The organism is Pantoea sp. paga (assembly GCF_007558755.1).
GTDB lineage: Bacteria > Pseudomonadota > Gammaproteobacteria > Enterobacterales > Enterobacteriaceae > Pantoea > Pantoea agglomerans.
The window spans coordinates 1-47,139 of sequence record NZ_VLTF01000014.1; the positions used below are offsets into that span (position 1 = coordinate 1).

The following is a 47,139-nucleotide window of genomic DNA, read 5'->3' on the forward strand; positions in this document are numbered from 1 at the left end:
ATAAGTGAAGAAGCCCCGCACAGTAGTGCGGGGCTTTTTTACGTCCGCACTTTGCCACATTAAGCTGAAAATGTGACCTGCGGGCATGCGGTATGTCACCCTTAACTCCCCATTATTCACTTCTGAATGACCAGCAACCCGCTGATTTTTCGATAATTAGCGACATGGCTCACAATAATAATCTCGGATTACGCCGCCTTTACCTTCAGTAGACTTAAATGCTTTACTCACTCCTTTAAACGCTGTTGATCAGCAAGGAACAGAGGTAAGGCATGGCACCCACAAATAATAAAACTCAGACGGATGATACAAAGAAACGTATCTGGGCTATCGTCGGCGCGTCATCGGGTAACCTGGTTGAGTGGTTCGACTTCTACGTTTACTCCTTCTTCTCACTCTATTTTGCCCACATTTTCTTTCCGCAGGGCGATACCACGACTCAGTTGTTACAAACAGCGGGCGTTTTTGCGGCAGGATTTTTAATGCGCCCGATTGGCGGCTGGCTGTTCGGCTATATCGGCGATAAACATGGCCGAAAAAATTCGATGCTGGTTTCGGTCTGCATGATGTGTTTTGGTTCGCTTGTGATCGCCTGCTTACCCGGTTATGAAACAATCGGTGTTGCTGCGCCCGTCATTCTGCTGCTGGCGCGTATGTTTCAGGGATTATCGGTGGGCGGAGAATATGGGACCAGCGCAACCTACATGAGCGAAGTGGCTCTGGAAGGACGCAAAGGATTCTACGCCTCATTCCAGTATGTCACGCTGATTGGTGGCCAGTTAGCGGCAGTGCTCACCGTCGTGGTACTCCAATTTCTGCTGACGGATGCAGAGCTGCGAAGCTGGGGCTGGCGTATTCCGTTCTTCCTCGGCGCACTGCTCGCCGTTGTCGCATTATGGTTACGACGCTCACTGGAAGAAACCTCAGATAAGACGAGCCGCGAACATCGCGATGCGGGTAGCGTAATCGGGTTACTGCGTAATCATACTCGTCCCTTCCTGATGGTGCTGGGTTTCACCGCAGGCGGCTCCCTGAGTTTTTACACCTTCACTACCTACATGCAGAAGTATCTGGTTAATACGTCAGGTATGGATCCTAAAACAGCCAGCGGCCTGATGACCGGTGCGCTGCTGGTCTTTATGCTGATTCAGCCGATTATCGGTGCCCTGTCAGATAAAATCGGTCGTCGCACCTCAATGATGATTTTTGGCGCGGGCGCGGCCATCTGTACGGTCCCCATTCTGACACTGTTGCAAAACGTGCAGAGCCCTGGTGTGGCTTTCCTGTTGATTATGCTGGCGCTGCTGATTACCAGCTTCTACACCGCCATCAGTGGCATTCTTAAAGCAGAAATGTTTCCGCCACAGGTGCGCGCACTGGGTGTAGGACTATCTTACGCAGTAGCGAATGCGATCTTTGGTGGGTCGGCAGAGTATGTTGCGTTGCTGATGAAGCAGCAGGGGATTGAGACGACTTTCTTCTGGTATGTTTCAGCGATGGGCGCGGTGGCATTTCTGGTGTCGCTGTTGCTGCACAAGCGCGGTAAGGGGATTAAGCTTTAACAGAGAAAGCTACTGACTCAGATTCCACAGGGCAATGCCGCTGGCAGCACCGGCGGCATCCCAGGCGAAATCTTTCCAGCTCCAGCCGCTGCTATTCGGGCGGCTGTCATACCACTCTTTTCCCGCCCCAGGAGTTAATGAAAACAGTCTGGATTGCAGGTCAGAATGGTGCTGACGCTGCCCATATTCACTACCGGCAGCGGCCAGAACTACAGAGGCGACAAAATGCTCCGCTTTATCTCGTCCGGTCCACTGATCTTCCGCCATATGGGCGCATCCGCTACACAACAACACAGCAAGCAGCACACTTCGCATAGCAGATGCCTTTTCGGCTGCAGTGATTAAAGAATCCGGCTGATCAGGCGATCGATACGTATCCGGCGCAGACGGCGAATCAGTTTGCGCACCTTGGCCGGGTAATCAGCAATACTCTCAAGCTCACGGAAATGCGTCACTACCGTTGTGTTCTGCCGGATTAACGTCAGTTCCTTCTCACGCTGAGCCGCTAACTCCAGATGAGGATCGTGGATCAACACTGCATTTTCCAGATCGAGCCGCCAGGCACGTGGATTGAGGTTATTACCGGTAATCAGCTGCCATTCGTCATCAACCCACATTCCTTTAAGGTGATAACTGTTCTCGCCATCCTTCCATAGTCTCACGACCAGCTGATCGGTCGTAACATAGTAGTGCAAACGACTCATAAAGCGACGCAGATTGATTTCATACAGGTAAGGCAGCGCACCGATGATTTTGAACGGCTGATCGGGCGCAATATAGAAGTCATTGGCCGTTTTATCACCGACGATGATCTCAACCTGTTTTCCCTGACGCAGAAGATGAATGATATTACGTACCAGCAAGGCAGGCATGTTGAAGTAGGGGGTACAGATGATCAGCTTCTGTTCCGCACAGGGCATCAGGTGGAAAATGGTTTTATTGAGCAGGCTATGCTTACCCAGACCGACCAGCGGCGTGACCGTCAGTTCATCGTTGCCAGCATTGCCTTCAAACTGATAATTGAAGCCGCGCAAATCCTGACGGAACTGGCGTGTCTCGTTTTTAATTTCAGGACTTGAGGGACGCTCAGCAAAATCGAGTCGGTTTACCGCTTCCGCTGACTTCAGATTGAGCGTAATCCAGTCATACATAGTATTGGTCAGCTGGGAATTACGGATAACCTGATAACGGTCATAGCGATACTTATCATGCTGATGCAGGTAGACATCATTGATGCTGGCACCGCTGTAGAGCAGCATGTCATCAATAATGAACCCTTTAAGGTGGAGCACGCCCAGCGCTTCACGGGTATTGACCGGGATACCATAAACCGGGATGGCGATATCCGGATAACGTGTCGCCATTTCGCAATACCAGTCGGCATTGGTTACGCCTCGCGCTGCGCCAATTCGGCCACGCTGTGCACGGTGCCAGTCAACCAGAATCGAGATATCCAGCTCCGGCCGCGCCTGCTTCGCACTATAAAGCGCATCCATGACGTCACGTCCGGCATCATCATTTTCCAGATAGAGCGCAACAATACAGATGCGAGTCTGCGCTGCCGCAATTTTCTCCAGCAACGTCTGGCGAAATTCGGCAGGCGAGTAAAGTGTCGACACATCCGCAACGGATTGTGACAGTTTCGGCAGCTGTGCGAGGTGTTGTTGGTGTTTGTTACGTTTAAATTTAGACAACATCACAGTGCACTTCTTCTCTGTTCATTGCATGGCCTTTTGCCATCAAATCAGGGTTATAACCACAAATAATAACATCAACTTCGCCGATTCGAACGTTTTTTACCTTTCTCTACAAGGTTAGTTGATCTCATTCTGTAAAGACAATTTCAGGCTGACAATCCCGTCATCCAGTTGAATATCAACATGAAAATTGAGCTTTCGTGCCAGCGTAATCATGCCTCGGTTATGGGGCATGGTGATACCGTTCAATTGTTGCAAGCCGTGATGCCGGGTGTAGCGGATCATCTTTTCCAGCAGGCGACGGCCCATGCCTAAGCCTTTCAGGTCGGAACGGACCAGCACCGAAAACTCCGCATCAATGTTATCTGCATCAGAGATAGCGCGGGTGACGCCGATGATCTCGGATCGTCCATGATGCTGACGTACCGCCACAATCGCCATCTCGCGGTCATAATCGATCTGGGTCATGTTGGCGAGATCATCATGAGTAAACTCACTGATTTCACTGAAGTAGCGGTAGTAGAGATCTTCTTTAGTGACCTGACTGATGAACTCGCGCAGCAGGGGTTCATCCTCTGGCAGAATGGGCCGGAACAGGCAGAATTGCCCATCCTTTAACTCCACCTGCTCTTCCAGATGCTGAGGATAAGGACGTATTGCCAGCCGTGCTTCGTTATCGCCGTGGAACGGAGCCAGCGTCAGGGTGACATCCAGCAGGGTAAAATCATTGCCCGCCGCCAGCAGCGGATGAATATCCAGTCGCTGGATCTCCGGGCAATCCACCACCAGGTTAGAGACCTGCACCAGCAGCTGGCTTAAACCGGGGATATCCAGCGGATTCAGTGCGCTGCGGCTGCGGATCTTTCCACTCTTGATCGCCTGAATCACCAGATAGCGTGCCAGCGTCATATTCAGCGGGGGAAGGGCAACGGCAGCCTGTTTATCGGCCTGCCATTCAACGCCGCCTTCCCCCAGCATAATGATCGGGCCAAACAGGGCATCCTGTTCGACCACGACCCGCAGCTCCTGTGCGCCTGCACGACTCGCCATGCTCTGAACCAGCAGCCCTTCGATACGTGCCTGCGGCAGCGTCTGTTTTACCCGATCAAAAATGGCCTCAGCGGCATGCTCCACTTCGCTGGCATTACGCAGGTAGAGCATCACGCCCTGCACCTCCGATTTATGCGCGATATCGGGTGAACGTAATTTCAGCGCCACCGGATAGCCAATCTGATCGGCAATCGCCACTGCCGCCTTACTGTCGCTGGCGATCCAGGTCGGCAGCGTGGCCAGGCCGTAAGCCTGCAACACCGGCTGCACTTCGTGGGTATCCAGCGCGGTAACACCGCGCTCCAGCGCCTGTGACAGCAGCTGGTGTGCATGGGCACTGTCCAGGTTCAGGGTGGCGGGCAGGGCAGGGGTTTCGCGTAGCTGCTTCTGGTTACGGCGGTACTCAACCTGATGCATAAAGGCGGTCACCGTTCCCTCTGGCGTGCGCCAGGTCGGTATCCCCGCCTGCGTAAAGGCACGGCGCGCGGCTTGCGAAGAGAACTCGCCACTCCAGTTGGTCAGCAGCGTCACCAGCTTACCGCGTGGGTGACGGGCGATGGTGTCGATCAGATGTCCGGCCGTTTCAGTCGCGGGCGCGACCGCGCTTGGCGCATGAATAATCATCAACGCGTCAAGTTCATGGCTGTCGAGCAGGATCTCTGTGCAGGCGGCATAACGTTCCGCTGTGGCGTCATCTTTTAAATCCAGCGGGTTGCCGCGGCCTGCGCCAGCGGGCAACAGCGCCTCGAGCTGCTGAATCGTCTGCTCGCTGAGCTGTGCCAGTTTCCCATTGCGGGCATAGAGCTCATCCAGCGCCAGCGCGGCGGGGGCGGCACCATTACTGATGATCATCAGCCTGTCGCCACGCAGCGGCCGCATATGACTCAGCGACTCAACGGCGGAGAAGAGCTCATGAGTATCCTGCACCCGCAGTAACCCGGCACGCTGAATGGCTGCATCCCAGGCGGCGTCCAGACCGCTGTGGGTGCCCAGCAGCACCTGTGCTTCCCGGCTGCGACCACTCTTGATCACCAGAATCGGTTTATTACGGGAGGCGCTGCGTGAGGCGGAAACAAAACGACGCGCATCGCTGAGGTGCTCCAGATAGAGCAGGATAGCGCTGGTTTTACCGTCGCGAGCCAGGAAGTCGAGCAGATCATCAACATCGGTATCCAGACTGTCACCCAGCGCGATAAACCAGGAGAATCCGAGATTACGCTGCTGCGCCCAGTCGAGAATGGTGTTGGATACGGCGGCGGACTGAGAGATAAATGCGATACGGCCTTTCTCTATCGGCACCGGCGAGAAGCTGGCATTCAATCCCTGCCAGGGTGCCAGCAGGCCAAGACTGTTCGGTCCCAGCAGCCGTATCTGCCACTGGCTGGCGCAGGCTTTGAGTTCGGCCGACTGGCTGGCGGGCGCAGAGAGAATAATGCAGGCCTTGCAGCCTTTTTTACCGAGCTGTTGCAGCAGTTCGAGGTTACGTTTTGAGTGGGTGCAGATCACTGCCAGGTCTGGCGCAAAAGGTAAGCTGTCGATGGTGGGCCAGGCCAGTACGCCGCTGACCGCTTTATATTTTGGCGTCACCGGCAACACCGGTCCGCTAAAACCGCCTGCCAGCAGGTTACGCATCATAAAGTATCCGGCGCGCCCTGGCGTGACCGAGGCACCAATTACCGCAATTGATTTAGGTCGTAACAGCGCTTCCAGTCCGCGTTGGCTCATCTCGCTCTCCAGAGTTCGGGATTTGCGTGATTGTAAACGCTTTTTGCTGGCAGTGCTTCCGGGCAGATCGCAGGCTGCGCATCCCGATTTTAATCTCTGTCACCGCAGGGACGCTCCCGCCGGAAGGTGACCGGGCGATTAAACCTGTCCGGCGTGGTGCGGTTTTCCTGCCAGATAGGCCGCGCGGAACTGATCAAAATGGTGAGATAACGCCTCAGCCGCCAGCCGATCGCCCGCCTGCGCCAGCAGCGCCGCGGCCACTTCAGCAGTGCAGTGCTGACCTGCGCCGTGGGCTTCACGCAGCGTATAGCGCGACGGGGTGCTGACATCCAGCGACATCACCGGCAGGGCGTCGAGCCAGGGGCTTTTACGGAACATTTTGCGGGCTTCGGTCCAGGTGCCATCCAGCATAATAAACAGCGGCGGTTTGCCACTGGCGGGCGGCGTTGTCAGCACTTCGCGACCGGGGTCGGCATAGGCGGCCGGGAAAACCACCAGCGGCTGATAATCGGGATTGCGCACCGCCGCCAGCAGCAGCGGATCCGGCTCGGTGCGTGACCAGCCAAAAGCCTGAGTATCCGGCAGAATATCGGCAATCAGCCGACCGGTGTTGCTCGGCTTCATCGGCTCGGTATCAAACATCACCAGGCAGAAGCGGCTACGAGCGGACTGCGGCACGATCTGACTGCAGAGACAGTTGACCTCTGGCAGCAGGCAGCCCTGACAGCGGATGACCCGATTCCCGCGCGCGAGGAAAGGACGGGTGGATCGGGCCAGGCGTTGGGTGCGCAAGCGCAAAACAGCATTATCAGACATGAGTATTCAGGGCAGGAAAAACGTCAGTGTAATCGAAGCGCAGGCGAAAAGGAAAAGGCCAGCGAGGCTGGCCTCTGAAGATTAAAGTGACTCATCCAGCCATTCATTGAAAGGCGCTTTGGGCATCGCGCCATTCAGCATGTCGACCCGCTCACCGTTCTTAAACAGCATGATGGTCGGGATACTGCGAATGTTGAAACGGGCGCTCAGGGCCGGTTCCGCTTCGGTGTTCACTTTAATAAAGCGGACTTTACCACTGCGTTCATTGGCGACATCTTTAAACACCGGCGCAAAATTGACACAGGGTCCGCACCAGGGCGCCCAGAAATCGATCACCACCGGCAGATCATCCTGCAGATATTTGTCAAAGTTAGCGCTGGTGGCATTCACCACTTCGCCATCAAATAACGCATTTCCACAGCGACCACATTTCGCCACGTCGGCAAGGCGTTCTTCTGGAACGCGATTGGTTGCCTGACAGGAAGCGCATACCGTATTCATAGGAACCTCTGATGTTGAAAAGTGTCAGTCTGGTAAATATTGTTCATTATGAAAGGGGACGGATTCCCTCTCAATCTGGATTGCTCTATAGGTTCAATAGTTGATAGCTAAGCGCCAGCACATCAGGTAATCTGCGCGCTCTCAATGCAGGAGGAAGACATGAACGACGAATTTAAAGGCAAGAGCGGTAAGGTTAAGGTGATGTACGTGCGTGGCGAGGACGATAAAAGCGCGCGCGCGCCTAATCCTCGTACAGGCAAAGGTGGTCACGCTGCTGCCCGTTCGGATGATAATCGTCGTTCGTCAGGCCCCCGTACTGAACGCAGTCAGGAAGGTGGTCGCTCAGCTGGCCGTCGCAGCGATGACACCGGTCGCAGCAGTTCACCGCGTCGTGATGAAGGCGGACGTGGCGCTCCACGCCGTTCAGACGATGGCGCAGGCCGCCGCAACGAGCGTGGCGATGATAATCGCGGCGCCTATGGCAGCAGCGATTCCCCATGGCGCACCGTGTCTCGCGCGCCATCAGCAGATCGTCCGGCAACCGAAAGCGATAAGCCGGATCACGGCGGCATCAGCGGCAAAAGCTTCGTCGATCCCGAGCAGATCCGTCGTCAGCGTAACGAAGAGACGCGCGTCTATGGTGAGAACGCCTGTCAGGCGCTGTTCCAGAGCCGTCCTGAAGCGATTGTTCGCGCCTGGTTCGTGCAGGAAGTGACACCGCGTTTCCGCGAAGCGCTGCGCTGGCTGGCGGCTAACCGCAAAGCCTATCACGTCGTGGAAGATGCTGAGATTACCAAAGCGTCAGGCACTGAGCATCATGGTGGCGTCTGCTTCCTGATCAAAAAGCGCATGGGGATGGCGGTTTCTGAATGGCTGAGCCAGGCGAATACCAAAGATTGCGTACTGGCACTGGAAGATGTCAGCAACCCGCATAACCTCGGCGCGATTATGCGCAGCTGCGCGCACTTCGGCGTAAAAGGTTTGCTGGTGAACGACGCCTCACTGCTGGAGTCCGGCGCAGCGGTACGTACCGCAGAAGGTGGTGCTGAGCATGTGCAGGCCATCAGCGGCGCAACCTTCAGTGAAGGTCTGGAAGCGTTCCGTAAAGCGGGTTACACCATCGTCACCACCTCCAGCCATCAGGGCACGCCGCTGGCGCAGGCTCAGCTGCCGGAGAAAATGGTGCTGGTGTTAGGGCAGGAGCGTGAAGGTCTTTCTGACACCGCGTTCAAACAGGGTGACATGAGCCTGTCGATTGGCGGCACCGGCAACGTAGAAAGCCTCAACGTCTCGGTCGCAACCGGCGTACTGCTCGCCGAATGGTGGCGTCAGAACGCATAAAAAAACGGGCCGAAAGGCCCGTTTTGCTTTGTCACATCAGTGCGCACCACCACCACCACCGCCGCCTGCGCTAAACGGCGGACGGGCAAACCAGATCAGCACCAGCAGAATCAAAAAGACCCCCGCCGACGCCCAGAAAATTTCATTCGCTGAAATAATCAGTCCCTGGTTAGTAATCTGCTGCGCGATCCAGGCCGACGCCTGCTGCTGCGTCATCCCCATGCTCTCCAGCTGGCTATACATCTGCTGCGAATTGACGTTGTAAGGGGTAATCGACTCCGTCAGGTAGCTATGATGCATCGACTCGCGGTTACTCCACATAGTGGTGGTAATCGACGTTCCCACCGAGCCTGCAAAGGTACGCATAAAGTTCGACAGGCTGGAGGCAGCGGCCATGCGCTCCGGCGGCAATCCCGACAGCGTAATGGTGGTCAGCGGCATAAAGAAGCAGGCCACGGCAAAGCCCTGAATAAACTGCGGCCAGGCTGAGGCACCAAAGTCCATTCCCGGTTCAAACGTATACGCGCGCCAGTAGAAGCAGACGGCATACATAATGAAGCTGAACGTGACCAGCCGTCGCATGTCGAGCTTATGGGCAAAGCGTCCGATTATCGGCGACAGGATCACCGGCAAAATGCCCACCGGCGCAGACGCCAGACCGGCCCAGGTTGCGGTGTAGCCGTAGACCTCCTGCAGCAGCTGCGGCAACAGAACAATCGAGCCGAAGTAGAGCATATAAGCCAGACTGATCGACAGGCAGCCAATGGTGAAGTTGCGCGACTTAAACAGCGACAGGTCAATGATCGGGTGATCGTCCGTCAGCTCCCACACCAGCAGAACTGACAGCGCAATCACGGCCACTACCCCGAGCACGATGATCTCGGACGAGTTAAACCAGTCGAGCTCCTTTCCGCGATCCAGCATCACCTGCAAACAGCCGATCCCCACCACCAGCAGCACCAGCCCGACCATATCGATCCGCCGGATTTCGGTTTTGGTTTCCCGGCCACGCAGGGTTTGCAGCGTCAGTATCACCACCGCCACACCAATGGGCACGTTGATAAAGAAGATCCAGCCCCAGTGGTAGTTATCGCTGATCCAGCCGCCCAGTATCGGGCCACAGATCGGTGCGACGATCACCGTCATCGCCCACAGCGACAGCGCAACACTGCGCTTGGCGGGCGGATAGTTGTTGAGCAGCAGACTTTGCGACAACGGGATCAATGGACCCGCGACGATCCCCTGAATGACGCGGAAGAAGATCAGCATCTCCAGGCTGTCTGACATGCCGCACGCCCAGGAGGCGATAGCAAACAGAATGGTCGACCAGGTAAAGAGCTTCACTTCACCGATGCGTTTTGCCAGCCAGCCGGTCAGCGGGATCGAGATCGCATTGGCCACACCAAACGAGGTGATCACCCAGGTTCCCTGGGAGTTCGACGCTCCCAGATTACCGGCAATCGTGGGGATAGCCACGTTGGCGATGGTCGAGTCCAGAACCTGCATGAACGTCGCCAGCGACAACGCAATGGTCATCAGGACCAGCGGCATTCCTTCAAGCGGTTTTTGTGCCATTACAGCCTCCGCGTCATCATCCGGCGTTGGCGCGGACGATATCGGTGATCAGCTGATTGACCGGCGCAAGGTCAATCGCCAGTGCGTTGCTGCTGTAAGCGGCTTGCTGACGGGCGCTGGTGGCCAGCGCGCTGCCCTCTTTGCTGGTGGTATCGATTTTAACCAGCGTTGACAGACCAATACGCAGCGGATGTCTGACGATATCTTCCTGATTCAGTTCGATACGAACCGGCAGGCGCTGAACCACTTTGATCCAGTTACCGGTGGCATTCTGTGCCGGCAACAGTGAGAAGGCGCTGCCGGTGCCCATATCCAGTCCTGCAACTTTGCCCTGATAAACCACTTCGTCACCATAGATGTCGGCAACCACGGTGACAGGCTGACCAATACGAACGCCAGCCAGCTGGGTCTCTTTAAAGTTGGCATCGACCCACAGATTCGTTGCAGGCACGACGGCAAGCAGCGGGGTGCTGGTGGAGATTTGCGAACCGACCTGTACGCTGCGACGGGAGACAAAACCATCCATCGGGCTACGGATTTCGGTGCGCTGCAGCGCCAGCCAGGCGTCACGCAACTCAGCCGCACTCTGTTGCACGGCAGGCTGATTTTCCAGTGAGGTGTTGAGGATCATCGCCTGATTCGCATTGTATTGCTGAATCGCCACGTCCAGTTGTGCTTTGGCCGTCGCGACGGCATCGCGGGAGTGTTGCAGCTCTTCACGGCCAATCAGATTAGCCGCACCTAACGGCTCACGGCGTTTCAGGTCGGCCTGTGCCTGCGCCAGAGCGGTCTGTTGCAATGTAATGCTGGCCTGATACTGTTTGCCATTAATCATCAGCTGATGCGTCTGACGCACGCTGGTGGCGAGTGCCGTCTGCGCTTTTTCAAACGCCTGCTCCGCATCCGTCTTATCCAGTGAAACCAGCACATCGCCTTTTTTGACGAAATCGGTATCTTCAAACCAGACTTTATTCACGCTACCGGAGACCTGTGCCATCACCTGCACCTGGTTACCCGCAACGTAGGCGTCATCCGTTTCCTGAAAATGGCGCAGGACCAGGAACCAGTAAACTCCCCAGGCAATACCAATCAGCACAAAGATCAGCGCCAGCACGATGAGCACACTTTTACGCTTCTTCTTTTTGTTGGCTGACGGTTGCGGGCTTTGTGCTTCTGCCGTTGCACTCATGTCTTTCTCCACGTTTTCCATTTAGTCGGGGGACAGAAATCCCTTTTCGCCAGCGCCCGAGTCGAAAAAGCCAGCGACTGAGCGCTGGCCAGATAAAAAAGGAAATTAAAATAACGGTTCCGACAGGTGATTGTGTCGCACTTATTGCTATTAGCGGGAAAGCGAGGCGATCAGCTGATCTTCATCCATTTTATCAAGACGATTAAGTAGCTTACGGGTGATGCCTTCCAGCTGCGACTTCTCATCGACGGAGAGCGATGACCAGAGGTACTGCAGGCTCTGATGCTGAGGTGGCAGCAGCTGACGCAGGAACTCCATCCCTTTATCGGTCAGATGCAGATGCAGGCAGCGACGGTCGTGATCGCTTTCGCGACGCTCAATCCAGCCGCGCTTTTCCAGCTCATCAGCAATGCGCGTGGCATTGGTGCGTGAAGAGCCGAGGGCAGAGCTGAGCTCAGAGGGCTGAATACTATGGTTTTCCTGTGCATCCAGCGTAATCAACGCCATAAACAGGGTTTCATTAATACCCTGTGCTTTCAGCATCTTATTGCGGTTGTCCAGCAGTTTACCCTGCATATGCATACAGAGACGCGTCAGAATAATTTCCTGCAACGGAAAATCCTTATGGCGATTGGCACGGATGTTTAGCATCTGCTCAATGGGAGTAAACGAACTTTCCATTAAAAAAAACCTCACTAATTGCAACTTGTATAATAACTATGGTGACAGGATAAGCGTAGTCACTTTTTGGCAGGTGATCGCTGACAGAATCACTATTCACCATCAAAGGCGTTCCAGGCCATTCCCTGGCCCTGGGTCAAAAACCCGTACGTCCGGCGGCAGCCGCTGTGCCGGAACGTAATCAAAAAGGGGGCAAATTTAATAATATCGCGGGGAAAAATAACTGAAGTGAATAGGTTTGCTACTAACCATAACAAACCTAACCATTTGTGACCAGACGCAATGCGCTGTCCGGCCAGGCTTCAGTTGATTTTTTCCGGCTCAAAGCGCGATCCGGCCGCCCAAATCAGCAGATTAACCACAGTCAGCAGCGCGCCAGCGACACAGACGCCATACCAGCCCCATAGATGGTAAGCGGTCGCGGAGAGCAGTGAGCCGGCCGCGCCACCCATAAAGTAGCTGGTCATGTAACCGGCATTAAGACGGTTCCGCGCCTCCGGCATCTGCGCGTAGATCACGCTTTGATTAGTGATATGGACGGCCTGTACCGCCAGATCCAGCAGCAGGATGCCGACGATCAGCGGCGCAAGCTGCTCCGCGCCCCACGCAATGGCGGCCCACGACAGCAGCATAAGCAGCAGGCCCAGTCGGGTGGTCAGCTTCGCTTTACCCTTGTCAGCCAGCGCGCCCGCCTGACGTGCGGCCAGCGCACCCGCGGCACCGACCAGCCCCAGCAAGCCAATCTCGCCCTCTGAGAAATGATAAGGCGCCCCGGCGAGCAGAAAGGCCATTGAGGTCCACAGCAGGCTGAAATTGGCAAAGGAGAGGCAGCCGGTCCAGGCGCGGGTGCGGAGCACCCGATTACCGGCATACAGGCGAAAGATGGAGGCCAGCAGCTGCGGATAGCTCATGGGCACAGACTGTTTCACGCGTGGCAGCGATCGCCACAGCGCCAGGGCCATCACCACCATCAGCAGGCTGGCAGTCCAGTAAACGGTACGCCAGCCGCCAAGCTGCGCCAGGCCGCCTGCCACGGTGCGCGCCAGCAGAATCCCCAGCAGCAAACCGCTCATTACCGTCCCCACGATTTTGCCGCGCCGCTCCGGCTCTGCCAGCGTGGCGGCCAGCGGCACCAGGATTTGTGCAGCGACCGAGAACAGGCCGGTCATCACCGTGCCCAGCAGTAAAAAGAGAAAGGAGTGCGAAAGGGCGATAATCACCATGCCCGCAGCAGCCAGCAGGATCATCGTGACAATCAGGCTGCGTCGTTCAAACCGATCGCCAAGCGGCACCAGCAGCAGCAGACCGCAGGCGTAGCCCAGCTGCGCCGTGGTCACAATAAATCCGGCGAGGCTGACAGAGAGATCAAACTGTTGGGCGATGGTATTCAGTAGTGGCTGAACGTAGTAATTACTGGCTACGCAGAGGCCGGTTGCTACTGACATCAGTATTACTAAAGCAGGCGTCAGACCCTGGCGAGTCGCATTCATAAACAGCATCGGTCGCTAATAATCATTTGAGGTTAATAGTAACTCAAAAAACTATTTCACACGCATGTTTATTAACAGGCCATACCAGTCGGGATCGCAGGCATAAAAAAAGGGCAGAAAAATTTCTGCCCTCAGATAACTGCCTGACTAGAAGCGTATGCTCACTGAGCCAGCACTTTTATCAACCGCCCTGGGGCGGAAATGTTTTCAGGTTATTGCGCGGCGGCCTGCGCCTCGCTGATCCATTTATCGAACTCAGCCTGATGCGCCTTAATCCAGCCATCCACATGACGGTTAATCGCCTCTTCTGAGTTTTGTCCGGCATGCATTGCTGAGTTTTCAGCATTGATATCGGTAATGGGCAGCTTCATTATCGCAAACAGACGGGCAGCCGCCGGGTTTTTCGCCGCCCAGGCTTTGTTGGCGACGATGTGCATGGTGTTAACCGGGAAACCGTAGTTCGCGCCGTTTGGCAGCTTAGTATCCACATCCTTCTGTTCGCCAGGCAGCGAAGAGAACGGCACCTGCAGCCAGACCACATCGCGGCCCGGCTTCAGCACATCGCTCAGCCAGTAGGGCGTCCAGGTGTAATAAAGAATCGGTTTACCCTGTTTGTAGCGTGCCAGCGTATCCGCCACCATCGCCGAATAGTTACCCATATTGGCGGTCACGGTATCACTGAGACCAAAGGCGCTGTTCTGATGATCAATCACCGCTTCACAGCCCCAGCCTGGCGTACAGCCGGTCATATCCGCTTTGCCATCGCCGTTGGCGTCAAACAGGCTGGCGATCTTAGGATCTTTCAGCTGTTCGATATTGGTGATGTGATATTTCTCGGCGGTCTTCTTATCAATCAGATAACCCTGGGCGGCACCGGTAACGTAGGTTCCCTGACGATAGAGCTTCTGATCGCCACCGGCGGCTTTGTACATGTCGTCATGCAGCGGCTGCCAGTTCACTGCGGTAAAGGTGGCGTCGCCAGCGGCGATAGAGGTGTAGCCAACGTTGTAATCCACTTCACTCGGTTTGCTGACCTGATAGCCGAGTTTTTCCAGCGCGCGGCTGACAATCAGGGTCTGAAAAGTCTCTTCAGCGATAGTGCTCTGTATGGGTTGTACCGTAATACCTTTGCCCGGCAGATCGGCAGCGGAGACGTGTGAAACGGCCAGCGTGGTTACCACGGCGGCGAGCAGAGAGGCTCTGTTGCGCATAGTCATTCCTTATTTCAGATGTCGCGTCAGGATGGGCGGCGCGCAGGCACCGCCCGACAGATTATTTTTTACGCGAAGGAGAGAAGATCAGGCCCAGCGGGCCGGTGTGATACCAGTGGCGATTACCGCGGCTGCGGCTATCGCGACCAAAAGATTGGGTCAGGCGGTCAAGGATAATGGCAAGGATCACAATCCCTACGCCACCCACCGTAGCCAGCCCCATATCGAGACGGCCAATACCGCGCAGGACCATCTGACCGAGTCCGCCCACGGCGATCATCGAGGCGATCACCACCATCGACAGCGCCAGCATCAGGGTCTGATTGACACCCGCCATAATGGTGGGCATCGCCAGCGGCAACTGCACTTTGAATAGCAGTTGACGCGGACTGGCACCAAAGGATTCGCTCGCTTCGATCAGATCGGCGGGCACCTGCTTAATGCCGAGAATAGTCAGACGCACAATCGGTGGCAGGGCGAAGATAATCGTGACCACCACGCCTGGCACGTTACCGATACCAAACAGCATTACAATCGGCACCAGATAGACAAAGGCGGGTGTCGTCTGCATCGCATCCAGCAAGGGACGTACGATACGCGCAGCCCGTTCACTGCGGGCCAGCCAGATCCCCAGCGGCAGGCCGATGAGAATGCAGAACATCAGTGCGGTAAGCACCAGCGCCAGCGTGACCATCGCCTGTGACCAGGCGCCAATTGCACCAATCACGATCAGCGATACCAGCGTGGCGATGCCCATGGCGGGCGTCGCGATCTGCCAGGCGATCAGTGCAAACACCAGAATCGCTACCGGCGCGGGCATCCCCAGCAACAGCTGCTGAAAGGCGCTGAGAATATAGTCAACCGGCACCCGGATACCCTGAAACAGCGGGCGGAAATGGTTGACCACCCAGTCGATGCCGGTAGTCACCCAGTGATCAAGCGGGATCCAGGTTTTGTGGAATGGATCCATGATATTGAAATGTTCCGGCGCGGGCGCAGGGGCGCTGTTGAGCCAGTCACTGCTGCTGGCTGCATCGGGTGTCGCGCTGCCATCGGGCGTGCCCCAGGCATCGGCACCGCCGCTGCTGGTGGGCGCAGCCTGACTGCTGGCGGCGGTGCCGCTATCCCACGGATTGGTGGTTTCCTGACTCATGGCTGGGCTCCTTCACGATCTAACGCGCGCAATAGCGTGCTTTTGGAAATGATACCGACATACTGATTCTCCTCACCGACCACTGGCACCGCACAGGGCGCCTGAGCGACGTGCGAGAGCAGATCGCTCAGTGAGGTATCGGCGGGCACCGCGGCTGGCGAGTCGAGGAGGGCGCTATCGAGTCCCAGACCTGCTGCCAGCGCGGCTTTCAGAGAGTCGGTGGAGACCACGCCAAGAAACTTCTGTTTCTCCAGCACGTAGCCGTAGTCACGGTCTTCATCCTGCAGCAGCTTAATGGCGGAGCGCGGGCCGAAACCTGGCGCTTTGCGGATCAATGCTCCCGCGCTACGACGGGCGATATCTTTGGCGCTGAATACGTGGCTGATATCGACGCCACGGAAAAAGGTGCGGACATAGTCATTGGCTGGGTTATTCAGGATTTCATCCGGCGTACCAACCTGTATCACTTCGCCGCCCTGCATAATGGCAATACGGTCGCCAATACGCATAGCTTCATCAAGATCGTGGGAAATAAAGACGATGGTGCGCTGATGCCTGGCTTGTAAATTAACCAGCTCATCCTGCATTTCAGTACGAATCAACGGATCCAGTGCGGAGAAGGCCTCATCCATTAATAAGATGTCGGGATTGATGGCCAGGGCGCGGGCTAATCCGACGCGCTGTCGCATCCCTCCGGAAAGTTCATCCGGGTAAGCGTGCGCATAATTCTCCAGCCCGACCTGACGTAACGCTTCCAGTGCTTTTTCCTGGCGTTCAGCCAATGCGACGCCCGCTAATTCCATGCCAAATGCCGTATTATTTAATACATTCATGTGCGGCATCAAAGCAAATGACTGGAATACCATACTGATTTTATTTCTGCGCACGTCACGCAGTTCGCTGGCTGATATTTTGGCAATATCGACACCGTCAATAATCACCTGGCCGCGCGTCGGCTCTATCAGACGATTGAGAAGGCGAACCATGGTCGATTTTCCTGAGCCGGATAATCCCATGATGACGAATATCTCGCCTTCTTCAATGGCCAGACTGGCGTTCTTTACGCCAAGGGAGAGCCCGGTCTTCTCAAGAATGACATCTTTGGTCGCACCCTTTTCAATATATTTAAACGCGCGTTCCGGATTGTCGCCAAATATTTTATAGAGATTTTTTACTTCGAGCTTAATAGCCATGCAGTCATTAAATCCTGGTTGAAATATCTAATATTATCCTGTCGTTCCCGCTGAAATTTAAGCAGGCCATACCGTAGCACACTGACGTTATCTGACAACCCTGAAGTGGGATATTGACCGGCCGCGGGACATTCAGATGCCGATTATCTTCAGTGCTCACAAGGGATAAGCGCGGATTAATTTTTTGTGAAATTATTGGGGCTTTATTGGCATTTCAGCCGATTTGCCGTGTGAAAGGGAGAAAAACAAGCGTCACCAGGGTGAAATATTACGGAAATAATGGAGTCCGATGCAGGGAAATAATCACGCCTGAAACGATCATATTGAGTGGAATAATCGGGCGTAAAAAAAGGAAATGCGGGGTGGGTGAAAATCAATAAACGGTGAAATAGTCAGGCTGTGTTGCAGTGATAATTTTTTCTTATGATTAGTCGGGGTGGCGCGGCTGACGCGGCACTGCCAGTGAAAACCGGATGCTGAAAAAACAGCACCCGGTAACCCTCAGAAATTCCAGTCTTCGTCTTCGGTTTCGACCGCTTTTCCCATCACATAAGAGGAGCCTGAACCGGAGAAGAAGTCGTGGTTTTCGTCGGCGTTGGGCGACAGAGCCGACAGAATAGCCGGATTCACCGCTGTCAGCTCCGCCGGGAACAGCGCCTCGTAGCCCAGATTCATCAACGCTTTGTTGGCGTTGTAGTGCAGGAAGGTTTTCACCTCCTCTACCCAGCCGACATCGGCATAGAGCGCCTCGGTATAAGCCATTTCGTTCTCATACAGCGCCAGCAGCAGATCATAGGCGAACTGCTGCAGCTCTTCGCGGCGCAGATCGTCAGCGGCAGCCAGCGCCTGCTGATATTTGTAACCGATGTAGTAACCGTGTACCGCCTCATCGCGAATAATCAGGCGAATCAGGTCAGCGGTGTTGGTCAGCTTGCCACGGCTCGACCAGTACATCGGCAGCCAGAAGCCGGAATAGAACAAAAACGACTCCAGGAAAACGCTGGCGATCTTCTTCTTCAGCGGATCATCGGCCTGGTAGTGTTCCAGAATGATGCGCGCCTTGTTCTGCAGCGGCGCATTCTCTTCGCTCCACTGATAAGCGGCATCCACATCCTGGGTGTTACACAGGGTTGAGAAGATCGAACTGTAGGAGCGGGCATGCACCGCTTCCATAAAGCTGATATTCGACAGCACCGCCTCTTCGTGCGGGGTAATGGCATCTTCCATCAGCCCCGGCGCACCGATCACGTTCTGGATGGTGTCGAGCAGCGTCAGGCCGGTGAACACCCGGATGGTCAGCTGCTGCTGCTGTTTATCCAGCGTCTGCCAGCCGGGCAGATCGTTGGAGAGCGGCACTTTCTCCGGCAGCCAGAAGTTGCTGGTGAGACGATTCCACACCTCAAGATCTTTGTCATCCTGAATGCGGTTCCAGTTAATTGCCTGAATCTGTTTTAGTTTCATCGTTTTCATCACAGGGAGCATGAGACGCAGCCCTGAACCTCCGTGCCCTGAAGCGCCATCTGGCGCAGTCGAATGTAATAGAGCGTTTTGATGCCTTTTTTCCACGCGTAAATCTGCGCTTTGTTGATGTCACGGGTCGAGACATCATCGCGGAAGAACAGCGTCAGCGACAGGCCCTGATCAACATGCTGAGTCGCTTCTGCGTAGGTATCAATAATCGCTTCCGGCCCAATCTGATACGCATCCTGATAGAGATGGAGATTCTCATTGGTCATAAACGGCGCGGGATAGTAGACGCGGCCGGTTTTGCCCTCTTTGCGGATCTCGATGGGGGAGACAATCGGATGGATGCTGGAGGTGGCATGGTTGATGTAGGAGATTGAACCGGTTGGCGGGATCGCCTGCAGGTTCTGATTAAACAGCCCGTGCTGCATCACCGCGTCGCGCAGCGCCTGCCAGTCCGCCTGTGTCGGCAGCGTCAATCCGGCATCTGCAAACAGCGTCGCTACCCGTTCCGTGCGCGGCAGCCATTCGCGCTGCAGATACTTATCGAAGTAGACGCCGCTGGCGTACTGCGAATCCGCAAAGCCGTCGAAGGTCTGCTGACGCTCCTGTGCCAGCTGATTAGAGGTGCACAGCGCATAATAAGTGATGCAGTAGAAGTAGAGATTGGTGAAATCCAGCGCTTCCGGTGAACCATAGGCGATGCCTTCCCGCGCCAGATAGCCGTGCAGGTTCATCTGACCCAGGCCAATGGCGTGCGAACGGCGATTGCCTTCGGCGACCGAGGGCACCGAGCCAATTTCGCTCATCATCGACACCGAGGTCAGGGCGCGGATCGCCACATCCACGGTGCGCGCCAGATCGCGTGAATCCATGGCGTGCGCAATGTTCAGTGAGCCGAGATTACAGGAGATATCTTTGCCGATCCGGCGATAGCTGAGATCGTCATTGTACTCGCTGGCGCTGTTCACCTGCAGGATCTCAGAGCAGAGGTTGCTCATGTTAATGCGACCGGCAATCGGGTTACTGCGGTTCACGCTGTCCTCATACATGATGTAGGGATAGCCCGACTCAAACTGAATCTCGGCCAGCGTCTGGAAGAAGTCGCGTGGCTGAATATAGGTTTTACGGATGCGGTCGTCGGCCAGCATCTCCTCATATTTCTCGCTGATGCTGATATCGCCAAAGGCCTGGCCATAGATCCGTTCAACGTCGTAGGGCGAGAACAGCGCCATCGGTTTGTTCTCTTTTGCCAGCTGGAAGGTGATATCGGGGATCACCACGCCCAGCGACAGGGTTTTGATGCGGATCTTCTCATCGGCGTTTTCGCGCTTGGTATCAAGGAAGCGGAAAATATCGGGATGGTGTGCATTGAGCCACACCGCGCCAGCGCCCTGACGCGCGCCGAGCTGATTCGCATAAGAGAAGGCATCCTCCAGCATTTTCATCACCGGGATAACGCCCGACGACTGATTTTCAATACGTTTGATTGGCGCACCGGACTCACGCAGGTTCGACAGCAAAAAGGCGACGCCGCCGCCGCGCTTTGAGAGCTGCAGTGCCGAATTCACGGCGCGACCAATCGACTCCATATTGTCTTCGATGCGCAGCAGGAAGCAGGAGACCAGCTCACCGCGTTGCTGTTTGCCGCAGTTCAGGAAGGTTGGCGTAGCGGGCTGAAAACGGCCGCTGAGGATCTCCTCCAGCAGGGCCCGCGCAAGCTTTTCATCGCCCTGAGCCAGCGTCAGCGCCACCATGCAGGCGCGCTGTTCGAAGGTTTCCAGGTAGCGTTTGCCGTCGAAGGTCTTCAGGGTATAGCTGGTGTAGTACTTCCAGGCACCGAGAAAGGTTTTGAACTCAAATCCCCAATTTTCCGCCACCTCATGCAGCGCAAGCAGGAACGAAAAATCGTACTGGTTCAGCACTTCCGCTTCGTAATAGCTCTCTGCCACCAGATAGCGTAAACGCTCAGCGCAGCTATTGAAGGGGACGGTATTGGGTTGCACATGCTGCAGATAAAACTGACGTGTCGCTTCGCGATCCTTGTCGAACTGGATGCGGCCCTCGGCGTCGTAGAGATTGAGCATGGCATTAAGGGCGTGATAATCGAGCGTCACGCCGTTGAGGGTGTCTGTTGTTGCCAAAATTGGGTTACTCCCGCTTTAACTTTCGCGATATCGTCAGGCGTTCCCATCAGCTCGAAGCGGTAGAGGCAGGGAACCTGACATTTATTTGCAATGATGCTGCCCGCCAGGCAGTAACCGGCACCGAAGTTACGGTTGCCCGCTGCGATCACGCCACGAATACCGCGTCGGTTCGCCTCATCATTAAGAAACTGAATCACCTGACCGGGTACCGCACCGCGACTGCTGCCACCGCCATAGCTGGGCACGACCAGAATATAGGGCTGGTCGATATGCAGTTGTTGACGGGCATCAAGCGGGATGCGCCGGGCAGGCAGGCCGAGGCGCGTCACAAACCGGTGGGTGTTTTCCGACTGGCTGGAAAAATAGACCAGCGGGAACATGTGTTTACTCCCCGACAGCAGAAAGCGTGCGCAGAGTGGCGATTTTATCCGGGCGGAAACCGCTCCAGTGATCGTTATCTGCCATCACAACCGGTACCTGGCGGTAACCCAGTGATTTCAGGTTGTCGATCGCCTCGGGCTGGCTGTCGAGATTGATAAGCTGATAGGCGAGACCCTGACGGTCTATCGCATTTTTGGTTGCCGTGCACTGGACACAGTTATCTTTAGTGTAAATAATAATGCGCATGATTCGTATTTCCCTCTATATGCGGTTCTGATGTCAGGAAACAGAGCAGGAGGAGCAGGTTGCGGGCCTCATTCTGCCGGACATCTGGTGTCGTGCTGATGAGGTAAATACTAGATGTAGTGTTTTTGTGGGTCAAGCCCACCAGATATAGGGTTTTATGATTTGCATTTGCGCAACAGCGGCAAAGCCAGCAGGGATGCGCCCTGCAGCCTGGAAAAATTTTTTGTAAATGTCACCAGCCAGAAAAAGGGCATAAAAAAGCCCCGCACAGGGCAGGGCTCAGGGGATTTTCTGGAGCTTAGCTTAGCGGCGTGAAGCCAGCAGCACACCCACTACGATACCGAAAGCGGCACCGATACCAACACCGTGCCATGGCTTGTCATGGACATAGGTATCAACCTGCGCACTGGCATCACGCGCAACCTGTGAAACACGGTTGCTGCCGCCGTTCAGTCTGGAGCGGGTCTGTTTCAGCAGCTTTTCTGCCTGACTGCGTGCAGAATCGACTTCGTCTTTGGCGTCACTGCCGTAAGATTTCAGCAGCGCTTCCAGTGAATCGGCCAGTTCGTTAACATCCTGATTAATATCAATGTCATCGTTTTTTACAGTGCGATTAAACATTTTTTAGCTCCCTTTGATTTAAAAACGTAATACTAGTGTAGACGACCTTGAGATAAACGAGACGCGGGAGTGTTCTTTAGGGAAAATTCCGAATGCCCACTCTGTCATGCTGTTGTAAGGTTGCGAAGCTTTTGAAAGAGGAGAGGATCGAGCATGTATTTACGACCAGATGAGGTAGCGCGCGTACTGGAAAAAGCGGGTTTCGAAGTCGATGAAATTACCCCACGGGCCTATGGTTATCGCCGTGGAGAGAACTATGTTTATGTGAATCGCGAAGCGCGCATGGGGCGCATGGCACTCGTCATTCACCCGACACTGAAAGAGAAGAGCCAGCCGTTCGCTGAACCTGCTTCAGAAATGAAGACCTGCGATCACTACACCCAATTCCCTCTCTACCTGGCGGGTGATTCACAGGAACACTACGGCATCCCGCACGGATTTAGTTCCCGCATGGCGCTGGAACGTTATATTCAAAGCGTTTTCGGCTAACGCATCAGGCCCCGCCGCGACGGGGCACTGAACCGCCTTTACCTCCTCCCTGTTTCCCTGCCGTTGCAATTACCGGCTGTGACGCGTATAAAACTGTTCCTTATAGATGTTTAGACGTCCATACGGATAAAAGTGATGAGCGAACAGCCAACTCCCTCGCAGGAACAATTCAAACGCACCATGAAAGTGCGCCATCTGGTGATGTTATCGCTGGGCGGTGTAATCGGCACCGGCCTGTTTTTTAATACCGGCTATATCATTTCAACCACCGGGGCGGCGGGTACGCTGCTCGCCTATCTGATTGGCGCGCTGGTGGTCTGGCTGGTGATGGTCTGTCTGGGCGAACTCTCGGTGGCGATGCCGGAAACCGGCGCGTTCCACGTCTATGCCGCACGCTATCTCAGCCCGGCAACCGGCTACACCGTGGCCTGGCTCTACTGGCTGACCTGGACCGTGGCGCTCGGCTCCAGCCTGACGGCGGCGGGCTTCTGTATGCAGTACTGGTTCCCGCAGATCCCGGTGTGGATCTGGTGCCTGGTCTTCTGCTGTGCCATCTATCTGCTGAACGTCATCTCAACCCGCTTCTTCGCCGAAGGGGAGTTCTGGTTCTCGCTGATTAAGGTGGTGACGATCGTCGCCTTTATCGTGCTAGGGGGCGCGGCGATGTTCGGCTTTATCCCGATGAAGGATGGCACGCCCGCACCGGGCCTGAGCAACCTGACGGCGCACGGCTGGCTGCCCAACGGCGTTCTGCCGATTCTGATGACCATGGTGGCAGTCAACTTCGCCTTTTCCGGCACCGAGCTGATCGGTATTGCGGCCGGTGAAACCCAGCAGCCGGAGAAAGTGCTGCCGCTGGCGATCCGTACTACCGTGGCCCGGCTGATTATCTTCTTCATCGGCACGGTATTTGTGCTGGCGGCGCTGATTCCTATGGATCAGGCGGGTATCGTGAAAAGCCCGTTCGTGCTGGTCTTCGAAAAGATCGGCATCCCGTGGGCGGCTGATATTATTAACTTTGTGATCCTGACCGCTATCCTGTCTGCGGCCAACTCCGGACTCTATGCCTCCGGGCGGATGCTCTGGTCGCTGGCCAATGAAAATACGCTGCCGCGCGCCTTTGCCCGGGTGAATAAACGCGGCGTGCCGATGCTGGCGATCACCGTCAGCATGGTGGGTGGTTTGCTGGCGCTGGTCTCCAGCGTGGTCGCGCCCGACACGGTGTTTGTGGCGCTGTCGGCCATCTCCGGCTTTGCTGTGGTGGCGGTCTGGCTCAGCATCTGCGCTTCGCATTTTGTTTTCCGTCGTCGTCATCTTCAGCAGGGCAAATCGCTGACCGATCTGGCCTACCGTGCGCCGCTCTATCCGCTGACGCCGGTACTGGGTTTCCTGCTCTGCCTGCTGGCCTGTGTCGGTCTGGCATTCGATCCGACTCAGCGTATCGCGCTGTGGTGTGGCATCCCGTTTGTGCTGTTCTGCTATGCCGCTTACCATCTGACCCACAAATCATCCCCGAAGCCTGAGGAGGCCAATGATGTCGTATAACCCTGTCGCGCAGGCTTTAGCGGAGTCGCCACTGCTGATTCTGGATGGTGCCCTGGCCACTGAGCTGGAATCCCGCGGCTGTCATCTGGCCGATGCGTTATGGTCAGCTAAGGTGCTGATGGAAAATCCTGAGCTGATCTATCAGGTGCACTACGACTATTTTGTCGCCGGCGCGCGCTGTGCCATTACCGCCAGCTACCAGGCGACGCCGCAGGGCTTTGCCACACGTGGCCTTGATGAGGCGGAGTCACTGGCGTTGATCGCGCAGAGTGTCGAGCTGGCGCGACGCGTCCGTCAGGATTATCTGGCGGTCCGGCCCGACGCAAAAACGCTGCTGGTAGCGGGATCGGTCGGTCCCTATGGCGCTTTTTTGGCGGATGGTTCGGAATATCGCGGCGACTATGCGTTGCCGGAAGCGGAGATGATGGCGTTTCACCGCCCACGCGTGCAGGCACTGCTGGCGGCGGGTGCCGATCTGCTGGCCTGCGAAACCCTGCCTTCGTTTGCCGAAGCGCAGGCGCTGGTGAAGCTGCTGGCTGAATTTCCTGAAGGCCGCGCCTGGTTCTCGTTTACCCTGCGTGACGCCGGACACATCAGCGACGGCACGCCGCTGTCAGACGTCGTGAGCTGGCTGAATCAGCAGCCGCAGGTGGTAGCGGTGGGAATCAACTGTGTGGCACTTGAGAGCGTGACGCCTGCGCTGCAGCAGTTGCAGAAGCTGACCGACAAGCCGCTGGTGGTCTACCCCAACTCCGGCGAGCAGTATGATGCCAGCAGCAAAACCTGGCACTCAGCGCCATCAGGCTGCACGCTGCATGACAAGCTGGCAGAGTGGCAGCAGGCGGGCGCGAAGCTGATTGGCGGCTGCTGTCGCACCTCACCCAACGACATCGCGGCTATCGCCCGCGCTTGTCAACCGCAATAAGCTGGCTGAATCGGGCGATGATAGCCCGATTGAGGCGGAGAGGGCGGTCTACACTCTGATCACTGATCACTCTGTGGACCCCTTCATGAAACAGCGAATTCTGGCCCTGGCCGCCGCGCTGCTGCTTAGCGGCTGTGCCACCATTGTCGGCAATGAAACCCAACTGGTGCGCATCGACTCCTTGCCGCAGGGCGCGCGCTTTACCGTGCAGGATGAGCGTGGCTATGCGGTTGCGCAGGGTTTCACGCCGCAGACCGTTGAGCTGGAAAAATCTACCGGCCGCTATTTCGGCAAAAAGCACTACCTGCTGATGCTGGAAAGCCCGGGCTACGTGCCGGTCACGGTGCCTATCGAGGCACGCGCTAACCTGTGGTATCTGCTGGGCAATATCCCGCTGGGTGGATTCCCCGGCTGGCTGCTGGTCGATCCCTTCTATGGCGGCATGTACGACCTTAAGCCTGAACACCCGCGTCCCTTTATGAACCCGGTTGGCGCGCGCGGCTGATTACTGCGCGGTCGGCTTCACCATTCCGCCTGGCGTTTTATGGCGTTCCAGATACTGATGCTGGAAAATGCACATGCGGATGGTGTTGCGGTACTCCCCGTTGATGAAAAACTCATGTTTAAGCACGCCTTCGATCTCGAAGCCGAGCTTGGTGTAGATGTGGATCGCTTTTTCGTTCTCCTGATCGACAATCAGGTAGAGCTTGTAAAGATTCAGCACCGAAAAGCCGTAATCCATCGCCAGCTTCGCCGCCTGGGTTGCCAGTCCTTTGCCCTGATGGGCCGGATCGATAATGATCTGAAACTCGGCGCGCCGGTGCACATGGTTGATTTCCACCAGTTCCACTAATCCCGCTTTCTGCCCGCTGTGCTCGACCACAAAGCGACGTTCGGTCTGATCGTGAATGTGCTTGTTGTAGAGATCGGACAGCTCCACAAACGCCTCATACGGCTCCTCAAACCAGTAACGCATCACGCTGGCGTTGTTATCCAGCTGATGGACAAAGTGCAGATCTTCCCGCTCCAGCGGACGCAGTTTTACCGTCATTACCTTTTCCTCTCATGAAATAATGGTCGCGAGTATACCGCATCAGCCAGCCGCTGCGTTTTGCGCTGTCGCATTCGCGTGCCTGCTTCAGCCTGTAAAGGTTTACAGCGTCGCGTGGCAATCAAATGACTCAGGGGAAAACAATAGAGCGCCGTTCTGGCAATAGAGAGGATGAGGCTGAAGGTGGAAGAAGGAGATGTTACGGAAAGGCGCGGCGGATGCAGCAGCGCCGGACGGCAGGTGAACGCCGTCCGGCCTGATTTCAGGCAGAGATCTGTTCGATGATGCGACCCTGCGACATGTGCACGGCGCGATCGCACATGTGATCGATCACGTCGGGATCGTGGCTCACCAGCACCATGGTCAGGCCATCCTGCTGTTTCAGATCGTTGAGCAGATTGAGGATCTCCGCCTGCACTGACATATCCAGCGCCGACGTCGGCTCATCCAGCAGCAGGATCTTAGGTTGCAGCAGCAGGGCGCGCACGATGGCGACGCGCTGACGCTGACCGCCGGAGAGCTGATGCGGATAGCGATCCGCCAGGGCGGGATCGAGCCCGACGTGACGGAAGCCCTGATCGATACGATCGTTGATATTGTCGCGTTTCAGCAGCTTCAGCGGCTCGGCCAGCGTGCGACGCAGCCGGTGACGCGGATGCAGCGAGGCATAGGGATCCTGAAACACCATCTGCACTTCCTGACGCAGCGCGCCGGTGAAGGCTTTACCCGGCTGAACCTCGTGACCGGCAAGCTGCATCTGACCCTGCCAGTGTGGGTTCAGACCTGCCAGCACCCACAGCAGCGACGACTTGCCGCAGCCTGACGGACCCACCAGACCAAAACACTCGCCAGCGTTAACCTCAAGGTTAACCTCATGCACCACGGTGCGCAGCTCGTAACCCTGTTTGTGGGCGACGCTTAGATCCTGCAGCTTAATCATCATTCGCCTCCAGCGCAGCGCGATCCAGCACCGGTAATGTCTGTCCGTGGGTCGCTTTGCCCGGACGGCAGGCCCACAGCGTGCGGGTGTAGGGATGGGTAGCGTGCGGCAGATCGGCTGCGGGCAGCGTATCCAGCAATCGGCCTTTATACATCACCATCACCCGCTCGCAATGTTCTGAAACCTGTTGCAAATCATGGCTGATCAGCAGCAGGCCCATGTTGCGCGCCTCCACCAGACCGCGGATCAGCGCCAGCACCTGATCGCGCATGGCATGATCCAGCGCGGAGGTCGGTTCATCGGCGATCAGGAAGTCCGGATCGGTAATCAGGGCGATCGCCAGCATCACGCGCTGGCCCATGCCGCCAGAGAGCTGATGCGGATACTGCTGCATCAGACGACGCGGATCGGGCAGGCCGACCGCATCCAGCATTTCACACACTTTCTCTTTGCGCTCGGCACGGCTCAGGCGGCGATGCAGGATCAGCGGCTCTTCCACCTGCCAGCCAATGGTGCGCGTCGGGTTAAGGGCATACTTCGGGTCCTGCATCACCATCGCCACGCGGTTACCGCGCAGCTGGTTCCAGTGACGCTCGCTTAGCGTCAGCGCATTCTCACCGGCCACCTGAAGCTGGCTGGCCTGCAGATGCAGCGCAGGTGACAGTAAGCCCATCAGGCTGCGGGCGGTCAGTGACTTGCCGGAACCGGACTCACCGACCAGCGCCACACGTTCGCGGCCTACGGAAAAACTGATGTTATCGACCAGCAGCGCATCGTCGCTGCGAATGGTCAGCCCCTCGGCATGGAGCAGATTATTTTGCATGACGGGTATCCAGTCGGTCGCGCAGGCCATCGCCTGTCAGGTTAAAGGCCAGGCTGGCAAACAGAATCGCCGCGCCCGGTGCGGCAGCAACCCACCACTGATCAAAAATAACTTTACTGCCTTCGGCGACCATCGAACCCCATTCCGCCGTCGGCGGCTGAACGCCCATACCGAGGAAACCGAGCCCGGCCGCGGCCAGGATAATCCCGCCCAGGCTCAGCGCGGCGCGGACTACTGCCGTCGGCATGCAGAGCGGCAGGATATGACCGAACATCAGGCGAAAGCCCGTAATCCCCTGCATCCGCGCGGCGGCAAGGTAGTCGCTGCGGCGCAGTGCCAGGGTTTCAGCGCGTGCCTGACGGGCAAACGGCGGCCAGCTGGTCAGTGCCAGCGCCAGTGCGCCGTTCATCAGGCCAGGGCCGAGAATCGCCACCAGCGCCAGCGCGATCACCAGGTTGGGCAGCGACAGGAAGATATCGGTAATGCGCATCAGCAGGCGTTCGGTCCAGCCGCCCACGTAACCGGCGGTGATGCCGATCAGCAGCCCGGCCGGAATGGTCAGCACCAGAATCAGCGACACCAGCAGCAGGGTCGGACGCGCGCCGTAAATCACGCGCGACAGCAGATCGCGGCCAAAGCCGTCGGTGCCGAACCAGTGCTGTGCCGACGGCGCCAGCAGACGGCTCGACATGGTCTGCACGTTCGGATCGAACGGCGCAATCAGCGGCGCCAGCAGTGCCATCAGGATAAGAATCGCCACCAGCGTCAGCCCAACGGTTAACGAGGTAACGCGTTGCCGGCGACGGCGTGGTCGCAGCGTTTCGAGTTCAGAGAGTTGTTGCGTCATCGGGTTCTCGGATCGGTTAACCAGGTTAAAACATCCGCCAGGGTGTTAATCAGGATAAAGCAGCTGCCGATTAACAGGGTTGAGCCCAGAATCGCCGGCACATCGCCGGAGAACAGCGCATTGGTCATATAGCGACCCACACCTGGCCAGGCGAAGACGGTTTCAGTCAGCACCGAGCCTTCCAGCAGCGTGGCGTAGGAGAGGGCGATCACCGTGACCAGCGTGCCCAGCACGTTGGGGAAGATATGGCGCAGCAGGATGCGCACCCGACCCGCGCCTTTAGCACGCGCCAGCACCACATACTCTTTGCTGCTCTCTTCCAGCAGCGCAGCACGCAGCAGGCGGGTGATGCCCGCCATCGCCAGCAGGCCGAGGATCACCACCGGCAGCCAGAGGTGGGCAATCGCATTGCGGAACATCTCTGGTTCACCCGACAGCCAGCTGTCGATCAGCACAAAGCCGGTCTTCGGCTCCAGGGTATAAACCCAGATATCATCCAGCCGTCCCGGTCCGGCGGACCAGTGCAGCACCGCATAGAAGAGCAGCAGGCCCAGCAGGCCGAGCCAGAACACCGGCACCGAGTAGCCCAGCAGCGAGACAAAGCGGGCGAGGTTATCGATCCAGCTGCCCGGTTTCCAGGCAGCCAGCAGCGCCAGCGTCACACCGAACACCACCGCGAAGATCATCGCGCAGGTCGCCAGCTCGATGGTGGCGGGGAAGGTGGTCATCAGGTCGCCGCTCACCGACTGATTGGTGAGGCGGGAGACACCCAAATCGCCCTGCGCCAGATGTTCGACGTAGCGCCAGAACTGCATCAGTACCGGCTGGTCGAGACCCAGGTCATGACGCACCTGCTCATAGGTCGCTTCACTGGCGTGATCGCCGGCGATCTGCTGCACCGGATCGATCGGCGAGAGATGCGACAGCATAAAGGTAAAGGCGAGCAGGCCAAGCAGCGTGACCAGCAGCGACAATACGCTACCGATCAGGCGCCCGCCACGCTGCCAAAAAAGCCGGGCGAACCCGGCTGAAGAAACAGACTGTCTCATTACTTAGTGACCTGCGAGTAATACACCATGTCAGGGTTAATGCCCTGCACATAGCCTTTCAGGTTGTCGCGCAGGGCGATCAGGTTCTTCGCCTGCATCCCAATCACATACGGTGAGTTCTTCATCACTTCACGCTGCATCGCTTCATACAGCGCCACACGTTTCTTCGGATCGCTCTCGGCGGTCGCCGCAATCACCTGCTTGTTCAGCTCAGGAATGTGCCAGTCTGAACGGAAGGCGATGGTTTTGCTGCCATCTTCCGGATTGTAAGCAAACGAGGCGGCATTGGTGTTGGGATCGAAATAGTCGGAGCCCCAGGCGTTCAGCGTCGCTTCATATTTATGCGCTTTCACGTTGGTCGACACTTCGGAACTCAGACCTGGCACCACTTCCACTTTCACACCCGCTTTGGCGAAGCTGCCCTGCAGCGCCTGTGCGATATCCAGATAAGGCGGCTGGTTGCTGGTGGAGAGCTTGAAGGTGACGTTGTTCAGGCCCGCTTTCTTCAGAATCGCTTTGGCTTTTTCCGGATCGTAGCTGTATGGCGTGTCGTTTATCGCACCCAGGAAGCCCTTAGGCAGGAAGCTCTGATGCACGTCGAACTGACCTTTCAGCAGCTCACTGGCAATGCCTTTGTAATCCCACAGGTAGCGTGCCGCTTCCCAGAAGGCCGGGTTCTTCATCGTCTCGTTCGCGCCGATGTTGAACTGGATGTAGTAGAGCGACGCCATTGGAATCGCTTCCGTCTTCACGCCCGGTTTGCCGTTCAGCGCAGCAATCTGATCGGCACCCAGGTTACGGGCGATATCGGCATCACCCTGTTCCAGCAGCAGACGACGCGCAGCCGGTTCAGGCACGTTTTTGATCAGGATGTTCTTCATTTTTGGCGCGCCCGCTGGTGAGGTCGGGTTAGCGCTGAGCAGCACCACCTGATGCATCACCACTTTGCGGATCTGATACGGGCCGCTGCCCGCCGAGTGGGTGGCCAGCCAGGCGTTACCGAAATCGCCGTTCTTCTGGTTCGCCATCGCGGTTTTTTCATCAATGATCGATGAAACCGGAGCAGAGAGCAGGCTCAGGACGTAGGTCGGGCTGACGTTGGCGGTCCAGCTGATCTGCACGTGATTGTCGTCGACTTTCTTCAGGAAGCCATCGACGTTATCTTTGTTCCAGCCGAGCTGCGTCAGGATGAAAGAGGGATCGAGGTTCAGTTTCACCACGCGGCCCAGCGAGAAGATCACATCTTCCGGACGCAGCGGGTTGCCGGTAGAGAATTTCGCATCTTTGCGCAGTTCAAAGGTCAGGCTGCGATTGTCGCTGCCGGGCTGCCACGAGGTGGCCAGCGTGGGCTTCAGATCCACCGGATTCTGCGGGTCAGACTGTACCAGGCGCTGATAGATGTTCGTAAAAGCCTGAACGCTGGTCAGTTCAAACCCTTTGGCCGGGTCGAAGCTGTCGGCGTCGTCAGTTGATTGTGCAATCACCAGCGTATCTTTTGGTGTTGCGGCCTGGGCTGTGAAGGCGGCAGCCAGCGTCAGCGCCAGCAATGATGGAATTATAGTTTTCATGAAATTTCCTTGCCTCTGAAAAGTTACGCGAGTTTACGAAAGGGCCGATGCGAAGAATAGTCGAATATGGGCTAATCATATGCCAAAAGGTTATAAGCATTACCTGGCGGTTATAAGAAGATCGCCTCGCTGTTACCGAAGCGGCAACCTGAGCAGAAACAAAACCTCAACGAAACCGTTATTCAATACGTTATTGCTTTACCGAAGCCGGCCTCTCTTTATAATGGCGGCAGATAACTTCAGGAGAATTCAGTTGGACAGTCACCCGAGATTAACCTTTATTCTGGCAAGCTGAGTTTCCTCTGCTGCTTGCCAACCGGCGAGCAGCGATCCCCGCTTTAATTAACGATCGCGCTCCTTATTTTTAATCCTGCTATCACCAGGAGTGCGCGTTATGCTGCTGTTTATATTCGCTCTTTTTCCTCCGCCCCGTCTGGCGTAGCCCAGGCTGCGCCCAATCGCTGATATCAGACTTTTAAAACGCCGCGTATAACCGGTGTCAGGTAACCCTGCGCGTGTCATTATTTAGCGCGCCGGCGGAATAACCTGACTGTTTCTGAAAGTCACCCCATTAAATAACCCGGCCACGCCAGGTTTTATCCATGCACGTTATTTCCCGTGCAGGACAACTATTGCTTTAAATCAGGGAGATGTCGAAATGAGCGACATGAAACTGGAACAGGTTGCGATCACTTCATCCGGCAACCGTAATGATAAAAAAAGTAAAAAAATGTTTGCTGTGGCGCAGCAGGCAGACCAGCACATTGATATGACGCTGGCGAACCTGCGCAGTCAGCGTCAGGGTCTGACCCAGGCTGAAGCGGCGAAACGACTGGCTTTGTATGGCCGTAATGAAGTGGCGCATGAGAAAGCGCCACCTGCGCTGATTCAGCTGCTGATGGCATTTAATAACCCGTTTATCTACGTATTACTGGTCCTGGCGCTGGTGAGCCTGTTTACCGACTATATTCTGCCGCTGCGCGCCGGTCAGGAGACCGATCTCTCCGGCGTCATCATCATCTTCACCATGGTGATGCTGAGCGGGCTGCTGCGTTTCTGGCAGGAGTTTCGCACCAACCGTGCGGCGCAGGCACTGAAGTCACTGGTGCGCAGCCAGGTCACCGTGCTGCGGCGTGAGCCGGGCAGCGAAACCGCACAGCGTCAGGATGTGGATATGAGTGAACTGGTGCCGGGCGATATCATTCTGCTCAGCACCGGCGATCAGGTGCCTGCCGATGTCCGTCTGCTGAGTTCACGTAATCTGTTTATCAGTGAAGCAGTACTGACCGGCGAGTCGCTGCCGGTTGAGAAACATAGCAGCGATGCGGGTATCGATACCGAAGGTCAGACCGCCCAGGAGCGGCTGGCATCACCGAATATCTGCCTGATGGGCACCAGCGTGGCCAGCGGCACAGCCAGCGCAGTCGTGGTAGCGACGGGCGGTGAAACCTGGTTCGGCTCCCTGGCCTCATCGCTGACCGGAAGCCGTCCGCAGACCGCCTTTGACCGCGGGGTGAACAGCGTCAGCAAGCTGCTGATCCGCTTTATGCTGGTGATGGTCCCGGTGGTGCTGCTGATTAACGGCTTCACCAAAGGCGACTGGATGGATGCCACGCTGTTTGCACTGGCCGTTGCGGTCGGGCTGACCCCGGAAATGCTGCCGATGATTGTCAGCGCCAACCTGGCTAAGGGCGCGATTGCGATGTCACGTCGAAAAGTGATCGTTAAAAAGCTCAACGCCATTCAGAACCTCGGCGCGATGAATGTGCTCTGCACTGATAAAACCGGCACGCTGACACAGGACACCATCCTGCTGGCGCATCATCTGGACGCGCGAGGCAACGAAGATGCACAGGTGCTGCTGCTGGCATGGCTCAACAGCGGCAGCCAGAGTGGCGCGAAAAACCTGATGGATCGCGCCTTACTCTGCGCGGGCGACAAGGTCATTTCACAGTCTCAGCGCAGCCAGTTCCAGCTGATCGATGAGCTGCCGTTTGATTTTACCCGCCGTCGGGTGTCGGTGCTGGTGGAGGATCTGACTCAGCATCGTTCACAACTGATCTGTAAAGGCGCAGTGGAAGAGATGCTGGCCGTCAGCATTGCCGTGCGGCAGGGCGACACGGTGGTCGCACTGGATGCGGCACAGCGTGCGGCGCTGCTGGCGCAGACTGAACACTATCATCAGCAGGGTTATCGCGTGCTGCTGGTGGCAACCCGTGATGGCGAGCTACACGCGCCGCTCAGCGACAGTGATGAGCGCGATCTGATTATCCAGGGAATGCTGACCTTCCGCGATCCGCCTAAAGCCAGCGCGGGTAAGGCGATTAAAGCCCTGCGTGACAGCGGTGTGACGGTGAAAGTGCTGACCGGTGACAATCCGCTGGTGACGCTGCGGGTCTGTGCCGATGTCGGGCTGACCGATCCGGCGATGCTGACCGGCGATCAGATTGAGGCGATGAACGATGATGAGCTGGCTCAGGAAGCAGAGCGCTGCACCCTGTTTGCTCAGCTGACGCCGCTGCAAAAATCCCGTCTGGTGCGGCTGATGCGGCAGAACGGTCACACCGTCGGGTTCCTGGGCGATGGCATTAACGACGCGCCTGCGCTGCGGGCAGCCGACACCGGAATTTCCGTGGACAGCGCGGCGGATGTGGCGAAAGCCTCATCGGACATCATCCTGCTGGAGAAGGATTTACAGGTGCTGAATGAGGGTGTACTCAAAGGACGCGAGACCTTTGGCAACATCATCAAGTATCTCAACATGACCGCCAGCTCCAACTTCGGCAACGTTTTCTCGCTGCTGGTGGCCAGTGCCTTTATTCCGTTTCTGCCGATGCTGTCGATTCATCTGCTGATTCAGAACCTGATGTATGACGTTTCTCAGCTGGCGCTGCCGTGGGACAAGGTTGACCGTGAGTTTCTGAATAAGCCGCGTAAATGGGATGCCGGCAACATCAAGCGTTTCATGCTGTGGATGGGTCCGACCTCGTCAATTTTTGACGTCACCACCTTTGCGCTGATGTGGTTTGTTTTCGGCGCTAACCATGCAGGCGTGCAGTCGCTGTTCCAGTCCGGCTGGTTTATTGAGGGACTACTGTCACAGACGCTGGTAGTGCATATGCTGCGTACCCGGAAGATTCCGTTTATCCAGAGTCGCGCCACCTTACCGGTGATGCTGACTACGCTGGCGGTGATGGCGCTGGGCATCCTGATCCCGTTCTCACCGCTGGGTGCGATGGTCGGTCTGGTGCCACTGCCATGGCAATATTTCCCGTGGCTGGTGCTTACGCTGTTCAGCTACTGCCTGGTGGCGCAGGGCATGAAGCGTTTCTACATCCGTCGCTTTGGTCAGTGGTTCTAGGGAGGAGAAGATGAAAAAAGGCAGGCTCGATACGGTCTTTGTCGGCGTGATGATCATCGGCTTAACTCTGATTGCGCTGACGGTCATCGTGCGGTGATGGCGTTGTGATAGTGCGGTAAGTGAGAGGCAGCGAGGCGACTCGCTGCCTTTTTTATTGATGCAGTTACTCTTCGTCGCGCTCACGGCTGGCGCGCTGGCGCTCGTAATATTCATCTTCTGCGGTGATGATCTCATCCATCAGAGAATCCATATCGACTACGCGCTCCTCTTCCACAAACTTCCCGGTAAGCGGTGTTTCCGGCGTCAGCTTGCCATCTTCATAGAGCAGCCAGATCTCTTTGGCGTAGCGCGTCTTCAGCAGCTGCGGAGCGAACTGACCGTAGTAGGAGGTGATGTTGTCTACGTCACGTTCAAACATCGACTCGGCATGGTTATTGGCCGCCGCATCGACCGCCTGTGGCAGGTCGATAATCACCGGGCCCTGGTCATCCAGCAGTACGTTGAACTCGGATAAGTCACCGTGAACGATACCGGCACAGAGCATGCGGACGATGTTGCGGATCATGGTGTGGAAATCCGTGACCGCCTGCTCTTCAGACAGAGAGACATCGCTGAGACGTGGCGCGACCGAGCCATTGGCATCGGTCACCAGCTCCATCAGTAACACACCGTCGATGCAGAGATAAGGCTGTGGCACGCGAACACCGGCGTTCGCCAGGCGGAACAGGGCATCTACTTCGGCGGTCTGCCAGGACTCTTCCTGCTGCTTACGGCCGAACTTTGTGCCTTTCTGCATGGCGCGGGCGTTACGGCTGTTACGGGTTTTACGACCTTCCTGATACTGCACAGCCTGCTTGAAGCTACGCTGGGTCGCTTCTTTATAGACTTTGGCGCACTGCACCTTGCCGCCGCATAGCACGGTATAGACGTCTGCTTCTTTGCCGCTTTTCAGCCGCTGCAGGACATCGTCAATCAGGCCGTCATCGACCAGGGGCTGGATTCTGTTTGGGATTTTCATGCGGCTTTATACCTTATTTCACCCGCTTTTCGTATCACTTTGCGATGATGGAAAACATTGGCAATGACTGAACAAAGTTTCTAATTCTACCCTGGAAAGTCGCTTTGTGGGGATGAACCTTGATGAGCTGTGCTTTTGACCTTTGTTTTATCATAAACAATGGATTAGAGGGGAGAGCAGGACGGTTTTATCCGCCAGAGGAACGCTTTGTCATGTATCAGCCCTGTGGGCGGGGATTTCGTGTCAGAGAAATGTGCCTGAAGTGCAGGCTGGCAGGAGGCTGAAGGCCGAAATCCTGCCAACAGAATTTCGGCCCGCCTGCGGGATTACTTCAGGCCTTTAAGCACTTTAACTGTGCTTTCAATGTCGATCTCATCTTCAGAGAAGATCAGTGTCGTACCCTGGAAGGTGGTGACCGCCAGCTTTTTCAGCGAGCGCATCTCATTGGCGTTCGGGTCAGTTTTCGGCCGGATATTATTCAGCAACAGACCCACTGACAACACCGCGTTCTCTTTATCGACACCGGCGTCGACCGGCACTTCTTCGTTGTAGACCAGATAAGACTTAATCGAGGTGATCTTGAGCCGCTCGCCTGCGATATAGATGTATTTGCTTGTCGGCGCGACCTTCACCGCATAGGCGGATAAGCCCTTGTTGTTGGTGGTGGGTTCAAACGTCACCGCCGCATCTTTCTTGATCAGATCAGGATTGGCGACCTTAATCACATGAAAATAGCGGTTATCACCGTTTTCATCTTTGATAAAGCCAAAACCTTTATCTTCAAACCAGGTTGTGATCGTTCCGTTCATCGCCATTTTTGCCTGCTTAATCTACTCAGTTTTTTACAGCGCGCAGTGTAAAACACAATGCCTGCGCAGACTATATAAGTCTGGATGATAATTTTCAGGTGCGCCAGAGGATGTGGGGCGGAAGGGGACTTTGTGGCTGGTTAAGGCGAGAGCGATGGAGTGTGTAGCGGCAGATAAAGACGAAGTGATGGGTTGGTAGAGCAGGTAACGAACATCAGCCACGTGAGACACGTAGCTGTCAGCATTGTGCGTTGTTACGGGAATACCGGCGGGCGAATGCGGTACTGAGTCAGGCAGATCAACCGGCGAACTGCGTAAAGCTCGTCTGCCGGTGAGTGTTTGTTACTCGTTGCCCCAGCGGTTCAGGAACTCGGCAATTTCATCAATACGCTGCTCATCGATACCCGCTTCACGCGCCATATCCTGCTGCGACTCTTCACTGATCTCTTCGTTGTTCATCAGGCGGGTGATCAGCAGCTGGAAGTAGTGCGCCAGCGGGGTACGTTCAGCCTCGCTCACCGGCTTAGCGGACTCCGTCGCGTACTCATCTGCGACATCATAGTATTTGAGAGAGATTTCGTTATTCATAGGGTGTCCGCAGAGTTGAGTTTGGGTTTAAGCGTTGGCAGGGCGTTGTGGCCCGGCGTAGAGGGGTATTATTTCGTGTTTGGGTTGGGGCTGTAAAGGGGAACAGGGCACACGAGTCTGACTACAGAACCAGCGGTGGTAGCTGTTTGAAGGTGCTGACTAAGCCTTCTCCCCAGCCTTTACGGATAGTCGTGAAGTAGGGATGGTCTTCGGTAATGCGGTATTGCCGGGCATCGCTGAAGCTATCACAAGGGTAGATCATGACGTCGAGCGGCAGGCCAACAGACAGATTACTGCGCAGGGTCGAATCCAGTGAAATCAGCGCGCATTGCATCGCTTGCTCCAGAGACATGTCGTAGTGCAGCACCCGGTCAATTATCGGTTTGCCGTACTTGCTTTCACCAATCTGGAAATAGGGCGTATCGCGAGTTGCTTCGATGAAATTACCCTGTGGGTAAATATGGAACAGACCAATATCATCCCCGTTGATTTGACCGCCGAGCAGCAGGTTGCAACTGAAGTCTGTCGTACTGCCATTCTGTTGTGCCTCACTGTCACGCTGGATCACCTCACGAACCGTCTCTCCTACCAGTGAAGCGGCCTCGTAAAGGCTGGAGGCATTCAGCAGATTGGGACAATCGGCATTCCTGCTGCGGTGTCGCAGCAGACTGATAATGCTTTGAGTGGTCGCCAGATTCCCGGCAGTCTGAAGCACCAGCGTACGATCGCCGTCCTGATGAAATACATGCAGTTTACGGAAGGTGGAAATGTGATCCACCCCTGCATTGGTACGTGAATCGGATGCAAAGACCAGCCCGGATGACAGGCGCATGGCCACACAATAGGTCATACCACACTCCCCTCAAAAAAATGTGCACGCCATCAGCGTGCATGAAGTTTTCACCATCAGCAAGTCGCTACAGGTCAATCTACATCATTTGTACGGCGGCAATCGCGCACATATCTTCGTATCCACCGCCAATGCGTAAACCGCGCACCGGACAGGCATCCAGGTAATCAATACCCACAGCAAGCTTAAGATGTTGATCAGGTATACGGGTATTGTTGGTAATGTCAAAGCAGTGCCAGCGGTCTTCCACCCAGACTTCGGCCCAGGCATGAGTCGCGACATGTGCAGAATCTTTGCTGTGCAGGTAACCGCTGACGTAGCGTGCCGGTATATTCAGGCTACGGCAGCAGCTCAGAAAGACATGAGTATGATCCTGGCACACTCCGCTACCGGCGGCGAAAGCCTCAGCGGCACTGTCGGTCACAAGGGTAGAGCCAGGGGTGTAAGGCATCCTGAGCAGCAGGTCTCCCATCAGATTTTCCAGGGTGGTCAGAATCGCCTGGGGTTGATAATAGCGCAGGGCAAAAGCCTGAATCGCCGTATCGGGCTGGGTCAGCGGACTGTGGCGCAGGAAAACTAGCGGCGACAAATGCCCCTGCGCCTGATCTTCAATGCCGTGTTCAATCTCCACCACGCCATGTGCCTGAATGGTGATGGACTCATGCGGTTCATCGAGTGTCAGCACATGCATGATGTTGCCGAAGGCATCAGTGGTGCAAACCGCCTTATCCGGTAAGGTCAGTTCCCAGGATAGTATGCGTTGATGAGGCGATTCCTGAGGCGTCAGCCGCAGGTACTGGATACTCCGTTGCACCGCCTGGTCGTAGCGATAATGCGTGTTGTGCTCAATGCTAAGTTTCATTGCGCCTCCAGATAAGTGTGATGAATACTTTCGGCGATCTCGTTTAACTGGGCGAGAAAGGCTTCCAGCCAGTTGTTCAGCCCGATTCTGCTGAGGTCTTTCATGGAACTGAAGCGCAGCTCGGCGTGCAGGATGTGCGCCAGGCGGCGTGGCTGGTTTGCACGGCCACCTATCAGCTCCAGTTGCTGAACCATATCGTTGATACACGCCAGCAACGAACGCGGCAGCTCGTTGCGCAGGATCATCAGTTCGGCGATGGTCTCACGGCTCAGCGGCTGCTTATAAATACTATGGTAGGCTTCGCGCGCGCTTACCGCCTGCAGTAGTGTGTCCATGCGGTAATATTCGCGCACCGGATCGTCATCAATATCCATCAGCCTGTTTTTCACCTCCAGCAGACGGGCGGTGCCATCAGCCCGTTCCAGCAGCGTCCCGAGACGAATAAAGTGCATCGCGTCGCTGCGGAGCAGGGTACCGAACATGGCACCACGGAACAGATGAGATCGCTCTTTCACCCAGTCAAAGAAGGCATCGGCACCGTCTGAGCCTATGCCCTGACGGCGTATCGATTTCATCGCGATCCAGGTGGCATTGATACATTCCCAGACTTCGGATGACAGACTGCCACGTACCGCATGCGCGTTGTTCCAGCCCATCTGCAGGCAACTAAAAATGCTGCTGTAATTCCGGCTATCCAGGGCGAAAAAACTGACCAGATTGGGCATCGTCAGTGTCGGGTTGGTCTCAGCATACAGCTCGCTGGTGCTGGTCAGGTTGAGCGGTACCAGCAAATCATGATTACCCCCGTTGCGGATTGGCATCATCGACAGCTTGTTGGTGACGTCCAGTACCCTGGCGATATTTTCTGCCCGCTCCAGATAGCGGGCCATCCAATAGAGTTCACTGGCTGTCCGGCTCAGCATATATCATCCTCCAGTACCCAGGTGTCCTTGGTTCCGCCGCCCTGTGACGAATTGACGACCAACGAACCTTCCGTCAACGCGACGCGGGTAAGGCCGCCGGGCACCAGTCGAATCTCCGCACCACTCAGCGCAAAGGGTCGGAGGTCGATATGACGTGGTGCCAGTCCGTCGTTGACAAAAGTGGGACAGGTGGACAACGCCAGCGTGTTTTGCGCGATATAATTCTGCGGACGAGCCAGCAACAGGTCACGGAAGTGGGCGAGCTCAGCTTTGTTCGCGGCGGGTCCAATCAACATGCCGTAACCGCCAGCACCGTGAACCTCTTTCACGACCATTTTTTCGAGGTTGGCCAGCACATACGACAGCTCATTTTTATGTCTGCACTGCCAGGTTGGCACGTTGTTGAGGATCGGTTCTTCCTGCAGATAAAAGCGCACCATATCCGGTACGTAGGGGTAAATAGATTTGTCATCAGCCACGCCAGTGCCGATGGCATTGGCCAGGACGACATTGCCAGCCCGGTAAACCGACAGCAGTCCCGGTACGCCGAGCATGGAGTCCGGGCGGAATGCCAGCGGATCGAGGAAGGCGTCATCAACCCGACGATAGATCACATGTATTCTGCATGGCCCGGCAGTCGTGCGCATGAACAGCATGCCATCCTTAACGAACAGATCGGCGCTTTCAACCAGTTCAACGCCCATCTGCTGGGCCAGGAAGCTGTGTTCGAAGTAAGCGCTGTTAAAGCGGCCTGGGGTCAATACCACCACGGTGGGATCGTTAATGGGTGAGCTTTCGCGAAGCGTTTGTAAAAGATGCGACGGATAGCGTTCTACGGGAGCAATGCGTTGCTGCGCAAAGAGTTCCGGATAGAGCCGCATCATCATTTTACGGTTCTCCAGCATATAGGAGACGCCGGAGGGGGTACGCAGGTTATCTTCCAGGACGTAATATTCGCCATCACTGTTGCGCACCATATCTACGCCAACAATATGCGCATAGATATCACGGTGGAGATCAACGCCTTGCATACAGGGTTGATACTGTTCGTTAGCCAGAACCTGTTCTGCCGGAATGATTCCCGCCTTCAGAATATGTTGTTCATGGTAGATATCGTAGAGGAAGGCATTGAGTGCCTGCACACGCTGGCGAATGCCGGCATCGAGCATGGCCCATTCGGCGGCCGGTATAATACGTGGCACGCTGTCGAACGGGATCAACCGCTCAGCACCATTATCGTCATCGTAGACATTGAAGGTAATACCTACCCGGTGAAACAGGAGGGCGGCTTCTTCCCGCTTGCGCTGTATAGCCAGGTGATCAGCCTGTTGCAGCCATTGCCAGTAGGCGGCGTAGTGGTCACGGTGCTCACCTTCAGCCAGAAGCATCTCATCAAAAAAGGGTGAAGCGGAGAGATTGATATTCAGCATCGTCACCTCGCAGACGTTAAAGGCTGTCAATCTACCCAAGCATAAAGTGTGCCAGCATCTGAAGAAGCGAAACGGTGCAAAGACGTAGTGTTGCAACGTCCAAAGCCCTTTTTTGGTGCAGGCCCAGCGCGGGAGTGTCTTAATATGGCGCTAAATGTGCCGTGGTGGACAAAAAAACACCTTCGCCATAACGATTCCGATATGAGCTGGATCCCCGCGGAATCGATCAAACGTATCGAAGTAGTGCGCGGGATAATGTCGTCCTTATACGACTCCGATGCGCTGGGCGGATACTCCATCTGGAATACAGGCGGGTCGTATAAGGTGAGTAAAACGGTAAAGATCCGCGCAGGGGTTTTGAATCTGACCGATAAAAATCTCAACCGTGGCGACTATAGCTATAACGAAGATGGCAGCAGATATTTCGCTGCGGTTGATTATAGTTTCTGGCGTAATGTTCTGGCCGGGACGGTTGAGGTCCCGGCTGTTTTCTGTGTCCGCAGTCTGACTGACGGGATATTTTCACTGGCACTGCACGTAGTGGGGAAGCTGTCTTACGAGCTTTGTTCACTACCCGATAATCAGTGTGAAAGATTACTTTGCGCGTGCAAGAATCGCGTACGCCATGGCTTGAGCACCAATAACGCCAGACCGGCGGTGATAAAGTCGAAGGTAATAGCGCAGCCAAAGACCAGGTGCCAGTTATGGGTGTGCTGATACATCAGTGCCGCCAGCGGACCGCCAAAGATTGCGCCGATACCCTGTGAAATATACAACCAACCATAGTTCGCTGAAGCATTTTCACTGCCAAAGGTGTCGGTCAGTGTGGATGGGAACAGCGAGAAGATTTCACCCCAGCCAAAGAACACTACACCTGAAAGCAGTACGAATAGCAACGGATCTTCGCGGCAGGCAAGCCACAGCGTCATCGCAACACCTTCCAGCGCGAAGGCAACAAACATAGTATTTTCGCGGCCGTAGCGGTCAGAAATAAAACCAAACAGTGGGCGTGTTAAACCGTTAGTGAAGCGGTCGATAGTCAGCGCCAGGGGCAGCGCGGCCATACCGAAAATTACCGCCTTGCTGATGCCGAAGTCTTCGGCAAAAATCGCCATCTGCGAGGTCACCATCAGTCCCGATGTCGACATCATGGTCATCATGATGAACATCAGCCAGAACAGTGGCTGGCGCAGCATTTCCCCGGACCTGAACTGGCGCTGGTCCGGCACAGGCGACGGTATTTTGCTGACCGACATCGTCATGCTGGTTTCAGGCAGTCTCAGGCTTTGACTGGCGAGAAGACCCACGGCGGCAAAGAGCAGGCCAAATATGGTCATTGTCTGTTCCAGCCCGTAGCTGTTTAGAGAAATGGAAATCGGGAAGGTGGTAAAAATTGCCCCCATGCCGTAGCCCGCGGCCACGGTTCCGGCGGCAAAACCGCGCTGCTGTGGAAACCACTTCATTACCAGTCCCACCACGCCGATATAAACAATACCCGTACCCAGTCCGCCAAGGCAGCCATAGACCAGATACAGTGAAGTCAGGCTATTGACCCGGGCGGCGATTACCCAGCTAAATCCCGCCATTAGTGTACCGATAGAGATCAGCAGACGTGGACCAAAACGCTCTACCAGTCGACCCTGGAAGGGTGAGAAAAATGTCTGCAGAATAATCAGCAGCGAGAACGTTACCTGTAGTTCCGCCAGCCCGACGCCGAGTTTAGCAATCATAGGTTTGGTTAACAGCGTCCAGACATACTGCGGACTGGAAATTGACGCCATGCAAAGTAATCCAAGCAGAAGCTGTACCCACTTGCTGTGTTTCGCTATTACCACCGGTTCGCTCATCGAGGCCATTGTCTGTCTCCAAAATTACGCTTTGCTCTGCTTAACCACTTTTTTGTCGTCGCACGTATTCAAACTATTACCTTCAAATGCTCATTCTCCTAAACCATCCCGATACGCAAACATGTACGTAATGCGATAAAGCAGGATGTGTGCCAGTTTCAAAAAATGACTAAATTCAATTGGTAACGGAATTAGGGGCGGGATAAATGTGATGGGGTGCAAAAAATGAGTGCGCTGAGATGGTGCGTGGGAAGAGGGTCGCTGGCTAGTCAGAAAGGTCATCCGGTACATTCTGATATTCGGGGTGATACACAGAAAGACGTTATCGGTAAACGATGACTCGGTGTTTGAAATGTTCGGATTGAGGATACAAAAAAGCCCGCAAGGCTTGTGCCGTGCGGGCTTTCAGGACTTCGATGATGGTCTGGTAAGTATCAACCAGGAAAATATCCTCCTGAAAGCCTCATTTCTCTGACGAGATCTGGCGAACAGTGATCAGGAATTCATGAGCCGTGGTTTCCCAAAGTTCAGGGGCAAAATCAAACCCATATCGTTTCCTGAACTCCTCTTCGACACCGTTACCATATGCGGAGATAAAATCATCAACTTCCTCGATGAGATCGTTGAGCATCCAGTCTGGTGCTGACTTTTTGAATAGCCGCACTATGCCCTCGATCGTATCCTCGCCATCATTGATGATGCCCGCGTCCTGATTGAAATAACCGAAAATCAGTTGGTCAAGAAAGTGGAAGTTTTGCATTTTGTACCTATAGATCCGGGAATGCTGTGAGAATGTAAAAGGGTTTGCCGTTATATTGCTGAAACTCGATAACAATTCTCACATTTGTCATGACTATTCGCTGGTTACTCCCGCGCCGGAAACCGAAGCCAATCGCTTTGCCAGATACATTGCGAATAGTCAGTCTGGCTCCCTGCGTGCCTCCGCCAAGGACAGATTTTATAACGTCCCGATTAACAAAAAGCGCTTTCGATATGGCTTCTTCAGCAACCTGTAGGTTGGTAAAGGTGGTGGCATACTGCAAACGCTTATTCGCTTCAAAGCGGGCTAATAGTTCTGCATCGCTTTTGCCAACATGTGTGGAAAGCGTATGCCCGCCGGGTTTTAAACCCGTGATTGACTCATGCTCAGTGAGTTTGATGCGGCCAGCCCTTACTGCGGCTACCCGGCTTGCGCCGATGCCAAGTGCAAATCCCAGTGGAACAGCGATATCGACAGTCAGGCCGATTTTCATCGCCGTATCGTCATCTGCTCCAAAGAATTTGGCAATTGCTGTTGCTGCCTCGTATGTTGCCGTGCGAGTGTCTCTGCCCATAATGAGCTGATTTGCAGCAGCATTAATGCTATCGAGACTATGCGCGCCGACGACAATACATCCTGCTTTTGTTAATCCGGTAGGTTCAGGTGCGATACACAGAGCAGTTGCACCAGCCAGTTCGAGTGAACCCATGACAAGCCCCACCCCCCCGAACAGGCGGTTACTCATTGTTTCCGCCTCTGTCACTGTCTTATCAGAGCGCGCGGCCGCAAGCTGAACAGGGGACATCGCGATCTTTATGCCATCATCCATAATGTGACCTCATATGTTTAAAAGATAAACAGCACGATTGTATCCTTTCGAACAGATCTTACAATTTTAGAACCATCAATTATGTGAGTAAAAGCTGTTCAAACTGTTCATGTATCGCAGACTGTTGAAGGCACTGCTGGGCGTGTCATCCGTGCCATGACTGCTTTCCGTCCATAACTGGCACAGGGTTTTAGTCCATACCAGAGCGTGTACCTAAATGTGTACCAATTATCACTGGATTAAGAGGGAGGGTTTCGGAAGACTACAGACACAAAAAAGCCCGCAAGGCTTTCACCTTACGGGCTCTCAGGACTTCGATGATGGTTCTGGTAACCATCAACCAAGAATTTGGTGGGCTGGCGTCTCTGTAATTGAGCTGTTATGTATTTAATAAAAATAAGGATTACTTATTTTAAAATTATATAGAGGCTCTAAAAAGGGACCAAAAAATATAATGAATGTTATTTATAAGTCTGAATTAAATCTTTTACATCTTTTTATAAGATAGTCGTTAAGAGTACAGCATTCTGACATGTCATATGAAGCGGATTTGCATATGGCTATAGCCTGAAGCCGCAATCTCAGTAATGATTATGGTTCAAGAATATGGCTAGGGGCAATGTGGTGAAAAATTGGTCTACGGAAGACACTAAAGCCGTCAAAGCATGGCTAGACATTGAAAACTACAAACGATTTGAAGAAATCACCCTGAATCGTTTGTACTATGAACTTTGGGCAAGAGCCCTCCTCTTCAAACCATGGCCTACAGTAGAAGAGAAGATCGGCCTCGGCGGATATATGAGGCAAATCTTTAGGGGTAAGCCCTTCCTTTTTGAAAATGAACAGCTCAATTCCATGCAAAACGGGCAAGCTCTTCAAAGCGTTCCTCACGTCTTCATTACTGATATAACCAGACTTGCTGAACTAAGTGTAGCTGGCCTGAGGGCTAATTTGTTCACGTGGGAGAAAGGTAGCGACGAGTACTGTGTCAATCTTCCAGACCATGAGGACTACGTATCGACGGTTATGTCAGTGATATGTGAAAAGACAGTCCTTCTGGAGATAGACCTTGCGAGCGGAACTGACGACGAAATTGCTGAATCAATAAGAACGGCGCTACCGCAATGGCGCAAAGTCATAGGAGTGGAGGAGAAGCCGTCAGGCACAGTTCGCTTCGGCTACGGGACGATAAAGAAGATTATCACCTACAGGCTAATCGCTATGCTCGATGTGCTTCTGTGGGCAAAAATGAATGATCTACGCCTCTCAGACGACAGGCTGTCGAGACTGCTGTACACAGACGAAGACGATGAGGCAGTTATTCGTCTGCACTACCATATCAAAGACGCAGACAGACCCCTTGCGATGAAAGCTGCAACCATAGATTTCATTAGGCAGTTCAACTTCTTCATAAATCGAAACCCCCACCTAAAAAACATGAGAGTTTCGGAGGTCATGAAACTCTCGGATTCTAACTGACCTATCCTTCAGCGATTCTGTTGTCTTGATTCGCACTAACCTTCATCTTCATATCTCCCTTACATTTGCTCTCGTCGAAACCGCACCGAGGAGAGCAACATGAAAACACAAAATACGAAACTAATCCGTTTACCTGCTGTGATTGAGAGGACTGGCTTTAGCCGTTCCTGGATCTACGAGTTGATTAATCAAAAGCAGTTTCCTCAACCTATCAAGATTGGCTCTCGTGCGGTGGCGTTTATTGAGAGTGAGATTGATCAATGGATTGAGATGTTAATTTCTAAATCACGAAACGAAACCATTTAAGAGGGATTTAATATGAAGCTAAACGATTTTATTAGTACTAATAAATATTTTAAGTCTATGAAAAAACAATCATTTGATAAAAGATTCGATCATGATGCAGTTACAGCCATGTGTAATGATGAATTTTCTAAAAGCATTGCTTTCTGGTTGGGAGAATATCTCTCAGGAAATATAAAGGGTGCAGTATCTACTGTTTTTGAATTTGAGTTTAAATTACAGTACGCAGTCTTTTCAATATGGATGACTTTGTTTAAGCAGAAAGAAGATGTTGAGAATCTGGCCAAAATGATCCTTTTGTTTAAATCTGAACATGAATTCAAGGGTTTTAAGTTGTAAGATTATTTCAAATAAATCGTATTTTTATAGGTTTAATTTAGCAGTGATAGGAATGGGGCCATGTATCATATGCATGGCCCTTCAAATAAATGAATTACAACCTATCTTGCTTTTTTATAGTTTCTGATAGTGGTTCAATCTTCGAACCTAATCCTTTCTGTTCATTTTTAATTCTTTGAGTTAAATGTTCGCTTCTAAGATCGGCAACACGTGATTGAATAGACTGGAAGTTTTCGAATTGTGGTTCTCGGTCGAGAATAGATTTCTGACCAAAGCCATAGCTGATGAGTTGAGATATTGAATGTTTATCATCAAGATTATTATCGATTTTGTAGTCTAATAAATATTGGAAGAAATCAATGAACTCCTTTGCTGATAACTCCAATAGGTAGCGTTCGTAGAACTCGAAGGAAGATGATTCATGTAATTCATGCAAGATTTCATTTTCATTTGCAGGAAAA

The 47,139-nt window shown here is 54.8% G+C and carries 45 protein-coding genes and 2 pseudogenes; 13 read left to right on the forward strand and 34 right to left on the reverse strand.

What is annotated here, in order from left to right; all coding sequences use genetic code 11:
• The first annotated feature begins 272 nt into the window (after positions 1–272).
• Positions 273–1,562, forward strand: coding sequence for an MFS family transporter (locus FOV68_RS22745; RefSeq protein WP_031594658.1), 1,290 nt, complete (start codon positions 273–275; stop codon positions 1,560–1,562).
• A 9-nt stretch (positions 1,563–1,571) separates the two neighbouring features.
• On the opposite strand, the gene FOV68_RS22750 is transcribed toward FOV68_RS22745, so the two are convergent.
• The 5 genes from FOV68_RS22750 to trxC all read right to left on the reverse strand — a co-directional run bounded on the left by FOV68_RS22750 (position 1,572) and on the right by trxC (position 7,351).
• Entirely contained in the window at positions 1,572–1,877 is a 306-nt protein-coding gene (locus FOV68_RS22750) for a YfiM family lipoprotein (RefSeq protein WP_143991634.1), read from the reverse strand.
• A gap of 26 nt (positions 1,878–1,903) precedes the next feature.
• Complete coding sequence (gene pssA / locus FOV68_RS22755) at positions 1,904–3,259, reverse strand: CDP-diacylglycerol--serine O-phosphatidyltransferase (RefSeq protein ID WP_143991635.1); 1,356 nt, start codon at positions 3,257–3,259, stop codon at positions 1,904–1,906.
• A 117-nt stretch (positions 3,260–3,376) separates the two neighbouring features.
• Positions 3,377–6,034, reverse strand: a complete 2,658-nt coding sequence (locus tag FOV68_RS22760) for a bifunctional acetate--CoA ligase family protein/GNAT family N-acetyltransferase (protein WP_143991636.1) — start codon at positions 6,032–6,034, stop codon at positions 3,377–3,379.
• A gap of 138 nt (positions 6,035–6,172) precedes the next feature.
• The gene (locus tag FOV68_RS22765; RefSeq protein WP_031594478.1) at positions 6,173–6,850 is read right to left on the reverse strand and encodes a tRNA-uridine aminocarboxypropyltransferase; all 678 of its coding nucleotides are present in this window, start codon (positions 6,848–6,850) and stop codon (positions 6,173–6,175) included.
• Positions 6,851–6,931: 81 nt separating this feature from the next.
• Entirely contained in the window at positions 6,932–7,351 is a 420-nt protein-coding gene (gene trxC, locus FOV68_RS22770; RefSeq protein ID WP_143991637.1) for a thioredoxin TrxC, read from the reverse strand.
• A gap of 159 nt (positions 7,352–7,510) precedes the next feature.
• On the opposite strand from trxC, the gene FOV68_RS22775 reads away from it, so the two are divergent.
• Positions 7,511–8,692 (forward strand): tRNA/rRNA methyltransferase, encoded by a 1,182-nt coding sequence (locus FOV68_RS22775; RefSeq protein ID WP_069025310.1) that lies wholly within the window; start codon positions 7,511–7,513, stop codon positions 8,690–8,692.
• 36 nt (positions 8,693–8,728) lie between these two features.
• Here the strand turns inward: FOV68_RS22775 and emrB are convergent, their stop codons facing one another.
• The 12 genes from emrB to FOV68_RS22835 all read right to left on the reverse strand — a co-directional run bounded on the left by emrB (position 8,729) and on the right by FOV68_RS22835 (position 22,043).
• Positions 8,729–10,267 (reverse strand): multidrug efflux MFS transporter permease subunit EmrB, encoded by a 1,539-nt coding sequence (gene emrB, locus FOV68_RS22780; protein WP_143991638.1) that lies wholly within the window; start codon positions 10,265–10,267, stop codon positions 8,729–8,731.
• Positions 10,268–10,283: 16 nt separating this feature from the next.
• A complete protein-coding gene (gene emrA / locus FOV68_RS22785; protein ID WP_143991639.1) occupies positions 10,284–11,456 on the reverse strand; it encodes a multidrug efflux MFS transporter periplasmic adaptor subunit EmrA in 1,173 nt (390 codons plus the stop codon).
• Positions 11,457–11,606: 150 nt separating this feature from the next.
• A complete protein-coding gene (gene mprA, locus FOV68_RS22790; RefSeq protein ID WP_003850381.1) occupies positions 11,607–12,137 on the reverse strand; it encodes a transcriptional repressor MprA in 531 nt (176 codons plus the stop codon).
• A 302-nt stretch (positions 12,138–12,439) separates the two neighbouring features.
• Positions 12,440–13,627 carry an MFS transporter gene (locus FOV68_RS22795; RefSeq protein ID WP_031594474.1) on the reverse strand — a complete coding sequence of 396 codons (1,188 nt, stop codon included), beginning with the start codon at positions 13,625–13,627 and terminating at the stop codon, positions 12,440–12,442.
• A gap of 212 nt (positions 13,628–13,839) precedes the next feature.
• Positions 13,840–14,838, reverse strand: coding sequence for a glycine betaine/L-proline ABC transporter substrate-binding protein ProX (proX, locus tag FOV68_RS22800; RefSeq protein ID WP_143991640.1), 999 nt, complete (start codon positions 14,836–14,838; stop codon positions 13,840–13,842).
• Between the two features lie 61 nt (positions 14,839–14,899).
• Complete coding sequence (gene proW, locus FOV68_RS22805) at positions 14,900–15,991, reverse strand: glycine betaine/L-proline ABC transporter permease ProW (RefSeq protein ID WP_022624068.1); 1,092 nt, start codon at positions 15,989–15,991, stop codon at positions 14,900–14,902.
• Positions 15,988–17,184, reverse strand: coding sequence for a glycine betaine/L-proline ABC transporter ATP-binding protein ProV (gene proV / locus FOV68_RS22810; RefSeq protein WP_031594472.1), 1,197 nt, complete (start codon positions 17,182–17,184; stop codon positions 15,988–15,990). The genes proW and proV overlap by 4 nt, the downstream gene beginning before the upstream one ends.
• Before the next feature lie 501 nt (positions 17,185–17,685).
• Positions 17,686–18,645, reverse strand: coding sequence for a class 1b ribonucleoside-diphosphate reductase subunit beta (nrdF, locus tag FOV68_RS22815; RefSeq protein ID WP_143991641.1), 960 nt, complete (start codon positions 18,643–18,645; stop codon positions 17,686–17,688).
• A gap of 8 nt (positions 18,646–18,653) precedes the next feature.
• The gene (gene nrdE, locus FOV68_RS22820) at positions 18,654–20,792 is read right to left on the reverse strand and encodes a class 1b ribonucleoside-diphosphate reductase subunit alpha (protein ID WP_031594471.1); all 2,139 of its coding nucleotides are present in this window, start codon (positions 20,790–20,792) and stop codon (positions 18,654–18,656) included.
• On the reverse strand, positions 20,762–21,175 hold the full coding sequence (nrdI, locus tag FOV68_RS22825) for a class Ib ribonucleoside-diphosphate reductase assembly flavoprotein NrdI (RefSeq protein WP_010257771.1): 414 nt from the start codon (positions 21,173–21,175) through the stop codon (positions 20,762–20,764). The genes nrdE and nrdI overlap by 31 nt, the downstream gene beginning before the upstream one ends.
• Before the next feature lie 4 nt (positions 21,176–21,179).
• Positions 21,180–21,422 carry a glutaredoxin-like protein NrdH gene (gene nrdH, locus FOV68_RS22830; RefSeq protein WP_143991642.1) on the reverse strand — a complete coding sequence of 81 codons (243 nt, stop codon included), beginning with the start codon at positions 21,420–21,422 and terminating at the stop codon, positions 21,180–21,182.
• A gap of 303 nt (positions 21,423–21,725) precedes the next feature.
• On the reverse strand, positions 21,726–22,043 hold the full coding sequence (locus tag FOV68_RS22835; protein ID WP_010257764.1) for a DUF883 family protein: 318 nt from the start codon (positions 22,041–22,043) through the stop codon (positions 21,726–21,728).
• 153 nt (positions 22,044–22,196) lie between these two features.
• On the opposite strand from FOV68_RS22835, the gene FOV68_RS22840 reads away from it, so the two are divergent.
• The 4 genes from FOV68_RS22840 to FOV68_RS22855 all read left to right on the forward strand — a co-directional run bounded on the left by FOV68_RS22840 (position 22,197) and on the right by FOV68_RS22855 (position 25,507).
• Positions 22,197–22,532: a DUF2002 family protein gene (locus tag FOV68_RS22840; protein WP_003850360.1), complete on the forward strand. Its 336-nt coding sequence runs from the start codon at positions 22,197–22,199 to the stop codon at positions 22,530–22,532.
• Between the two features lie 135 nt (positions 22,533–22,667).
• Complete coding sequence (gene mmuP, locus FOV68_RS22845; protein WP_039391412.1) at positions 22,668–24,077, forward strand: S-methylmethionine permease; 1,410 nt, start codon at positions 22,668–22,670, stop codon at positions 24,075–24,077.
• Complete coding sequence (gene mmuM / locus FOV68_RS22850; RefSeq protein WP_143991648.1) at positions 24,067–25,002, forward strand: homocysteine S-methyltransferase; 936 nt, start codon at positions 24,067–24,069, stop codon at positions 25,000–25,002. Before mmuP ends, mmuM begins: the two co-directional genes overlap by 11 nt.
• Positions 25,003–25,087: 85 nt before the next feature.
• Positions 25,088–25,507, forward strand: coding sequence for a hypothetical protein (locus FOV68_RS22855; RefSeq protein WP_010257757.1), 420 nt, complete (start codon positions 25,088–25,090; stop codon positions 25,505–25,507).
• Here FOV68_RS22855 and speG read toward each other — a convergent pair whose 3' ends face one another.
• The 6 genes from speG to FOV68_RS22885 form a co-directional block, all read right to left on the reverse strand.
• Positions 25,508–26,053, reverse strand: a complete 546-nt coding sequence (gene speG / locus FOV68_RS22860; protein ID WP_003850356.1) for a spermidine N1-acetyltransferase — start codon at positions 26,051–26,053, stop codon at positions 25,508–25,510.
• Between the two features lie 262 nt (positions 26,054–26,315).
• Positions 26,316–26,993: an ABC transporter ATP-binding protein gene (locus tag FOV68_RS22865; protein ID WP_010257754.1), complete on the reverse strand. Its 678-nt coding sequence runs from the start codon at positions 26,991–26,993 to the stop codon at positions 26,316–26,318.
• The gene (locus FOV68_RS22870; RefSeq protein WP_031594057.1) at positions 26,986–27,816 is read right to left on the reverse strand and encodes an ABC transporter ATP-binding protein; all 831 of its coding nucleotides are present in this window, start codon (positions 27,814–27,816) and stop codon (positions 26,986–26,988) included. Before FOV68_RS22870 ends, FOV68_RS22865 begins: the two co-directional genes overlap by 8 nt.
• Positions 27,806–28,663 (reverse strand): ABC transporter permease, encoded by an 858-nt coding sequence (locus FOV68_RS22875; protein ID WP_010257750.1) that lies wholly within the window; start codon positions 28,661–28,663, stop codon positions 27,806–27,808. The genes FOV68_RS22870 and FOV68_RS22875 overlap by 11 nt, the downstream gene beginning before the upstream one ends.
• The gene (locus FOV68_RS22880) at positions 28,660–29,712 is read right to left on the reverse strand and encodes an ABC transporter permease (protein WP_031594058.1); all 1,053 of its coding nucleotides are present in this window, start codon (positions 29,710–29,712) and stop codon (positions 28,660–28,662) included. Before FOV68_RS22880 ends, FOV68_RS22875 begins: the two co-directional genes overlap by 4 nt.
• Positions 29,712–31,280, reverse strand: coding sequence for an ABC transporter substrate-binding protein (locus FOV68_RS22885; RefSeq protein ID WP_010257743.1), 1,569 nt, complete (start codon positions 31,278–31,280; stop codon positions 29,712–29,714). Before FOV68_RS22885 ends, FOV68_RS22880 begins: the two co-directional genes overlap by 1 nt.
• 658 nt (positions 31,281–31,938) lie before the next feature.
• On the opposite strand from FOV68_RS22885, the gene mgtA reads away from it, so the two are divergent.
• Positions 31,939–34,641 (forward strand): magnesium-translocating P-type ATPase, encoded by a 2,703-nt coding sequence (gene mgtA / locus FOV68_RS22890; protein ID WP_143991643.1) that lies wholly within the window; start codon positions 31,939–31,941, stop codon positions 34,639–34,641.
• A gap of 10 nt (positions 34,642–34,651) precedes the next feature.
• The gene (mgtU, locus tag FOV68_RS24640) at positions 34,652–34,738 is read left to right on the forward strand and encodes a magnesium transporter protection protein MgtU (RefSeq protein ID WP_368656836.1); all 87 of its coding nucleotides are present in this window, start codon (positions 34,652–34,654) and stop codon (positions 34,736–34,738) included.
• A gap of 66 nt (positions 34,739–34,804) precedes the next feature.
• On the opposite strand, the gene FOV68_RS22895 is transcribed toward mgtU, so the two are convergent.
• From FOV68_RS22895 to FOV68_RS22925, 7 genes are all read right to left on the reverse strand, one after another.
• The gene (locus FOV68_RS22895) at positions 34,805–35,659 is read right to left on the reverse strand and encodes a PA4780 family RIO1-like protein kinase (protein ID WP_010257738.1); all 855 of its coding nucleotides are present in this window, start codon (positions 35,657–35,659) and stop codon (positions 34,805–34,807) included.
• 326 nt (positions 35,660–35,985) lie between these two features.
• Positions 35,986–36,474 carry a cold-shock protein gene (locus FOV68_RS22900; protein WP_010257735.1) on the reverse strand — a complete coding sequence of 163 codons (489 nt, stop codon included), beginning with the start codon at positions 36,472–36,474 and terminating at the stop codon, positions 35,986–35,988.
• Positions 36,475–36,810: 336 nt separating this feature from the next.
• Entirely contained in the window at positions 36,811–37,056 is a 246-nt protein-coding gene (locus tag FOV68_RS22905) for a YmjA family protein (RefSeq protein ID WP_010672163.1), read from the reverse strand.
• A 121-nt stretch (positions 37,057–37,177) separates the two neighbouring features.
• Positions 37,178–37,906, reverse strand: a complete 729-nt coding sequence (locus tag FOV68_RS22910) for a proteasome-type protease (protein WP_031594062.1) — start codon at positions 37,904–37,906, stop codon at positions 37,178–37,180.
• 79 nt (positions 37,907–37,985) lie between these two features.
• Entirely contained in the window at positions 37,986–38,768 is a 783-nt protein-coding gene (locus FOV68_RS22915) for a transglutaminase family protein (RefSeq protein WP_031594063.1), read from the reverse strand.
• On the reverse strand, positions 38,765–39,691 hold the full coding sequence (locus tag FOV68_RS22920; protein ID WP_031594064.1) for an alpha-E domain-containing protein: 927 nt from the start codon (positions 39,689–39,691) through the stop codon (positions 38,765–38,767). The genes FOV68_RS22915 and FOV68_RS22920 overlap by 4 nt, the downstream gene beginning before the upstream one ends.
• Positions 39,685–41,121 carry a circularly permuted type 2 ATP-grasp protein gene (locus FOV68_RS22925; protein WP_045139728.1) on the reverse strand — a complete coding sequence of 479 codons (1,437 nt, stop codon included), beginning with the start codon at positions 41,119–41,121 and terminating at the stop codon, positions 39,685–39,687. Before FOV68_RS22925 ends, FOV68_RS22920 begins: the two co-directional genes overlap by 7 nt.
• Before the next feature lie 144 nt (positions 41,122–41,265).
• On the opposite strand from FOV68_RS22925, the pseudogene FOV68_RS24645 reads away from it, so the two are divergent.
• Together FOV68_RS24645 and FOV68_RS24650 are read left to right on the forward strand one after the other, a co-directional pair.
• Positions 41,266–41,400, forward strand: a pseudogene (locus tag FOV68_RS24645) (TonB-dependent receptor plug domain-containing protein); the annotation flags it as partial.
• A 6-nt stretch (positions 41,401–41,406) separates the two neighbouring features.
• Positions 41,407–41,568, forward strand: a pseudogene (locus FOV68_RS24650) (colicin I receptor); the annotation flags it as partial.
• A 134-nt stretch (positions 41,569–41,702) separates the two neighbouring features.
• On the opposite strand, the gene oxlT reads toward FOV68_RS24650, so the two are convergent.
• The 3 genes from oxlT to FOV68_RS22945 form a co-directional block, all read right to left on the reverse strand.
• A complete protein-coding gene (oxlT, locus tag FOV68_RS22935) occupies positions 41,703–42,977 on the reverse strand; it encodes an oxalate/formate MFS antiporter (protein WP_143991644.1) in 1,275 nt (424 codons plus the stop codon).
• Between the two features lie 454 nt (positions 42,978–43,431).
• Positions 43,432–43,728, reverse strand: coding sequence for a contact-dependent growth inhibition system immunity protein (locus tag FOV68_RS22940; RefSeq protein ID WP_143789977.1), 297 nt, complete (start codon positions 43,726–43,728; stop codon positions 43,432–43,434).
• 7 nt (positions 43,729–43,735) lie between these two features.
• Complete coding sequence (locus tag FOV68_RS22945; protein WP_143991645.1) at positions 43,736–44,557, reverse strand: RNase A-like domain-containing protein; 822 nt, start codon at positions 44,555–44,557, stop codon at positions 43,736–43,738.
• A 624-nt stretch (positions 44,558–45,181) separates the two neighbouring features.
• On the opposite strand from FOV68_RS22945, the gene FOV68_RS22950 reads away from it, so the two are divergent.
• The 3 genes from FOV68_RS22950 (at position 45,182) to FOV68_RS22960 (ending at position 46,678) form a co-directional block, all read left to right on the forward strand.
• Positions 45,182–46,036 carry a DUF6387 family protein gene (locus FOV68_RS22950; protein WP_143991649.1) on the forward strand — a complete coding sequence of 285 codons (855 nt, stop codon included), beginning with the start codon at positions 45,182–45,184 and terminating at the stop codon, positions 46,034–46,036.
• A gap of 99 nt (positions 46,037–46,135) precedes the next feature.
• On the forward strand, positions 46,136–46,342 hold the full coding sequence (locus tag FOV68_RS22955; protein WP_143991646.1) for an AlpA family transcriptional regulator: 207 nt from the start codon (positions 46,136–46,138) through the stop codon (positions 46,340–46,342).
• Between the two features lie 12 nt (positions 46,343–46,354).
• Complete coding sequence (locus FOV68_RS22960) at positions 46,355–46,678, forward strand: hypothetical protein (RefSeq protein ID WP_143991647.1); 324 nt, start codon at positions 46,355–46,357, stop codon at positions 46,676–46,678.
• Positions 46,679–46,772: 94 nt separating this feature from the next.
• On the opposite strand, the gene FOV68_RS24105 is transcribed toward FOV68_RS22960, so the two are convergent.
• On the reverse strand, positions 46,773–47,139 hold a 367-nt coding region (locus FOV68_RS24105), incomplete at its 5' end, for a hypothetical protein (protein WP_186289774.1).

Bases quoted from the DNA above. Each gene is read 5' to 3' on its own strand.
- emrA (WP_143991639.1), bottom strand. From the start codon at position 11,456: ATGAGTGCAACGGCAGAAGCACAAAGCCCGCAACCGTCAGCCAACAAA.
- mgtA (WP_143991643.1), top strand. From the start codon at position 31,939: ATGAGCGACATGAAACTGGAACAGGTTGCGATCACTTCATCCGGCAAC.
- proX (WP_143991640.1), bottom strand. From the start codon at position 14,838: ATGCGCAACAGAGCCTCTCTGCTCGCCGCCGTGGTAACCACGCTGGCC.
- speG (WP_003850356.1), bottom strand. From the start codon at position 26,053: ATGACGGTAAAACTGCGTCCGCTGGAGCGGGAAGATCTGCACTTTGTC.
- mmuP (WP_039391412.1), top strand. From the start codon at position 22,668: ATGAGCGAACAGCCAACTCCCTCGCAGGAACAATTCAAACGCACCATG.
- nrdI (WP_010257771.1), bottom strand. From the start codon at position 21,175: ATGTTCCCGCTGGTCTATTTTTCCAGCCAGTCGGAAAACACCCACCGG.
- pssA (WP_143991635.1), bottom strand. From the start codon at position 3,259: ATGTTGTCTAAATTTAAACGTAACAAACACCAACAACACCTCGCACAG.
- FOV68_RS22765 (WP_031594478.1), bottom strand. From the start codon at position 6,850: ATGTCTGATAATGCTGTTTTGCGCTTGCGCACCCAACGCCTGGCCCGA.
- FOV68_RS22795 (WP_031594474.1), bottom strand. From the start codon at position 13,627: ATGAATGCGACTCGCCAGGGTCTGACGCCTGCTTTAGTAATACTGATG.
- FOV68_RS22960 (WP_143991647.1), top strand. From the start codon at position 46,355: ATGAAGCTAAACGATTTTATTAGTACTAATAAATATTTTAAGTCTATG.
- FOV68_RS22835 (WP_010257764.1), bottom strand. From the start codon at position 22,043: ATGTTTAATCGCACTGTAAAAAACGATGACATTGATATTAATCAGGAT.
- nrdH (WP_143991642.1), bottom strand. From the start codon at position 21,422: ATGCGCATTATTATTTACACTAAAGATAACTGTGTCCAGTGCACGGCA.
- mgtU (WP_368656836.1), top strand. From the start codon at position 34,652: ATGAAAAAAGGCAGGCTCGATACGGTCTTTGTCGGCGTGATGATCATC.
- FOV68_RS22885 (WP_010257743.1), bottom strand. From the start codon at position 31,280: ATGAAAACTATAATTCCATCATTGCTGGCGCTGACGCTGGCTGCCGCC.
- FOV68_RS22745 (WP_031594658.1), top strand. From the start codon at position 273: ATGGCACCCACAAATAATAAAACTCAGACGGATGATACAAAGAAACGT.
- FOV68_RS22940 (WP_143789977.1), bottom strand. From the start codon at position 43,728: ATGCAAAACTTCCACTTTCTTGACCAACTGATTTTCGGTTATTTCAAT.
- FOV68_RS22925 (WP_045139728.1), bottom strand. From the start codon at position 41,121: ATGCTGAATATCAATCTCTCCGCTTCACCCTTTTTTGATGAGATGCTT.
- FOV68_RS22915 (WP_031594063.1), bottom strand. From the start codon at position 38,768: ATGAAACTTAGCATTGAGCACAACACGCATTATCGCTACGACCAGGCG.
- nrdF (WP_143991641.1), bottom strand. From the start codon at position 18,645: ATGAAACTAAAACAGATTCAGGCAATTAACTGGAACCGCATTCAGGAT.
- FOV68_RS22870 (WP_031594057.1), bottom strand. From the start codon at position 27,816: ATGCAAAATAATCTGCTCCATGCCGAGGGGCTGACCATTCGCAGCGAC.
- emrB (WP_143991638.1), bottom strand. From the start codon at position 10,267: ATGGCACAAAAACCGCTTGAAGGAATGCCGCTGGTCCTGATGACCATT.
- trxC (WP_143991637.1), bottom strand. From the start codon at position 7,351: ATGAATACGGTATGCGCTTCCTGTCAGGCAACCAATCGCGTTCCAGAA.
- FOV68_RS22750 (WP_143991634.1), bottom strand. From the start codon at position 1,877: ATGCGAAGTGTGCTGCTTGCTGTGTTGTTGTGTAGCGGATGCGCCCAT.
- FOV68_RS22855 (WP_010257757.1), top strand. From the start codon at position 25,088: ATGAAACAGCGAATTCTGGCCCTGGCCGCCGCGCTGCTGCTTAGCGGC.
- FOV68_RS22775 (WP_069025310.1), top strand. From the start codon at position 7,511: ATGAACGACGAATTTAAAGGCAAGAGCGGTAAGGTTAAGGTGATGTAC.
- FOV68_RS22955 (WP_143991646.1), top strand. From the start codon at position 46,136: ATGAAAACACAAAATACGAAACTAATCCGTTTACCTGCTGTGATTGAG.
- FOV68_RS22900 (WP_010257735.1), bottom strand. From the start codon at position 36,474: ATGGCGATGAACGGAACGATCACAACCTGGTTTGAAGATAAAGGTTTT.
- FOV68_RS22880 (WP_031594058.1), bottom strand. From the start codon at position 29,712: ATGAGACAGTCTGTTTCTTCAGCCGGGTTCGCCCGGCTTTTTTGGCAG.
- mmuM (WP_143991648.1), top strand. From the start codon at position 24,067: ATGTCGTATAACCCTGTCGCGCAGGCTTTAGCGGAGTCGCCACTGCTG.
- FOV68_RS22760 (WP_143991636.1), bottom strand. From the start codon at position 6,034: ATGAGCCAACGCGGACTGGAAGCGCTGTTACGACCTAAATCAATTGCG.
- FOV68_RS22910 (WP_031594062.1), bottom strand. From the start codon at position 37,906: ATGACCTATTGTGTGGCCATGCGCCTGTCATCCGGGCTGGTCTTTGCA.
- mprA (WP_003850381.1), bottom strand. From the start codon at position 12,137: ATGGAAAGTTCGTTTACTCCCATTGAGCAGATGCTAAACATCCGTGCC.
- FOV68_RS22945 (WP_143991645.1), bottom strand. From the start codon at position 44,557: ATGGATGATGGCATAAAGATCGCGATGTCCCCTGTTCAGCTTGCGGCC.
- proW (WP_022624068.1), bottom strand. From the start codon at position 15,991: ATGAGTCAGGAAACCACCAATCCGTGGGATAGCGGCACCGCCGCCAGC.
- FOV68_RS22875 (WP_010257750.1), bottom strand. From the start codon at position 28,663: ATGACGCAACAACTCTCTGAACTCGAAACGCTGCGACCACGCCGTCGC.
- FOV68_RS22905 (WP_010672163.1), bottom strand. From the start codon at position 37,056: ATGAATAACGAAATCTCTCTCAAATACTATGATGTCGCAGATGAGTAC.
- FOV68_RS22920 (WP_031594064.1), bottom strand. From the start codon at position 39,691: ATGCTGAGCCGGACAGCCAGTGAACTCTATTGGATGGCCCGCTATCTG.
- FOV68_RS22895 (WP_010257738.1), bottom strand. From the start codon at position 35,659: ATGAAAATCCCAAACAGAATCCAGCCCCTGGTCGATGACGGCCTGATT.
- FOV68_RS22865 (WP_010257754.1), bottom strand. From the start codon at position 26,993: ATGATTAAGCTGCAGGATCTAAGCGTCGCCCACAAACAGGGTTACGAG.
- proV (WP_031594472.1), bottom strand. From the start codon at position 17,184: ATGGCTATTAAGCTCGAAGTAAAAAATCTCTATAAAATATTTGGCGAC.
- FOV68_RS22840 (WP_003850360.1), top strand. From the start codon at position 22,197: ATGTATTTACGACCAGATGAGGTAGCGCGCGTACTGGAAAAAGCGGGT.
- oxlT (WP_143991644.1), bottom strand. From the start codon at position 42,977: ATGGCCTCGATGAGCGAACCGGTGGTAATAGCGAAACACAGCAAGTGG.